This is a genomic window from Pseudomonas sp. K8, from assembly GCF_014889455.1.
Lineage (GTDB): Bacteria > Pseudomonadota > Gammaproteobacteria > Pseudomonadales > Pseudomonadaceae > Aquipseudomonas > Aquipseudomonas veronii.
The window spans coordinates 115,117-172,787 of sequence record NZ_VJWO01000002.1 but is presented as its reverse complement, the minus strand read 5'-3'; the positions used below and the strand labels follow the sequence as shown (position 1 = coordinate 172,787).

Genomic DNA, 57,671 nt, shown 5'->3' with positions numbered 1-57,671 from the left:
TCGGACAAGGGCCCGAACGATGTGATAACCCTCCAGTTCTTCCAGCGTAGTCAGGATCTTGTCTCCTGACTCGTCTCTATCCTGCGTATCTGCGTTTGCGCTGTTTGTGACGGGCATCGATGTCATTATCGGTTGGATCGTGCCGCTCATCGCTGACTTCAGGCGATCGTTGATCTGGTCATTTAGAAACTGGGCTAAGGCTTTTCGAGTCAGCTCATAAAATTGCTCACGCACTTTCTGCGTGATTACTCCCTCGTAAACGCGGGATGCGAAGAATTTTACGAAGTCATCTTCTGGCTTGCTGACTTGAGCGCCGATGAGTTTCTTGAGTTGGCTAACGTATTTCAGCTCTCCCGCAGCGTTGATGATTGAGTCGACGTCGAAGGCCGACTTAGTCAGCTTTATCAGCTCCGGCACGGAGTACTCATCAATGTCTAGCAGATCCAATTCTAAAAATGGTTTCTCGTCCATTTTGTTCGGGGCATCTAGGTCAGTAAAAAATCTATAGACCTGACCATTGGTGAGAATTGATATTCTTGCGCTTGTGACGTGAAAGTAACGGAAAAGCTGAGAGGCGTGATTGATGCTCAATGACTCACCGATTTTTTTGCATTCGATAAGTATCTGAACCTCACCGTCTTTCATGATGGCGTAGTCGATTTTTTCACCTTTCTTTGTCCCGATATCGCAGACAAATTCTGGCATCACTTCCTGTGGATCAAACACGTCGTAGCCCAGCACGGTGTTGATAAAAGGCATTACAAAAGCATTTTTTGTAGCTTCTTCTGTTTGGATGGCGGGGCCTTGCAGTCGAACTTTGGCTGCCAGGCTGGTGAGCTTTTCAAAAAATTCCATATAAACCTCTTACCTATTCGGTTCCGTGTATAGATGTGGTGGCAAATTGACAGCCATCTGATACTAGACACAAAAAACCATAAAGAAAATGCGGTAAGAGGTTGTTTGTCTTTAATTGAAAAAAAGCTAAAAAAGTTCGTAAATTTCTTATCTATTTATCAATAGGTTGCAGGTGTGCGACAAATTTGTGTGTGCAGGACAAAAAGTCTGAAAATTCTGGATAGGTAGACGGATAGTCTAGGCGGATGATCTGTCAACTCCTGCCAGCGCAGCATGCTCAGCCAATTCCTGCTGGATAAACGCCGCAATCATCGCGCGGTACACCTGTTCGGTGACGTCGGGATTGGCGCCGACCGTTTGGGACAGATTGCGTACTTTGCTGATCACCTGTTCGACGCGCTGTGGTGCCTTGACGCCGTCGGTGTCTTTTTTGAAGCGTGCCGCCTGGGAAACGTAGTGGCCGCGTTCGGCCAACAGGCTGACGATTTGCTGGTCGAGGCGGTCGATGTTGCTTCGGACTTCTTCAAGGGTGGTGCAGGTAACGGCCATGTTGAGTGAACTCCTGATTCTGGTTGGGCGTTGGTCAGTAGTGATACCACTTCATCTCAAGCATTACCTCATTCACCGGCGTCGACAAGTGGCTGTACTCGCGCTGGGCGCTCAGGCGCAGGCCGAGGTTGCGCGACAATTCCCACTGCTGGTTCAGGCTGATGCTGCGCCGTACTTCGCCATTGGTGAAGAAATCTCCCTTGGCTTCCAGGCTCAGGTTGCCCAGCGGGTTTTTCCACAGTACGCCGGTGTTGAAACCGGCGGCGGGGGAGATGGCTTCGCTGAAGTCGTTGTTGTGTTCCACGCGCACGGTGCCGAGGGCGAAGCCGAGCATGTCGTCGCGCAGTTGCCAGGTGCCGCCGGCGCCGCCGTTGACGTGGGCGACCAGGGTTTCATCGTCGTGTTTGCCCGGCACGCGTTCCAGGCCGCCGGTGACTTGCCATGACCAGGGTTGCAGCAACGCGTTGCGCGGAGTCAGGGAGCGGATGGTGGCCAGGTCCAGTTGCTGCAGTTGCCAGTGGTTGCCTTCGTACTGGCGCAGTTTCATTTGCAGGATCTCGATCTGCGCGCCGAGGGGGAAGCCTTCGGCATTGTCGTTGAGGTCGTGGTAGGCCATGCGCAGGCCGTATTCGCCGAAGGCTTTGGCGCCACGCGTGCCGATGCCGGCTTGCCAGGTGCGTGATTCATGGCCGGTTTCCGGCAGGCCTGGGGGCGTGATCTTCAGGTCGGGCGCGGGGTTCTGGTTGATCGCACGCAGCAGTTCGAAGCTGCGTTGGGAGCGTTCGGTGTCGCGCTCCAGGCCATTGGCGCGGTAGCGGCCGAGGCGGTAGGCGGCGTCGATGATCAGCGCCTGGCGCTCGCGCGGCAACGCTTTAAACGCGGGCGCCTGCAGTTGTTTCTGGTCGTCGCTGACTTTCAGCACCCATTGCTGCTCGTCGCTGTCCAGCGGTTTGGCGCGTTCCAGCAACTCGCGCTCACGGGACGGGCGATAGTCGATCTTCTCGACCAGGCCGGCGTCTTTCACGGCCTTGACCGTGTCGGTGGGGATCGCAGTGAGCGGGAATTGCTCGGTCAGGCGCAGGCCGGGGCGGGCCACTTGCAGCAACTCCAACAGGCGGTAGGAGCAGTTTTCGTCGAAGAAGAAGTAGTCGAACTGGATCTGCTTGAGTTCCCATACGTGCTCGACCATGCGCTCGGTCTCGACCTGGGTCAGGTTCAGGCGGTATTCCCACAGGTCGCGGTTCTCCAGGCTGCGGTATTCGGAGAGTTTTTCCTGGTAGGGCACCAGGGCGAACAGGCCGGGGTAGCCGCCCATCAGGCCTTTCCAGGCGTAGAGGATGCTGTTGTCCGAGCCTTCGATGTACGCGCCGAAGTTGATCGCATAGCTGAGCAGCGCGGTGTTGTTGCTCTGCACGTCGGCCTGGTCGATGCGCAGCAGGGTGTGGCCGAACATCGATGAAGGGCTGTTGAGGTAGGCCGCCGGGAAGATCATCACCGCGCTATGGGGCGCGACGTCCTTGAACCATTGCTTGAATTCGTTGCAGCCCACGGCGGGCAGGTCGGTCAGTTGCAACCGGTCTTTGAGCCAGCGGGTACGTGCGGGGTAAACGCATTGTGCGTGTTTTTCACCCAGGCTGGCCGGCGCGTAGAGCGCGTCGACGGTGGCCTTGAGTTCGGCATCCGGGTGATGGGCACCATCGGCGGCGAGGAAGAATTTTTTGTCGCTGACATAGCTGCGCCAGCCACTGACTTTGCCGGCTTCGTAATGGCCCAAGGACAACCAGAACGGATCGTTGGCCAATTGCTGCAAACGTTGATCATCAAGATGCGGCGCCGCATACAACGGGGCGCAGGCGAAGAGTGCCATCCAGGCAAGGCGTTTGAGCATAGGGGCAACTTAAGTCGGAAAAAGTGAGACCCAAGCGGGGAGGCGGGTCCAAAAATAAGACCCGCGCCTTGGAGGGCGCGGGCGGCTCGAGCTTAAGCCTGGGTTGCGTATTTCGCCAGGCGGGCATCACTTTTCAGTACAGCCAGGGTGTTGTTGTGGACATCCTCAGCGGTCACGTCGGCCTTGCTGAAGATTTGCTGGAAGTGTTCGTGGGTCACGGCAGAAAAGTGCTCGCGATCTTCCGGTGCAACGCCCAGTACCACGGCATAGGTGGTCAGCGCTTCGCCATTGCCTTTGGCCATGTCTTCGGACAGCTCGTTCATCATGCCATTCATGGCAATCCACGATTTGCCGCCGTAGGTCAGGGCGCTGTTGGTGCTGCAACCGTTGGTGCCCGAGGTCATGCCGAAGGTAGCGTTGCCCGAGGTGCCGTTGGTGGTGGACGCCAGGAAGTGCGCCGGCGTGCCGCGCTGGCCTTCGAACAGCATGTTGCCCCAACCGCAGTTCGGGCCACCGGGTGATTCAGCCATTGCGTTGAGGGAAACGACGGTGAAGAGAGTACCGAGAAGGATCCGTTTCATAGCTTTGTTCTCTTTGTGTGCAAACCAATGGACAAGGGTTCAGGCGCAGTAACGCGCCTTAGGGGCCGGTTATTAGTCCAGCCCGCGCAGTTTGGAGTTTAGGCAGGTTCCAGGGGTTCCGTGATTTTTAATAAAACAATCAGAGATATCTCGATTTTTTTGTAGGACGCAGCCCGTGTCTATGCTTTACCTCAGGCGCGCCTTGCCAGAGCGCGTAACAGAGAGCCAGAATGCCGCCATCTGCCCCGCCTGATGTAAGGAAGCCCGATGCCTGATCCTGTTGCTGCCAGCTTGCGTCTAGCGCCCGAAGCGCTGACTCGCCCTTTCTCCGCTGAACAGTTCAGCTTCTCGACCACCAATGATTTGGAGCCCTTTCGCGGTGTGCTTGGCCAGGAACGTGCGGTTGAAGCCTTGCAGTTCGGTGTGGCCATGCCACGCCCCGGTTACAACGTGTTTGTCATGGGCGAGCCGGGCACCGGCCGCTTTTCGTTCGTCAAACGCTACCTGAAGGCCGAAGGCAAACGCCTGCAGACCCCGTCGGACTGGGTCTATGTGAATAATTTCGATGAGCCCCGCGAACCCCGCGCCTTGGAACTGCCGGCAGGCGGCGCCGCGGCGTTCATCAGCGACATCAACGGCTTGATCGACAACCTGGTGGCGACCTTCCCGGCAGTGTTCGAACACCCGACGTATCAACAACGCAAAAGCGCTATCGACCGCGCGTTCAACCAGCGTTACGACAAGGCATTGGACGTGATCGAACGCCTGGCCCTGGAAAAGGACGTGGCGCTGTACCGCGACAGTTCCAACATCGCGTTCACTCCGATGCTCGACGGCAAGGCGCTGGACGAGGCCGAGTTCTCGCAGTTGCCGGAAGTCGATCGCGAGCGCTTCCACACCGATATTTCCGAACTGGAAGAACGCCTCAACGAAGAGCTGGCCAGCCTGCCGCAGTGGAAGCGTGAGTCGAACAACCAACTGCGTCAGTTCAACGAAGAAACCATCACCCTGGCCCTACAGCCATTGCTGTCACCGTTGTCGGAAAAGTACGCAGAAAACGCCGCCGTATGCGGTTACCTGCAAGCCATGCAGGTGTACTTGCTGAAAACCGTGGTCGAGCAATTGGTGGACGACGCCAAGACCGACGCCCAGGCCCGCAAGCTGCTCGAAGAACAGTACTGCCCGAGCCTGGTGGTCGGCCATCCGGTCAACGGCGGCGCCCCGGTGGTGTTTGAACCGCACCCGACCTACGACAACCTGTTCGGCCGGATCGAATACAGCACCGATCAGGGCGCGCTCTACACCACCTATCGTCAGTTGCGTCCGGGCGCCTTGCACCGGGCCAACGGCGGGTTCCTGATCCTCGAAGCCGAGAAGATGCTCAGCGAGCCGTTTGTGTGGGACGCCCTCAAGCGTTCCCTGCAGTCGCGCAAGCTGAAGATGGAGTCGCCGCTGGGCGAACTGGGCCGCCTGGCCACGGTGACGCTCAACCCGCAGATGATTGCGTTGCAGGTCAAGGTGATCATCATCGGCTCCCGCCAGCTGTACTACGCGTTGCAGGACGCCGATCCGGATTTCCAGGAAATGTTCCGCGTGCTGGTGGATTTCGACGAAGACATCCCGATGGTCGACGAAAGCCTCGAGCAGTTCGCGCAGTTGCTGAAAACCCGCACCTCGGAAGAGGGCATGGCGCCGCTGACCTCGGACGCGGTGGCGCGCTTGGCCACCTACAGCGCACGCCTGGCCGAACACCAGGGGCGGTTGTCGGCGCGCATTGGCGACTTGTTCCAACTGGTCAGCGAGGCGGATTTCATTCGCCACCTGGCGGGCGACGAAATGACCGACGCCGGCCACATCGAACGTGCGCTGAAGGCCAAGGCCACGCGCACCGGGCGGGTGTCGGCGCGGATTCTCGACGACATGCTCGCCGGGGTGATCCTGATCGACACCGCCGGCGCGGCGGTCGGCAAGTGCAACGGGCTGACGGTGCTGGAAGTCGGCGATTCGGCGTTCGGCGTGCCGGCGCGGATTTCCGCCACGGTGTACCCGGGCGGCAGCGGCATCGTCGACATCGAGCGTGAGGTCAACCTCGGCCAGCCGATTCACTCCAAGGGCGTGATGATCCTCACCGGTTACCTGGGCAGCCGTTATGCCCAGGAATTCCCGCTGGCGATCTCGGCGAGTATCGCGCTGGAACAGTCCTACGGTTATGTGGACGGCGACAGCGCGTCCCTGGGCGAGGCCTGTACCTTGATTTCGGCCTTGTCGAAAACCCCGCTCAAACAGTGTTTTGCCATCACCGGTTCGATCAACCAGTTTGGTGAAGTGCAGGCGGTGGGCGGGGTCAACGAGAAGATCGAAGGTTTCTTCCGCCTCTGCGAAGCGCGTGGGCTGACCGGCGAACAAGGCGCGATCATTCCGCAGGCCAACGTCGCCACGCTGATGCTCGATGAGAAGGTGTTGCAGGCCGTGCGCGCCGGGCAATTCCATATCTATGCGGTGCGCCAGGCGGATGAGGCGTTGAGCCTGCTGGTCGGCGAGCCGGCCGGTGAGCCGGACGCAGAAGGGCAATTCCCCGAAGGCACGGTGAATGCGCGTGTGGTCGAGCGTTTGCGCGCGATTGCCGAGATGATCAGCGAGGAAGACTTGAAGGAAGCTGAGAAGGAACTGGCGCTGCACGCGCAGGCGGAAGCCAAACCGAGCTGATCGGTTAGCCCGCCACTAAATTGACTCCAGGTTGGGGGCCAACGCCCGTTGGTCTCTACAACCTTGGTTTATCGCGTTTTTCTTCTATTCTGAGCACTAGGGATATCCACCGGAGTCGCAGGATAGAAACAGTCTCGCCGTGCTTGAGGCTGAACGCCGATCTACCGAGGGTCGCCGCCATGCCGCGCAACCTTTGCCTGACCCGCCAGTGTCTGGGCCTGGGCACTCGCATCGAATGCTCCATTCGCCCTCTCGCGGGGGATAACGGGATGTGGACGTTGTTGTTTGCCGCTGGAATGACCGGTGAGCAGCCTTCGACCATCAAATCCCAGGGACCGTTTCCCGGGCCGTTCGTGGCCGAAACCTTCCTGCAATCGATCGTCGAAAACCTGACCCAGCAAGGCTACGAGCTGGCGCAGGAGCCGCAGATCTGGTGCCTGCATCTGCAGGCCCACCTGCGCCAGCTCAATAACGGGCAGGAATGCCTGGCCCTGTAGGCCCGGTTATTTGCTTTCGGGCTTGTCCAGCTTGACCTCGAAGCCGTATTGCACGGTGCTCAGGTTGGTACGCTGGTAGCTTTCCAACTGGGTCGGCTGGCCGTAGAAGTAGTGCACATCAAACAACGCCGTGCCGTATTCCTCGGCGTGGTGGCTGACCCCGAGGATTTCCTTGAGGTAGTTGCCGCTGGCGTCCTTGGCATAGAAGCGCCAGCTGTCGGACGGGAACTGCGCCTGGTCGACGATCAGCGCGTTGTCCTTGAGCGACAGGCCCTTGGGCAGCTTGGCCACGTCGATCGTGGCTTGGTCGATGCTGGTCAGGAACAGCGGAATCGAGCCCACCACAAACGCCGGGTTCTCCGGGAACAGGTTGAGGTCGTAGGTGAGCGTGCCGCGTGCAGGGTTCAGCTCGAAGGCTTCGCTCGGCAACTCGATGGGCTCGCCGCGCTCGCCTTTTTCATTGGCTGTGAAAAACGTCACCGGGGCTTCGTCGCTGTTGCGTTCGGTGCCCGCCAATTCGTCGTTGAAGGTGTAGGGGTGGTCAAACACGATATGCGCGGCGCTGGCATCTTCGACGGACTGGCTGATGGTCACGCTGTTTTTCAGCTGGTCCTCGGTCATCGTCGCGGTTTTCAGCCAACTGGCGGTGCTGTCGTCATACACCGTTACCGCCATCGGCAAGGCTTGCACGGTTTTCTGCAGGCTGTTTTTGTCGAAGCGCAATACGGGCAGGTCGAGGTCCTTGCGGGTCAGCGTGGCCTTGGAAAAGTCCAGCACGTCGACCTGCAGCGTGTCGATCAGGCCATTGAAGTAGACCTTGGCGTAATGGCTGCTTTGCTGGTGTTCGAAGGCTTTCTGCTCGTCCGTCAGTTGTTTCTCAAACGCGTCCGACCAGGCTTTCTGCTTTTGCATCTGCGCCAGTTGTTTCTCGTAGAACGCCACCTGCGCGGCATTTTCGTTGATCGAGCCCGAGCGCGTGAGGAACTGCCCGGTACTGTCGCGGGCCTGCACCAGCAACGGGTCCGGTGATTCGTCGCCGACCTCCGCCGCCAGCGGTTCGTGGTTGGTCAGTTCGATCTCGGCGTAGTTTTTTTCCAGGCTCAGCAGGTTGAGGGTGATATTGCCCTCGGTGCGTGGGTGGCCGAGGTCTTTTTTCGACAGGTCGAACGTCAGCACCTTGCCCGGCGCGACCACCTCGACCGTACCTTTGAGGCTGACGGGCTGCGGCTGGCTCTTGTTGTCGGTCTCGATGCCGTCGATGAACGGGTAGGTCACTGTCAGGTCATCGGGGTTGGTCAGGTTGGAACTGCTGGGGCTCAACTGGATGCCGGGATCGGTTTCCGACCATTCCGGCTGGAAGGGGATGACTTTGCTGTTGCTCAAGGTCACCGACTGCCATTCCAGGCCATGGGGGAACGGGAACTGGTCGGGCGTATTGAAGTTGAACGGGAACACCGGCTGCAGATCGGTCAGGTAGTCGGAGTGGGAGGTCTTGCGCAGCACGAACAGGCCGTTGATGTAGGTGTCGACCAGGGCCTGGGGCGTGGGGTAGTGCTTGAGCAGGGCCAGGCTGTCTTCGCCGTATTCGGCTTCGATGGGCTTGCTGGCGAGCTTGACCCGCGCCCGTTCCAGCAACAACAGCGAACCGCCGAGGTCGGTGATGGCGTCGCGCAGTTTGGGGTCCTGGATACTGTCGAGCGACTGTTCGAACTGCTTGGTTTTCTCTTCAAGGGTGGTCTGCTTTTGCTCGTCGCTGGGAGAACAGCCACCGGCCAGCAGCAATGCCGCACACAGGCCGATGCTGGCCCAAGGGGAACGCACATCCATCATCTTGAGTTTTCCTGTCCGACGTCTTTGAGCCGAGTTGATGGCCTCGACACTAGCAGAAAAACGCTCTTACAGATGCCACTCAGGTCAGTTTTCTCGCGGTCACAAGTGTTGGGTAGCGGCTGGTATACTCACCGTCATTTCTAACCACGCTGTGTGAGATTCAATGGAACGCTTTATCGAAAATACGATGTACGCCTCGCGCTGGTTGCTGGCGCCGATCTACCTGGGGTTGTCCCTGGGCTTGTTGATCCTGGCATTGAAATTCTTCCAGGAAATCATTCACGTCGTTCCCAATATCTTCAGCATGCTCGAATCGGAAGTGATTCTGCTGCTGTTGTCGTTGATCGACATGGCACTGGTCGGCGGCCTGCTGGTGATGGTGATGATCTCCGGCTACGAGAACTTCGTCTCACAGCTGGACATCGATGAAAACAAGGAAAAGCTCAACTGGCTGGGCACCATGGACTCTTCCTCGCTGAAGATGAAAGTGGCCGCCTCCATCGTGGCGATTTCCTCCATCCACCTGCTGCGCATCTTCATGGATGCCAAGAACGTCGATCCGCAGCATTTGATGTGGTACGTGATCATCCACATGACCTTTGTGGTCTCGGCGTTCGCCATGGGTTACCTGGACAAGCTCACCAAGCACTGATCCCCGCGCCGGCCTTACTGCCCGATGAAGTAGTAAGGCTGGCGATTGATTGCCATCTCCTTGATCACCGTGACCTTGCCGGTCAGTTGCTCCGTGTTATCCAGCAGCGCGACGTTGCCGGGGGCGGCGTCCAGGTAACTGTGCAGTTCGGGTTCGGTTTGCAGAATCGGCAAGTAGGCCTGCAGATAGAACACGCTGGCGCCGTCGATGCGCTCGTTGGGCCGGAACAACGCGACCTTTTTACCTTCGGCCTGTAGCGCCTGGATCTGGCTCATCACGGGCACGAAGGACTGTTTTTTGTCGGCTTTTGGCGCGAACCAGAAAGCAGCGCTCAGGTAGCAGGCGATGAGCACGGTGAACACGCCGCCAATCACGATTTTACGCCGCTTATACAGCGCCGGTTTGTGATCTTTCAGCCAGTGCAGCAGCACCTGCGCATATTCCGCAGCCAGTACGGCGGCGGCTGGCGTCAGCGCCATCAGGTATACGGTGCGCTTGCTGGAGGCCAGGGTCAGCAGGGTGAATTGCGCCACCAGCCAGACGCAGAAAAACAGACGGTAGCGGTTGCGCACCAGGCTTTTACGGAAGTGCCACAACCCCAGGTACACCAGGATATTCCACGGCAAAAAGGCTTCGGGCAGTTTGGCGATGTAGTAGTAGAAGGGTTCGTAGTGCCCGGCTTCGACAAACGAGCCGCTGAACCGCCCGACGCTGTTGGTCCACAGCACTTCGCCCACCGCCTGCAGCCCGCCGCGTTGGAACAGAAACCCCAGCCAGATCAGCAGTGGCACCAAGGCCAGCAGGGTAAACAGTGCCGGCCGCAGCCAGTCGCCGATGCGCAGGCGTTTGTCCATCCAACTGGTGCAGGCCAGGTACACAAAGATCACGATGCCCGGCATCGCCAGGCCCAGCACGCCTTTGCTCAGGGTGGCGATCACCATCCCTGCCGTGAACAGGGCCCACGCCCAGGCGGTTGAGCCCTGGCGCTCGGCCGCCGGCCGCATGGCCTGGTAGAACGCCAGCAGCGCGGTGGTCACACCCAGGCTGAGCAATGCATCTTCACCGACGCCGCGCACATTGCTCCAGTAACTGGCCATGGTCGCCAGGATCAGCGCCGCGCAGAACGCCAGTGTCTTTGGCCGCCCGAACGTGCGCAGCATCCCGTAAAGCAGCATCACGCTGAACAACCCGGCGAACGCCGAGGCCAGGCGCACGGCCCCGGGCGAGCCGCCAAACAGGCGGATCGCGCCGGCGTCGAGCCACAGGCTCAGGGGCGGTTTTTCCAGGAACGGCTCACGGAACAGCCGTGGCACCACCCAGTCGTTGTCCAGGTGCATGGCCATGGCGATCCCGCCGACGCGGGCTTCGGTGGAGCCTTGCAGTTCATGGTTACCAAGGGCGAAGAAGAACAACAGGCCAGCAAGCAGGAGCAGCAGAGGAACGGGACGCGTCATGGGGGCTGGTTACCGGGGCAGGGGGCCGTTCGAGGGAACGGCTCGCAATCGGTGAGTATAGGGGGGCGATTCTTAATATTTCATGAATGGGTACGAGGTTTGTGCAGCGGGACCGGGGCGGTGATTTATTTCCGCCCCGGCTTCATTGCGGATGGGGGTTATGTCGCTTTGACTTTAAACCGGCTCAACCCTTGTTGCATGGAGCTGGCCCGTTCCGACAGGTCGCGGGCAGCCACCGCGCATTGTTGGGAGTTGGCCTGATTCTGCTGGGTGACTTCGTCGATCTGCTCCAGGCCGATACTGGCTTGCTGCAAGCCGGACGCCTGTTCACTCGAGGCTTGGTAGATCAACGACACCAGGCTGGAAACGGTGCTGGTGCCGGTGACGATGTTTCGCAACGAGTCGGCCGTGCGACCGGCGATGACCATGCCGCGCTGTGTCTTGGTCGACGAGTCGGCGATCAGCGCCGCGGTTTGCTGGGCCGCTTCGGCACTGCGGGCGGCGAGGCTCCTGACTTCATCGGCGACGACGGCAAAACCACGGCCCAATTCGCCGGCACGTGCCGCCTCGATCGCCGCGTTCAAGGCCAGCAGGTTGGTCTGGGCGGCGATGTTGTCGATGGTGGTGATGATCGCGGTGATGTCTTTGCCCGAGTTATCGATTTCGGTCATGGCGGCGATCAGTTCGCTCATCAGCTTGTCACTTTCCCCGGCGTCGGCGCGTGAGGCCTGGGATTGTTCGTCGGCCTTTTTCGCGTTGGCGGCGTTGTCGGTGGTCTGCGCGGCCATTTGCGTCATGACGGCACTGATCTCAGTGATGGACGACGCCGAGTTGGACGCACCATCGGACAACGACTGGCTCAACTCGGTGACCTGTGCGGAGCTGCCGGTGATTTGCGTGGCGCTGGCCTGCACCTGGGAAATCAAGGTGTTCAAGTTGCCGACCATTTTTTCCAGGGACTTGCCCAACGTGTCGTTGGGGGAAGACAAACGCACTTCCAGGTCCAGATCGCCTTCGGAGATACGTTCAGCCACACGGACCTGACGCTGCAGGCTTTCGGACATCTCGTTCAAGGCCAAGGACAACTGGCCGACTTCATCGTCGGATTTTTGCACCAGGCGACGCGAGAAATCCCCCAGGCTGATAGTGGCAGCCAAGGCGGCGGCTTCACGAATCGGCCCGACGATTTTTGCGGTGGCGAACCACAGCGCCAGCAATGCCAGTACCGAGATACCCAGGCCGACCGAGACCTGCCAGATACTGCTGCTGACGCCACGGGATTGCAGTTCCTTCTCCAGGGCAATCGCCTGGCTCATGACCACCGCCTTGGGCAGGTGGATCAAGATGGCCCAGGGTTTTTCGGTGCGGCCCAGGATGATCGGCATCTGTACTTCGATTTCCTGGGAGTCCTGGTTGAGGCGACTGTCGCCCTGGCCTTTTTGCACATTGGCCAGCACCTTATCCCAGGTGTCGGGTAGCAATGCCTTCAATGACTGGCCGATCAGTTCCGGCCGTTTACTGTCTGCGACCACCAAGCCCTGGTTGCTCAGGATCGACACCGAACCTTTGCCGCCGTAGAGGTCGGCGGACATTTGCTCGCTGAGTTTCTGGATAAACGAGATGTCGAAGTCTGCGCCGACCACGCCGTAAAACTTGCCATTGGCGGTGATCGGTACCGAGAGCGTGGTCAGCCACACATTTTTGCCTTGCACCACGTAGGGAAGGGGGTCGAGCACGCTTTCTTTCAGGGTGTCCCGGGGGCCGCTGTACCAGCCGCCCTTGAGCACGCCATTGGGGTGGCGTGCATCGGAGTCGTATTCGACCAGCGGTTGCACGGCGATATGGCCGTCCGAGCCGCGTGTCCAATAAGGCGTGAAGCGGCCGGTCAAGGGGTTGTTGCTGCCTTCGTTGTTACGAAACGCTTGGTCCTGGCCGTCCACCGCATCCGGCTCCCAGCACGAATACGTGCCGTTGAAGTCGGGGTTGTCCTTGAGCACGCTGAGCAACATTGTATTGATTTGATCGCGGCCCAGTGCCAGCGGGCTTTGCGCACTTTTACTCGCGCCCAGCGTATTGGCCAGCGTGCGTGCCGAGTCCAAGGCATTTTGCAGTTTCGCCCTGATCGCATTGGCACGGGACTCCGCCAGGTTTTGTACTTCGCGGATGGTGCCGCTTTCGATCAATGTTGAAACTTCGGTGCCCACGTAGGCTTGATTGGCGGTTGAGGAGTACAACCCATATAACACCAGGCTCGCGCAAGAGATTAACAGGCAGAGTCCGGCGGTGAAGCAAATCCGAGTCTGTAATGAGTTGAATTTCATGGTATTTCCTGCCCACGCTAGTAGTTGCCGACATAATTGGATGGCGGCATTTCAGTTTTTTTTGTTCGCAAGGCTTACTGCTTGATCATGGGCTGCTTGAGCATATAAATGCAGTACAGCTGGGGCGTCGCTTAGTTCTGCTCGGACGCCTCATCGTCGAGCCAGAGACGTTCGGTGTTTTTAAAGCCATAACGCTGTGACGGCACGCGCGCAATGATGCGATCGGTTTGTTCGGGATCACTCAGGTCGATTATTTTGGGGGTGATATAAATATTCAACACCGGCACGAAGAACAACTTAATCTTTGGCGTCAATAAAGAGTCGGGGTGTTGTTCGATCACCACGCCGATACTGCCACTTTTCAACTGAACGATAGACCCCACCGGATAAATACCCACGGACTTCAAAAACGCGCGGAACACCTCATCGTCGAAATGCCCGTCCCATGTCGACATTTGCTGGATGGCGACCGCGGGGTCCCAGCCTTGGTTGTAGGAACGATCCGAGGTGATTGCATCGTAGACATCGCAAACGGCGGCCATTCGCGCAAAAAGACTGATCTGGTCGCCGACCAACTGATGGGGGTAGCCGCTGCCGTCCACCCGCTCATGATGATGCAGGCAGACATCCACGACCATGTCGCACATCTGCGAAGTCGCCAGCAGGGTTTTCTCACCTTCCAGCGGGTGCGTGCGTATCAGTTGTAATTCGTCACCGCTCAAGCGCCCGGGCTTGTTGAGGATCGCGCCCGGTATGGCCATTTTGCCGATGTCATGCAGCAGGCCGGCCATCCCGACCCGGCGAATCAACACGGCAGGCAGGTTCAACTGGTTGCCCAGGGCAATCATCAATGCACACACGGCGACCGAATGCATGTAGGTGTAATCGTCGAGGCTTTTCAGGCGTGCCAGGCTGATGAAGGCATTGGGATGGCGGGCGATCGACGCGGAAATGTCGTCGACCAGTGCGCTGATATTCTCCAACTCCAGGGCGCGGCCCATGCGGACATGGCTGAACATCTCGACCACGGCGGTCTTGGCGCGGGCACAGATTTCCTGGGCGGCAACGAGCTCGTCGTTCATGCAGGTGGGAGTGATCGTCGCCGCTGCGGGCGCAGGGGACGGCTCTGCTGACTGGGGTGTCTCGGGTAGTTGCGCGCCGCAGCCCATGGCGCATTGGATATCCGCCTGCGCGTCGCGTGCGCGGCCTTGCCAGAAGGGCCTGGCCTCGCCGCTGTCTGGCGCCAGATGATAGAGCTCATTACATTTCAACATGATTTGCCCTCTGTTGATTTTGTTCTTATTCGTTTCCTTACAGCCTCCTTGGCTTGAGTGTTGTTGTCGTAGAGCGTCAGTTCGTGTTGACGGCTTTGATACGTGAGACGACGCGGCCGGCCAGGTCATCGGGGCGGAACTTGGCCAGGAAGTCGTCGGCCCCGACTTTCTTGACCATGGCCTGGTTGAAGCCCCCCGAGAGCGAGGTGTGCAGCACAATGTGCAGGTTGGCCATGCGCGGGTCGTTGCGGATCTCGGCGGTCAAGGTGTAGCCGTCCATCTCCGGCATCTCGATGTCGGAGATCATCATCAGAAACTCCTCATCCGGCTTGCGCCCTTCGTCGAGCATGGCGCGCAGGTAGTCCAGCGCTTGTCGGCCATCGTTCAAGGCCACTACCTCGACGCCCACGGTTTCCAGGCAGCGGGTCACCTGTTTGCGCGCGACCATCGAGTCGTCCACGGTCAACACCCGCAGGTGTCGCGCCTGCTGGGTGACTTCGTGATCGATTACGCCGCTGGATATTTCCTCGGACGATGGCGATATTTCTGTCAGCACCTTTTCAACATCGATGATCTCGACCAGGCGGTCGTCCGTGCGGGTGACGGCCGTCAGGTAATTGTTCTCACCACTGCCCTTGGGCGGCGGATGGATGTCTTCCCAGTTCAGATTGACGATGTGTTCGACGGCGTAGACGAGGAAACCCTGAACGCGATTGTTGTACTCCGTAAGTATTATAAAAGCGCTTTCCTGATCCTCGACTCCGGGCAGTCCCGTTGCCATGGCGAGGTCAAGAATAGGGATGCAGACACCCCGGATATTGGCCACGCCACAAATATTGTTATTGGACTTTGGTATCGATGATAACTTCGGGCAGCGGATAACTTCACGAACTTTGAATACGTTGATCCCGTACAGTTGGTGATTGTTGAAGCGGAACAGCAACAGTTCGAGCCTGTTCTGCCCGACCAGTTGTGTGCGGCTGTTAACGGAGGCCAGTACACCGGTCATACACACTCCTTAAACCTGGTTGAACAGCGCTGATGTCGTAATGACATTAGCATATGTAGGGGGATGTAAAATATATGTGAAAATAAAAGAATGCCAGGGTTTGTCGTTAAAACGATATGAAGTCAGGTGAATGTCTTTTCGCACAGTTGTTTTAAATGCTTAGTTGGCTAACTTATTGTTTGTTATTGTTGAGAATGATTTAGATCGAAGGTTTTAGATGATCTGCAACATTCGATAATTCATATAGCCCAAGTCGGAGTCGAGGCATGACCGCCGCTGATGATCCTTGCGGGTGCCGGGCACATCGATCTCGCGCATGCGTTGCAAAGGCACGTCGCTGCATAAGTCGATGGGCCGCGTGTAAACAGAAGCGGGGTGTCTGAACCGTTCATATGTCTGTTTCGGCCGAACCCTGGCGATGGTCGAGAAGCGTCTAGCCCGGGCCTGAGAACCTGCTCCATTTGTTTACCTGTACGGACAAACATCGTGGACGGGGTCGCTGATTTTGCTTAGGGTGTGGCCATTCGATATTACTGGCAAGGTGGTCTGCATGCAGCGCGAACAGTTCCTGGCGCAACCTGAAATTGAGTCCTTCATCGCATGGCTTGCAGCGAACTTGCCGACGCTGACCTTCAAGCTGCGCTTCAAGTCGAGCAAATTTGTGCCTGGCGGTTTGACGACTGATGTCCAGGGCATCGAGCAGGTGCTGGGGCACTATCGCTGGAAGGCAAGCTGGCAGGATGCTCACCAATGCTCGGTGGATTCACGCACCTGGGCTGAAACCCAACGCTCTCTCGGGCAACTTCGCGAATGGCTGACGAGTGCGGTCAATCAGGGGAATGACCAGCAAGCGCTTCAGGCCTGCCTGCAGATTCTTCGTTGGGGCGGTGTGCGGGGCGCCATTCCGTTTTTGCACCGGCTGGCCGCAAACGGCAAGCTGTCGAGCTATCTGCAAAAGATGGCCGGGCTGATGTCGCTCGATGGCAAAAATGACCTGGATGATCTCGATGCGATCAGCGTCGAGCGTTTCGATGCGGGCCTGACCAAGATTCATGCGTTGTTTGATTCGTCGGGCTCCCCCATCTATGACAGCCGCGTCGGCGCAGCGATAGGCATGCTGTATTCACTGTTTCGCCAGCAATGGACCGGGAGCGGCAAACCCTTGCTGGCTTTCCCGTCCGGAGCCGCTCGTGGCAGCCAGATCCGCAACCCCGGAGCATTTTTGAACGGCCTGGCCGCGCCTCAGTTCTCTTCGATCAGCTATGAGACATGGGCCCGCTGGCAAGTGCGGTTGGGCTGGATTATCCGCGCCGTGCTCGAGCGCACCGGCTGGTTCGCCGAGCAAGGCGCGCTGCCTGCGCGGTGCCATGCGTTCGAGGCCAGCCTGTTTGTGCTTGGCTATGACCTGCGGTGCTTTGGGTGGACGCCTAAGTCAGCCGTGCCTGTGGTTGACCTGCCGGAACCCGAAGAACGTGACAGCACGGGCTGGGTGCCGACGGGGAACCCTTTCAGTCAGGTCATCAACGACTATCTGCTGTTCCGTCGCCAGGGTGGAAAAAGCGATAAAGCCTCGTTCGTTGACTGGTTGTCGACTCATCCGCACCACGCGCGTCCGATCTCGCGGGCTACCGCTCAGGACTACTGTTTTGCGTTTTCGATGCAGGAGTTCGACCTCTTCGACCGCTCACTCGAAGCGCTGGAGCGGATTGTCGCCGGTGGCGAGGACGGCTTGCGTGCCGTCTTGGCGAGCGAGGCGCTGGAGCCTTTCACCTTGGGCGATGAGCGCGTCAGCGTGTGTCTGGTAGACGTCATGATCACGGGGCGGGCGTATCAGCGAGAGTCGACCGGTGACGCGCGCGTCGAGTCGATCTTGAGCGCCGGGTACGCCGGCACGAAAAACAGCGCAAACACACTGATGGCCCTGGGGCGCAACGTGGGCAAGCACTTCGGTCTGCTGGACGACAAGCATTTGCCTACGCCGCTCTTCGAGCGTTTCTTCGGCGCATGTTCGCTCGAGGCGTGACGCTCACGACGTTGTGTGCGGGGCGGCCGATCACTCTGTTTGAGCGCATCGATGATCGCGCCGAGCTTGGCCTCAGCGACTGGCACCTCTGTGTGCTGTTCGATGAGGCGCCGCCTCTCGATCCGTCCGGCTTGAATCAGCGTGACCTGGCGGGCGACACGCCACTGGACATGGCTTACCGGCTGAACCGCAGCGGCCTGATCGACACGCTGGAGTCACTCGGCGCCCAGGGCAACCCGCAGATTCGCGGCTGGGCCGGCCTGGGCAGCTTCATGCCCCACGACAAGTACATCCACCTGCCTGCGCGATACGGCAATGTCAAAACCCTGCAAGCCCGCTACCGCCTGGGTGCCAGCCTCAATGACCGCGATGGGCTGGGGAACACGCCACTGCATTGGCTGCTGCTCAATGGCCACTTGAAGGCCGCGCAGTACTTCATCGACCGCGCCATGACGTTCGGTCTTGATCTGGGCGCGAAGAATCACCAGGGCAATACGCTGCGCAATATTGCTCAGCTCAACGGCCAGCATGAACTGGCACAGCGCTTACTCGCGGCCGAGATCGACAATTGCCTGCGTGCGCTGCGCCTCTGGCAGGACATGCGCCTCAATCATGCATCAACCACGGTCTCAACTCTTTGAGATTGGTGACCACGATCTGCTGGGCCTCGGGGTTGGTCGCCTGGTTGCGCGGGTCGACCTGATAGCGGCGCAAGACGTACTTCACCAGTGCCTTGCGACTGGACACCACCAGTTGCCCGTCGGTCATGCCGAAGTCGGTTTCGATGATGGCCTGCTGCGCCGCGTTCAAGCGGCCATCGGGGGCGAAGATGATCGGCACTTCGGTATTCCAGTCTTCGTCCAGTTCCCGTGTGTTCTGCGACGCGTCGAGCAGGTCCGGCTCACCGCGCAGGCGGCTCAGCACAAAGTCGCGGTACTGCCGATTCTTCTCGCAGTAAGCGCGCACATGCCAGCGCATCCCGGTGTACACCAGGGTGTGGGGGGCAATCAGGCGGATTTCCACGTTCGGGGTATTGAGCGATACGTACTCGGTCTCCAGGCGCAGACCGTCGCGGCATGCCGCGAGCAAGGGGCGCAGGATCTCTGGCCGGATCGGCCGGTCCGGCACTTCGAGCACCTTGGTATGGGCATAAGCCAGGGCCAGGCCTTCGATGTGCGGCGCCCGTTCATTGTTCTGGTAAAGCAGGTGCAGGTAGGCACTGGCGCTGTCATCGATGAACAGCGGCTTGAAGTGTTTGCTCGGTACATAGCCCTTGCGTTGCTTGTCATATGTCAAGTTTCGGGGCGCATGTTCATTGATGTAGGTATTGATGTCCTTGGAGGCTTGCTGGCGGCTGATGCCGAAGCTCTGGATCAAGTGCCCCGTGGTCAGGCGGCCTTCCCACCAGGCGACGGTCTCGATCAAACGATAGCGAAGTGCCAGGTCCCAGCGCACGTGTTCGATGGATTGCTTGCGTTTCATACCTGCTCCATGTGCGTGAATACTTTACCTGTATAAGTCTACATTCTAGACCTGTCGTAAATCACTACATATCGTGTCGCTGTCTTCGGAATATCTCGAAGGGATGGAAGGATGTGAACATGAGTATGTCGGAAGTGGTTTCGACGGGGGCATTGGCAGTGATGGGGATCATCCTGCTGGTGCTGGTCCAGCATTGTTTGAAGTTGAGCGAGCTTTGGAAAATGCTTGCCCATTATCAAAAAGATCTGCGTTTGGCGCAGATCTGGAAAGTGGAAAACCGCGAGCTGCGGTCGGCGTTGCGCGCCGAGCGAGAACACGTCGCGCAGTTGCAGCGCAAGCTGGAATTGCTGCAAGCGCTGCTCCCGGTCACAGAATAATCCGCAGTATCGCCATCCAGGAGAACCCATTTATGCCGATAAAACCCAGACCCTTCACCTTTGTGTGTGAAGACTGCAAGTGGAAGAAAACCATTGCGCCGCGCAGTGACGCGCTGATGCCTGGCGACTGGTTCGCGAGCTGTCCGAAGTGCGGTAGCACAGCCTTGAAAATGCGCGCGGCCGGGTGGCTGGAGGCGGCGGTGGCGGAGTTTGTGGCGCGGCGGTAGGCGTCGACAACGTGGGCTGTGGTCGATCATGTCAATATGGCATTATTTGTGGCTGTCTTGATAAATGGACCGCAGCCACATCAATCGCTGTCGTTGGATCATGGAGGGTGAAGGATGGGCCTGATAGTGGGCGTTGTGGGTTTTTTGGTGGTGCTTGCGGTGCTCGCCGGCCTGATTGAACGGGGCGCCGCTTCGCGGATGTTGCGTCCCTATATCGGCTTGTTGCTGATCTCCGGCGTGATTGCCGGTATGGGGTTGTTACTGGGTTTTTTGTCCAGCGATGTGCAGGGAATTTTTTTCATGGCCGCCAAAGTGCTGGCGGTATTGGTCGGTGTGGCGCTGTGCGCGCACTTGATCATCGTCATCGCTAAGCGATGGCTGTAGCAGCAGGGATATCGAGAACTCGATGAGCAGGCGATTTACGTTCAGCAGCCTACGAAATGACAGCGATGGATCGAATGAAGCGAATATCTTCATTCACGGTTATAGCGCCGGCCATAATGTCGAAGACCGGCAAACCTTGTTGGCGAGCATTCCTGAATCCATTCGGAACCACACGAACATTTTCGCTTTCTGGCCGTCCAGCCATTTTTCCCGTTTCAATCGCACGTCAAAAACACTGCTTCACGCTTCAAGCCGGGTGTCTTTGCCGGTCGGCGCGGCCGTGGCGGCTGTCGATCGGGGCTCGCATTCTTGGAAAATACGCTCGCGAGCCGAGGAGATGGGCGAGTCGCTACTCGATCAACTGAACGAATACCTGCGTGATCACCACCTTGGCATCGACACGGTCAACCTGATCGGTCATTCACTCGGCGGGCGTCTGGTTATCAGTAGCTTGAAAGATTTTGCCCCATGACGCTCGACCTCAAAACGCCCAGCGATATTTACCAGCGCGTCAATGACGAGCTGGCGCGTATCACTCAGTCGCTGAACACCCCGTCGACCGATCCGGCATTGAATCTGGCGCAACAAGATGCGCGAGAACTGCTGCGCGAACAGCAAACCGCCTTGGCGGCACAGCTCGAGGCGCTTCAAGCAAACGCCGAGTGGAACACTTTCACGATCGCAGTTGCTACTCGCCGAGCAGCGGTTGCCAGGGGTGGCTACAGCCCGTGACAGCGCTATCGAAGCGTTGCGTATCCAACACGGCGAAGCGAAGCAAGGCAAACACGCGCTGATACAACAGCGCGCACAACTCGCGCAGGACTGCGAAAGCACACTGGCCCACCTGCAGACCTTGGGTGACGGTGAAATCATCGGCGACGGTCGTGCCGATTTCACCCGCCAAACCCAGCGCTACGATCTGGAGCTGAACGACCAACCCTTCGCCTTGCTGGATGTGCCTGGCATCGAGGGTAACGAAGGGCTGGTGGTCAGCCAGATCGAGAAAGCCGTGCAAACCGCCCACGCCGTGCTGTATGTCACCAACCAGGCGGCGCCGCCACAAACCGGTGACGCGCAGCGCAAACGAACGCCAGCAGCGCTTCCAGGCGTGGCGTGTTGAGGCACAAACCATCGAGGCGCAGTTCAAGGCGCTGAATTGAAGGCCATGAGGCATTGAAAGGGGGGCTCAAGGCTCGGTAGTTTCGTCGCTGCCGAGCCGGCGTCCATCCCATTGTTTCGGATGATCAAGCGTCGCCCCCCCTCGGCGATGGCAACGACGCTGCCGGTAGAGACGTCATTCCCCCCCTCCCCACAAACATCCAATCAAAATTTCAGCGCTGGCGGGATAGCGGCGTAACTCCCGGGAGCGCTGACCCGCTGGCGTGTTTCTAACATCACCCGACAACTGAGCGCGAGGTGAATATGAGCGTGACCCAACAAACCCTTGAGCAACTGGCGGGTGCCTTGCGCGCGGCCGAACGCACGGGTGAGGCGATTGCCCCGTTGCGTGAGCGGATCGGTGAAGACGCGGGAGAGGCGGCTTACGCCATTCAACGTCTGAACGTCGCCCATGCAGTGGCCGCAGGTCGGCGAGTCGTGGGGCGCAAGATCGGCCTGACCAACCCCAAGGTGCAGGTTCAGCTTGGGGTCAATCAGCCGGACTTCGGCACCTTGTTTGCCGACATGTGCTATGGCGACAACGAAACCGTATCGCTTGGCGCGGTGCTGCAGCCGAAGATCGAGGCGGAAATTGCGTTGATCCTGGACAAGGCGCTGCCACGCAGCGATACCACGTTTGCCGATGTACTCGATGCCACCGCCTGGGTATTGCCCGCGTTGGAGATCGTGGGTTCCAGGGTGCAGGACTGGAACATTCGCTTCGTCGACACCGTTGCTGACAACGCCTCCAGCGGATGCTTCGTATTAGGCGGCCCAGCCGTGCGCCTGGCAGGCGTCGATCTGCGCACGTCGGTCATGCACATGAGCTGTAACGGCGAACCGGTATCCAGTGGCAGCGGGGCCGAATGCCTGGGGCATCCGCTCAATGCCGCCGTGTGGCTGGCCCGCACCCTGGCGAGTCTGGGCGAGCCATTGCAAGCCGGCGACATCATCCTCACTGGCGCTCTCGGGCCGATGGTCGGGGTCCGCGCGGGTGATCGTTTCGAGGCCGTGATCGAAGGTATTGGTCAGGTCGCCGTCAATTTTTCGGCCGAGTGATCGGCAGGCTCAACGTTAAGAGCACATCACCATGAAGAAACTCAAGGTTGCCATTATCGGCTCGGGAAACATTGGCACCGATTTGATGATCAAGATCATGCGCCACGGCAAGCGCCTGGAAATGGCGGCGATGGTCGGCATCGACCCCAACTCCGATGGCCTGGCGCGTGCTGCGCGCCTGGGGATCGCGACGACCCACCAAGGGGTGGTCGGGTTGACCCAAATGGACGTGTTCAAAGACATCGACTTTGTCTTCGATGCCACCTCCGCCTCGGCCCACGTGAAGAACGACGCGTTCCTGCGTTCGATCAAGCCGGGCATTCGTTTGATCGATCTGACGCCGGCGGCCATCGGCCCGTATTGCGTGCCCGTGGTCAACGGCGCGGAGCATGTCGACAAGCTCAACGTGAACATGGTCACCTGCGGCGGCCAGGCGACCATTCCGATGGTGGCGGCCGTCTCGCGCGTGGCCAAGGTGCATTACGCCGAGATTATCGCGTCCATTGCCTCGAAATCCGCCGGTCCTGGAACCCGGGCCAATATCGACGAGTTCACCGAAACCACCAGCAAGGCGATCGAAGTGATCGGCGGTGCCGCCAAGGGTAAGGCGATCATCATCATGAATCCGGCCGAACCGCCGCTGATCATGCGCGACACGGTGTTCGTGCTGTCCGAGGCCGCCGATCAGGTCGCCGTGCAAGCCTCGATCCTGGCGATGGAACAGGCGGTCAACGCTTACGTGCCGGGTTATCGCCTCAAGCAGCAGGTGCAGTTCGACGTGATCCCCAAAGACGCGCCGCTGAACATTCCGGGCCTGGGCCGGTTCTGCGGGCTCAAGACATCCATCTTTTTGGAAGTCGAGGGCGCTGCCCACTATCTGCCGGCGTATGCGGGCAACCTCGACATCATGACCTCCGCCGGCATGGCGACAGCCGAGCGCATGGCTGAAGGCATGCTGAGCGGCGAGGCCTGAGGAGATGAGCATGACTGACAAGAAACTCTATATTTCCGATGTGACCCTGCGCGATGGCAGCCACGCCATTCGTCATCAGTACTCCATCCAGAACGTGCAGGACATCGCCCGCACCCTGGATCAGGCCCATGTCGATGCCATTGAGGTCACTCACGGCGACGGGCTGCAGGGTTCGAGCTTCAACTACGGCTTCGGCGCCCACAGCGACCTCGAATGGATCGAAGCGGCAGCGGACGTGATCGAAAACGCCAGAATCACCGTGCTGTTGATTCCCGGCATCGGCACCGTGCATGACCTCAAGGCCGCCTATAACGCCGGCGCGCGCTCGGTGCGTGTGGCCACGCATTGCACCGAGGCGGATGTCTCCAGGCAACACATCGAGTTCGCCCGGGAACTGGGCATGGATACCGTGGGCTTTCTGATGATGAGCCACATGATCGAGCCCGAGCAGTTGGCCGCCCAGGGCAAACTGATGGAGTCCTACGGCGCGCAATGTATCTACATGGCCGACTCCGGTGGCGCGATGAACATGCAGGATATTCGTGCCCGCATGCGTGCCTTCAAGGCCGTGCTGAACTCCGAGACTCAAACCGGCATGCATGCCCACCACAACCTCAGCCTGGGGGTGGCCAACTCCCTTACGGCGGTGGAGGAGGGCTGCGATCGCATTGATGCGAGCCTGGCGGGCATGGGCGCGGGGGCCGGTAATGCCCCGCTGGAAGTGTTCATCGCTGCCGCCGAGCGTCTGGGCTGGAATCACGGCACCGACCTCTATCGCCTGATGGATGCCGCGGATGATTTGGTGCGTCCATTGCAGGACCGTCCGGTGCGGGTCGATCGTGAAACCCTGGCGTTGGGTTATGCCGGTGTGTACTCCAGTTTCCTGCGCCATGCCGAAGTGGTCGCCGCGAAATATGGCCTGAAGACCCTCGACATCCTTGTCGAGTTGGGACGCCGGCGCATGGTCGGCGGCCAGGAAGACATGATCGTGGATGTCGCTCTGGATCTTCTCAAGCGAAGCGCTTGATCCTCCGCTCCTTTTTGCCGTGCTCGTCACGGCTTTTTTTTTCGAGAATTTTTCACAGACACTCGCAGTGGTTCCGTCCCGGTCGAGAGGAGGTGTCCTGATGCTGTCCAACTTGACGATGACGAAAAAGCTTTTGCTGACGGTCCTGCCCATCACCTTGTTGATTTATGTGGCCACCGTGTTGCTGGTCTATCAGTCGAGCAAAGCGTCCACCGAAGCGCTTGCCGAAGTCGCCGTAGACGCGATTGCAAAGCGCCAGGCGACGGAGATCAGCGACTATTTCAATGTTTCTCTGTACTCGGCGCGTAACACGGCCCGACTGCTGGGGGCCGAGTTGATCGACGGCCAGTTGCAGGATCGGCGCATCGCTGACCAGATGATCGAGTCCTTGCTCCGCAGCACACCCCAGGCCACCGGTATCTGGTGGGTGCCGAGCGGCTCGCCGGACGACCAGGCGGTGCTCTGGCTGCGCGACGGCCAATCCCTCAACCCGGCGTTGGGGGATCAGCGCCAGGCCCTGATCGCGGCTCTCGGGCAGAGCGCCGGCGAGCGGGAAAATGTGGTCCCGCTGCTGCACCTGAGGAGCGCCGGTGAGGACAAGGTGATGATCGCGGTACTGGTTCCGGTGCGTGACAACGGACGGGTAGTCGGCAGCCTGGGTATTGGCCTGGATGCGGCACAGTTGCAGAAGCGGGTTGCCGAACTGCATCCACTGGAGGTCGGAGTTGCGGTGTTGCTTGCCAATGACACGACCCTGGTTGCCCACCCGGACCCGAGCCGGGTGGGGCGCACGCAAGCTGAGAGCGAGGGCGACTTCCTGGGCGATCATATTAAGGTTGCCACCGACGCGGTACGCAGTGGCGTCGCCGTGACCCTGCGTTTTATCTCGCCGGCGATGGCGCAAGAGGTTTTTATGCTAGTGACGCCGGTGACGATCGGCGATACCGGCACGCCGTGGTCGCTGGGGCTCGCGTTTCCCAGCTCGGCGCTGCTCGGCGGGGTCAAGACCCTGGCGTTGCAGCTTATGCTGCTCGGCGGATTTGCCGCATTGGTGTTGGGCGTTACCGTGTTTTGGCTCGGGCGGGCCTTGTCGCGGCCGCTGGAAGCCGTGGTGCAGGCCATCCAGCAACTGGCATCCGGCGAGGCTGACCTGTGCTTGCGCCTGCCGGCCAAGGGCGATGATGAGCTGGCAACGCTGGCGCGCGAGTTCAATCATTTTCTCAGTGCCATGGCTGATCTGGTGTTTGAGATCAAGGGCACCAGTCTCGCGTTGCAGAAAACCTCCTCCGAGTTGAAGGACGAAAGCAGCACCTCTGGCCTGACGGTGGATGCGCAGCGCGATGAAGTGGAGCAGTTGGCGACTGCCATGCAGCAGATGGCAGCGACGATCGAGGAGGTCGCCGGCAACGCCGGGCAGGCGGCCCAGGCCAGTGGCGAGGGCGACCAGGCCGTCGCGCGCGGGCAGGCCACGGTGTCCCGGCTGGTGGAGGCGATCAACCAGGAAGCGCAAACGCTCGAACACGTGTCCGGCTTGGCCACGCAACTGGACGAAGCCAGCCAGTCGATCGGCACCATCGTTGCGGTGATCAACACGATTGCCGATCAGACCAACTTGCTGGCGCTCAACGCGGCCATCGAGTCGGCGCGAGCCGGCGAGCAAGGCCGCGGTTTTGCCGTGGTGGCTGGCGAAGTACGGGCGCTGGCGCAGCGCACCCACATCTCGACCGAGCAGGTGAACGGCAGCGTCAATTTGATTCAGGAGCGCACGCGTATGGTGGTCGATATCATCGTTAAGAGTCGCGGAGCTTCTCACGCCAACGTTGTCAGTGCGCGAGAGGCCAGTGAGGCCTTGCAGACGCTGTCGCAGGTGATCGGCCAAATGCGGCATATGAGCGAGCAGATCGCTACGGCCACTGAAGAGCAGGCGACCACCAGCGAGCTGCTGTCGCGCAGCCTGGTGACGATCGCCGATTCCGCGCAAAGCGCTTCGCAGAGCGCTCGCCTGGTCAATCAGCGCAGTGGCGACCTGGATCAAAGCGCCACGCGACTCAACGCGTTGGTCAGTCGTTTCAAGCTCTGAATCCGCCCGGTGGCGCGGTATACTGCGTCGCCGCAACCTCTCCCGAGGTTTCGTTCAAGTCATTGATTAAAAACAAAAAATAAATAGGCACGAGCGTCCATGGGTGACGCTCGCACGCCTGTGCGCCGCCTTGAAAATTGACTCGGATCATTAACATGCACTGGACGGATAAGCCCAGCAGTAGACGGATAGTTCGTAGGGGTGTGGGCACCTAATGTGATCGCTAGCTTCGCTATCAGCTTCCGGATAGCGATTTACGTATGGATCCGTCTCATGTCGAACCTTTCTACCCATGAACACATCCTCACGCAGGTTCCCGCACCAAGCGTGGGCGCGCGTCCGTTGAAGCTCATCGTGATGCTGCTTCCCTGGACCATCATCGCCGCGCTGCTGTGGGCCGGGCTCTTCATTCATCCACAGCCGGTGGGCGGTACCGTCGCAGCGTCCGCCCTCGAGCGCCGCGATCAGTTCTATGGCCTGGCAGAGTTGCCAGGCGGAGCGCTATTGGCCAGCGGTTCATACGGCAAGATCCTGTCGATCAGTCGCGATGGCCAGATCCGCCGCGTGAACACGCCAACCCGTAACACCCTGCAGGACATCGCTGTCTGGGATGCCGAGCATGCGGTGGCGGTCGGTAATGACGGGGTGATCCTGTTCAGTGTTGATGGCGGGCTGCACTGGGATCAGGCGGTCGATGTGCCGCGCTCGGAAACGGCTAACAAGCTCAACCGTGTCCGCCTCGGCGCTGACGGGCTGGCCATCGCCACTGGCGAGATGGGCGCGGTGTTGATCAGCCGCGATTTTGGCCGCCACTGGCAGCGTCTGCGTGACGAGGAGGATGTGGCGTGGAACGACGTGGCGATTCTCGACAACGGCCAACTGGTGTTGGTGGGCGAGTTCGGACGCGTGTTGCTCGGCAACCTCGAGACCGGGCAATGGCGAGAGGTTGAGTCGCCACTGTCCCGCTCGCTGATGGCATTGACGTTCCGCGATGCGCAGCACGGCATGGCGGTCGGCCTGGAGGGGGCTGTCATGGAAACCCGCGACGGTGGGCAGCACTGGGACGTTATCGACGTCGGCCTGCGCGATCACCTGTTTGATGTGGCCTGGCTGCAAGAGCAAGGCGTTTGGTTTGTCACCGGCGCGTTGGGGCGCTGGGCCAGTGGCGATGCCAAGGGTTGGCAATCCGGGACCCTCGATGCACAGAACCTGTCCTGGCATGTGCGGGCGCTGCCCGTGGCCGGCGGCCTTTGGTTGGCGGGTGCCGATATCGGTCGCTGGGACGGCAAGGTCTGGTCCCTGCTGAAGCCCTGAACCCCTAGTTGCGTAGTCTAAACGAGAGCTTTCCATGATCGAGCGTATAGCCGAATTCTGCATCCGGCGCGGTGCCTGGGTTGCCAGTGGCCTGTTAGGTATGACATTGGTGCTGGGCTGGTTCGCCCTGCACATCGAGGTTCGCACGGTATTCGAAGACATGCTGCCGTCACGGCATGAATACGTGCAGACCCACGAAAAATTCAAAGACACCTTTGGCGGCTCGAACATCGTCACCATTATGTTCGAGGTCGATAAGGGCGATATTTTCCAGGCCTCGGTATTGGAAAAAGTCCGTGAAGTGACATTGGGGCTGCGTGAAGTCTCGGCGGTCAATCCGTACCAGATCACCTCACTGGCCTCGAAGAAACTCAAGGAAGTCCGGGCGTCCACGGCGGGGATCGAAAGCCTGCCGCTGATGTGGCCGGACCTGCCGGCCAACGCCGAGGCCATGGCCGCGCTCAAGCAGGCCGTGCTGCGCAACCCCTTGGTCTATGGGCCTTATGTGTCCAAGGATCTGCAGGCGACGTTGATCACGGTCGACTTCATCGACAATCAGGTCAACTACAGCAAGGTCTTCCAGGAAATCCACAGCCTGATTGCCCGCGTCGATGATGGCACGGTGCATATCCGCGTGGTGGGCGATCCCATACTGTATGGCTGGGTAGGCCACTACCTTTCGGAAACGTTCCTGCTGGTCGGCATCGCGCTGCTGGTCACTCTGGTCATGCTGTTCGTCCTTCTGCGCACGTGGCGCGGGGTGCTGTTGCCGCTGCTCGCCGGTGCCGTCAGTGCATCCTGGGCCTTGGGCATCTGCCATCTGCTGAACATCAGTTTCGAGCCCCTGGTGATCGTGGTGGCGATGTTGATCACCTCGCGTGCCGTGTCGCACTCGGTGCAGATCGTCAACCGTTTCGATGATGAGTTGCAGCTTTTGCCGGCGCACGCGGACACGGCAAAAATCGCAGCTCGCGTCGCCCTGGCCGACCTGTTCAGGCCCGGCATGCTGGGGGTCATCGCTGACGCGGCGTGCATGGCGGTCGTCGCCCTGAGCCCGATCCCGATGCTGCAGAAACTCACGGTGCTTGCGGTGGTGTGGGTGCTGACCCTGACCGTCAGCGCCGTGATCCTGACACCGGTGATGCTCTCGTTCATCCGCAGGCCGCACGGGGTGGTGCATCCGCTCAACTGTATTCCGCTGCTGAATAAGGTGCTTGACCTGGCGACCTGCGTGACCTTGTCGCGCGCTCGTTACGGGGTGCTGGCGAGCACCTTCGTGGTGGTGGTGTGTGCGGGCCTTTATTCGCTGAACCTGAAAATCGGTGACGCCAATCCGGGTTCGCCGATCCTCTGGCCGAAGTCGGAATACAACGTCGATTCGGCGGCGATCAACGCGCGCTTCGAAGGCGTGGACCGCATGTTTGTGGTGCTGGGGGAAGACGGTCATCCAGGGCTGATCAAGAGCAACGAAGCCCTGCACGCGATGAATGGCTTTCAGCGTTTTATCGAGGCGCAGCCTGAGATCGGCGGCTCGCTTTCACTGGCCGATGTGCTGCCACAAGTCAACGTCAGCCTGCGCGAAGGCAACCCGCGTTACCTGGAATTGGGCGATACCAGCGCGATCAACGGCAGCCTGGTGGCCATGCTCGACTCGGTGTCCGAGCCGGGCGATATCTCGCGTTTTGCTGACGACCACTATGCCAACGGTGCCGTCACCGTGATGTTCCGGGATCGCCAGGGCGAGACCATCCGGACCGCCATGGCCCGGATCAAAGCGTTCATCGCGCAAAACCCGCTTGCCGAGGGGCAGTGGCACCTGGCGGGCGGACTGATCGGGGTCATGGCGGCGGTCAACGAGATCATCCTCTCCAGCCAGATCGAAGCCATTGCGCTGGCCCTGATGGTGCTGGCCCTGATCTGCACGGTTGTGTACCGCTCCTCGATGGCGGGCATGGTGTTCATGGTGCCGGTGATCATTTCCAACATGCTGACGTTTGCCTTCATGACCTGGAAGGGCATCGGCATGAGCATCAATACCGTGCCGGTCGCGGCCTTGGGGATTGGGCTTGGCGTGGATTACGCCTTCTACATCGCCGATCGCATCAAGGAAGAAATCGCCAACGGAAAAAGCGCCGAGGAGGCCGTGCGTATTTCCCTGCATTCGTCCGGTATGGGCGTGATCGTGACGGCCAGCGTGCTGATTTTGGCCACCCTGTTGTGGTGGGCGTCGTCGCTGCGCTTCCAGGCGGAAATGGGCCTGCTAATGGCGATCTGGCTAAGCGCTTCAGCGTTCTGCGCGCTGTTCGTGATGCCATCGCTGATCTACGTGTTCCGTCCTCACTTCATTTTTGGTGAGCGCGGACAGTCGCTAGCCGCCAGTCAGCCGAACACAAGGATTGAGCTGGGTTGAGGCGAAAAACAAAAACAAGAGCATTCATTCAACCGCTGCCATTACTTACTGGGGAGTACATCCATGGGCAATCCGATTCGGGGCATGCAACCACTGACCTCGTTCAACAGCATCGCGACGGCTATCGCACTGGGCGTGGTTGCCACGTCCGCGCTCGCTGACGATACCTTCACTTACGACGGTTACCTGCGCCAGGAAATGTCGTGGAACATGAAAAACTGGGAGGACACCCCCAGTTATAACGACCGCGGCAAGCTGTCGATGATGCGCAGCACCGCGCGCCTGAACTTGCAGTGGCAACCCGGCGACGACGTCTCTTTCGTCGCCAAGTTGCGCGGGGTGCGGGAGGTAGAGACCGACTTCCTCAGGCACTTGGAGAAAATGGGCGCCAATAACTATCACGAGGCCGACGGCACCGGCGATATCACCGACCTCTACGACAAAACCGACATCCGTGAGCTGTACGTGGATTTGCCGCTGGGCGAACGCACCAGGCTGCGCTTCGGTAAACAGCAGATCGCCTGGGGCGAGACGGATTTTTTTGCCGCCAACGACCTGGTGCATGGCTTCGACGATACCTGGCGCTCGTTTTTGGAGCCGGCCAACGAAGAGCTGCGCAAGACCAACATCATGGCCAAGTTCAACATCGATGTGCCGGAGTACAACGGCGGCATTGAACTGTTCGTGCGTCCGGGCTGGGACCGCAAGAATGACATCGGTACCGAAATCGACATCTACGGGGGGCGCTGGTCGAGTCAGCCCTATGCGGGCGTGGATTTTCGCAATATCGACCCGTACAACTACAAAAGCGACGAAGGCAGCGTCAATGACGTGACCGGTGGTATTCGTTGGAGCGGACTTTACGGCGACGCAAACTACTCGTTGTCGTACCTGAAAACCTACTACAACGCGCCGATTCTAAACCCGTCGAACAACCTCGCCCTGTTTGGCATGCCAGATGTCTCTTCAGGCGCAACCTCCAAAGGCACTGACCAGACACGTGGCCTGGCGGGTGAAATCATCTACCCGCTCGTCGACATCTTCGGCTTCACCGCCAGCCGTTACTCCGATCTGGCCGACGCGGTGTTCAGTACCGAGGTGGCTTATATCAAGGACGCGCCGTACCAGTTTCAAGCCAAGACGCCGACCATGCTCAGCCAGTACATCGCACCGGGTTTTGATGGCTATACCAAGAAAGATGTCGTTGCGATGATGCTGCGCATGGACAAGAACATCGCCGCCACGCAAACCTGGCTGGGCACCGAAAAACCGATGTTTTTCTCCGTGCAACTGTTCGACAAGTGGGTGCAGAACTTCGATAAGGACGACCAACTGCTGTACAGCGTGGGCTGGGGTGGCAAGGTCAAGGAGCACTCGGCCATGGGCACCACGATCTTTGATCTTAGCTACGCAAACGGGCGTGTTCGACCACAGCTCGTGCTCGGTGCCGATCTGAGCAACGGCGGTGGTTTTGCGGTGCCATCGGTGACCTTCGAGCTGTCCAGCAAAGTCCGCTGGAAAGTCGAATACGATGCTTTCTGGGATAGCGGGTCTCACGATTCCAAGAACTGTCAGCCGGGCAATCTGGCGACGTGTGACACCACCACGCTGTTTGGCTACTTCCATAACCGCGATCAGCTGTACACCAGCCTGACCTACCTCTTTTAAGTCCAATCGGAGACTCCATGATGGCTATGTTTTGTCATGCCCTACGCACCCCGTTCCTGGCCGGCCTGATCACTGCCTTCGGCAGCCTCGCCAGCCTGGCCATGGCTGCTGAAGTACCGGTGGGCACGGTTATTTCGGCGGCCAACCTCGATCATATCAAAGGCAATACCTTCGAAGGTCACACCATCGCCAGTCTGTTGACCGAGAAGATGGAATGGCGCATCCGCAACGATGGCTGGAAACTGCCGCTGGCCGCTTCCAAGGAAGTGCCGCTGGACCCCCGTTGGGTCAAAGCATCCAATGCCAACGCAGGCAAGACCTCGATCAACCGTCAGGAATGCCGTATCGACGGTTGGGGGGCGGGCGCACCGTTCCCGAACATCGACATGAAGGACCCGGAGGCCGCCGAGAAGATCGTCTGGAACTGGCACTTGGGGCAACTGGTGGGCGATGTCTCGCAAGTGCCGGGTTACACCCAAGTACTGATTGATGGCAAGAAAGGCGTACACGCAGAGCCGGTGGCTGAGTTCACCCGCTACGCCATGAGGGGGCGTCTGACAGGGGGCAGCACGGTTGAAGGGGATGGCAGCGAGCGCGGTCGGCAGTTGCTGTACTTCAAGTCGCCGTCCGACATGAAGGGGCTGGGCACTTACACGGTTATGTATGACTCGGCGAAAGTGAACAGCGTGTGGGCTTATATCCCGGCGGTCCGCCGCGTGCGCCAGCTGTCGGGAGGTGCCTGGATGGATCCGGTAGGCTCATCCGACCAGTTGCAGGACGATCTGGAAATCTTCAACGCACGTCCATGCTGGTACCCGGAGTACAAACTGCTGGGTAAACGCAGCATTCTGGCGGTGACTGCGAGCAAGACCGGGACCGATATCTGGAACAAGGAAGGTAAAACATTCGCCGAGCGTTATCCGGTGCTGCAGAACGAACCCCCTTACTGGAACATGAGCGGCAACAACTATGAAGTGCGTGAAGTCTACGTCATCGAAGCCATTACGCCGTCCATCCACCCTTACAGCAAAAAGGTGCTGTACATCGATGTGAAATACCCGCGTATTCACTACGGTGAGGCTTACAACCGCAAGGGCGAGTTCTGGAAGTTCATGGAGTTTCAGTCCTATGCCAACGTCACTGATGGCGATATCCGCACCACCGCCGGGGAAGTCATTGATTACCAGCGCAACCACGCGACGGTCTCGCTGATTGACACCTCCAGTTGGCGGACCAACTTCGTCGCCAAGCCCACCGACTTTTCGTTGCAGGCATTGCAGGGCGCGGGTCACTGACGTCTGACCCTCCATCTTTATCTGCGTCCGTTGCCCGCGCCCCTGGCGGTTCGGGTAATGGATGAGTCCCTGGTTCATTACTAATAGAACGATAATGACGGGGTCGCCTCGGCCTTGCGCCGTTCCTGCGACCCGAGGAGTACTGTGTGCCTTTGATGCAAGCAGCCCGTCTTCACGAAATAGGCGGCCGATTCATACTTGACCGTATCCCTGTGCCCTCTCCCGGTCCTCACGATGTGCTGATCAAGGTCGCGGCCAGTGGGGTCATTCCTAACCTGAAAAACGTCACCACCCATTTCCCTGAGTGGTATCCCTTTTTACCACTGCCCGAACTGCCCGCCATTTTTGGCCTGGACTCGGCCGGAACGGTGGCGGCGGTCGGTTCGGCAGTCACGGTGTTCAAGCCCGGGGATCGGGTCTACGTCAATCCGGGCATCGGCTGTGGCGAGTGTCGCTGGTGTCGTGAAGGGGATGCGCCGCGTTGCCAGGCCTATACCTTCATGGGTTACTTCGGATTCGGGCCGGGCTCGCAGCAGGTCTTCAAGCGTTATCCCTACGGCGGTTATGGCCAATACATGACGGCCCATGGGAACAACCTGGTGCGTCTGCCCGAGTGTCTGAGCTTTGCCCACGCTACCCGCTTTGGCTATCTGGGGACTGCGTATTCGGCCATTCGCAAGGCGGCCCTGCGCCCTTCGCAGAGCGTTCTCATTCTTGGGGCAAGTGGAACCCTCGGCGTCGGTGCGACCCTTCTTGCCCTGGCATTCGGTGCTGCGAAGGTCGTGGTCGTCGCCCGCGATGCCGACGCCCTGGAACGGCTCAAGACCCTTGATCCACGGCGTGTCATACCGGTGCTGATAGGGGGCGGCGCGATCCATGAGCAAGTGCTGGCGCAGGTACCGGGCGGCGTTGATGTGATGCTCGATACCCTTGGGGCCAAGGCTCCTGCGCACTTGTCGGTGGATGCCATGCAGGCCGTCGGCCGTGGCGGTCGGATCGTGCAGATTGGCGGCGTCGCCGGTCCTATCCCGATTGATCCTCACCCCTTTATGTGTGCGCAACTGCACTACATCGGCTCACTCTGGTTCACCACCGCAGAGGCCGAGGAAATGGCCTGCATGGTCGAGTCCGGCATCCTCGATCTGTCGCTGCTCGAGTCGCGCGCCTATCCGCTGGAGCGCCTCAACGATGCGTTGGACGATATCCAGACCCAGGGCAATGGCTTCAGCAATTTTCACATCGCTTACCAATAATCCAAGTGGGGGCGGCACAGTGGTGTACGTCACCCCGTCACAGTGGAGAACGCCATGATGCGAGCACAGCGTGTAGTGACTGGGCATGACGCCCAGGGTCGTTCCTGCGTCGTCAGTCACGGCCCGATTGCCGGGGACGAGTCCTTCACCCATATCCCGGGCTTTAGCGCCGCTCTGGTCTGGAAGGCCGATGCGCAGCCGCAAGTCGGTGGCGAGGCGCCGGATCCTCTCAGCCATGTGACTTCGGTGTTGCCTGCCGTGGCGGGCACCAGCTTCATTCTCGTGAGCTTTCCGCCGGAATCGACCAAGAGGTCGGTGGAGGCCGATCCACTGGCTGCCGATGAGATGAATCGGCGCGTTCCGGGTCTGGCGCAGACCTTCGAGGCGGATGCGCCGGGTTTTCACCGCACCGATACCATTGATTACGGCGTCATTGTCGACGGCGAGCTGACCTTGCTACTTGATGACGGGGAAAGTGCCTTGCTCAAAGCCGGTGATGTGGTGGTGCAGATGGGGACGCGACACGCCTGGCGTAACACCGGTAACAGTCCGGCACGGGTGATGTTCGTCATGGTCGCTGCCGTTCGTTGTTGATGTGATCGCAGGTCATTCCCAAGGGCAGATCGTCAGGGGCGATCAGTTCTCTGGGGTGTCTATAACTGTTTGATTATGTGGGGCTATTTTTAGGCTCGGCGCCAATCGCGTGAAGTTCTGAAGTGGGTGTTTCATCGGTCGTCTCAATACTGATATTTGCGCGTTCAGGCACGTTAAATGCTTGGTTCGAGGGGTGGTTATCCAAACCTGAGCCAAGTGATACTCAAACGGTGAGGCGCACAGGGTTCCTGCGAGGTGATTGCCTCGTGCCTTGCGACGATTGCACCTCGCTACGCACTGAAACCGTGCGTATTGGCGCAGGATGGGTGGCAAAGGGTTCAGCCAACGACTGCGATAACAAGAATGATCGGCGGCATGTACTGTCGATCTTATAAACCGTGTGTTAGTGCGATCTGGATGCCTGGCCAGGTCGCAGAGGGTTATTCATGGAACAGCTTAGTTTCCGCCCGGTCACTGCTCCTGAGGCCGTACTGGCGCGATACGAAATTTGTCGGACCCGTGACATTGAAGAGGCCCGCCAATGTGGCGAAAAAATATTCTGCGAAAACCACCTCTGTAACCTGGACGCCAAAACCTCGCTAGACGCCAGCATTTTTTACCGTCGGGCGGGGGGGATCGGCATTGGCCGAATGAGTTATGGCGGTGCCTTGACCATCAAGCCGGGCGTACTCGATACCTTTGCCTTGATCCAGATGCCGATCCGCGGTGAGGAGCAGATTCAGTTAGGCGATCAGAAAGTGGTGTGCAACCCCAGCATGGGCACGGTGATCAACGCCCACACGAAATCACTGATCAACCACCGTCCCAACACCGAAAAACTGATCATCCGTATCGAGCGCAGCCTGATCGAGCAGCATTGCCAGCAGTTGCTGGGCCGCACCCTGGCGAAAAACATTGAATTCGAGTCTGCCATCCCGATCGCGAGCGAATCGGGCGCACGCTGGTTGCGTATGGTGAGCTGGGTGTATGACTGCCTTTCGCTGGATGACGAGCTGTCGCCCTTGATGTCTGCCCAGTTGGAAAGCGGTCTGGTGCATATGCTGCTGACCAATCAACCGCACAACTATTCGGCGGAGATTTTGGCCGACGCGCCCTCGCTTGCGCCGTCGTTCGTCAAGCGTGTCGAACGCTACATCGAGGACCACGCGCACGAACCGATCACCATCATCGACATGGCCGAGCACGCGGGCGTCAGCAGTCGTTCGTTGTTCGCGGGCTTTCGGCGTTACCGCGATACATCGCCCATGCTGTACCTCAAGGAAATACGTCTGCGTCGCGTCAATGAAGAGCTGCTGCGGCTGAGTTCGGGCAACGAAACGGTCACCGCGGTTGCCTTTCGCTGGGGGTTCAATCACCTGGGGCACTTCACGACGGATTACAAACGCCGTTTCGGCGAAAGTCCTTCTGCAACCCTGGCGCGTTGAGCGCGCCGTCATCCGGCAGGCCCTGCATCTTTCTTGCGCTGCAAGGATAGGCGAAACGGTATCGGGATCGTCAGTCTTCCTGGAGGTTCTTAGGATGATTGCAACAGCGCCGCACAGGGCGGCGCCGATCCTGTTAGCAAGGGAATCCGTATGTCCGAGCAACCTATCATTCGTCGGCGCATCGTCAAAACCGGTATCAGTGATGCCCGTGTCAACAACTCCAAGACCCAAAGCCAATACCAACCTTACAAAGACGCGGCCTGGGGCTTTATCAATCACTGGTATCCGGCCCTGTTCACCCATGAGCTGGCCGAGGATCAGGTTGAGGGTATCCAGATTTGCGGCGTGCCCATTGTCTTGCGTCGCGTCAACGGCAAGGTCTATGCGCTCAAGGATCAGTGTCTGCACCGTGGTGTGCGTCTTTCCGAAAAACCGATGTGCTTCACCAAGAGCACTATTTCCTGCTGGTACCACGGTTTCACCTTCGATCTGGAGAGTGGCACCCTGGTGACCATCGTCGCCAACCCGGACGACAAACTGATTGGCACCACCGGCCTCACGACTTACCCGGTGCATGAAATCAACGGCATGATTTTCGTATTCGTGCGCGAAGACAGTTTCCCTGATCAAGATGTGCCGCCGCTGGCCGATGACTTGCCGTTCCGCTTCCCGGAAAACAGCGAAGTCTTCCCGCACCCGCTGTGGCCGGCTTCGCCGAGCGTGCTGGATGAAAATGCCGTGGCCCTGGGCATGCACCGCACCGGCTACGGTAACTGGCGCATCGCATGTGAAAACGGTTTCGACAACGCTCACATCCTGGTGCACAAGGACAACACCATCGTTCACGCCATGGATTGGGTGCTGCCCCTGGGCCTGTTGCCGGCCTCCGACGACTGCATCGCCGTAGTCGAGAACGAAACTGGACCCAAAGGGCTGATGCAATGGATGTTCACCGACAAGTGGACGCCGGTGCTGGAAAACGACCTTCTGGGGCTGAAAGTGGATGGCCTCAAGGGCCGTTTCTACCGGACCTCTGTGGTGCTGCCGGGCGTGCTGATGGTGGAAAACTGGCCAAGCGAGCACATGACGCAGTACGAGTGGTATGTGCCGATTACCGACGACACCCACGAGTATTGGGAAATCCTCGTGCGAGTGTGTAACACCGATGAAGAGCGTGAGAAAAACCAGTATCGCTACGACCGGGTGTACAAGCCTCTTTGCCTGCACGGTTTCAACGACTGCGATTTGTATGCCCGCGAAGCCATGCAGAATTTCTACACCGATGGGACCGGTTGGGACGATGAGCAACTGGTGGCGACCGATATCTCTCCGATCAGTTGGCGTAAGGTGGCTTCGCGCTGGAATCGCGGGATCGCTAAACCGGGACGTGGTGTTGCCGGTTCGGTGAAGGATTCCAGCCTGATCTTCAAGGACACCGCCGACGGTCATCGCCCAGGCTACAAAGTCCGTCAGATCGAGGACTGAGGTGACTGAGCCGGCGTTTTTCATCCCGCGCCGGCTCACTTTCGGGGGAGCCCTCTATGCCCAAGTCAAACCCGCCAGTCAGCCAGTTTTTATCGGTCGATGGCGTTCGTCTGCATTACCAAGTCGTTGGCCAAGACACTCCTCGATTGCCCGTCATATTTACCCATGGTGGTGGTCCGGGCAGCACGGCCTGGAGCAATTTTCGTCTGAGTGCCGAGACGTTCTCGGCTCGGCATCGGTGCTATTTCCTCGATTTTGCCCAGTTCGGCCGCTCGGATATGGTGCCGGTTCACGGGCCTGTGTTGAGTTGGCATGCACGTAAATTGCTGGGCTTCATGGACGCTCTTGGTCTGGAGCGTGTGCATCTGATCAACCAGTCTCTTGGCGGCGCGGTGGCTTTGCGTCTGGCCGTGGACGCTCCGCAGCGCGTTGGTCGGCTGATCAGTATCGGTGCGCAGCCCGTCGATCGCGGTGTCCTGCAACCGTTGCCGCTGTTCAGCAAGCAAGCGGCGACGTTGATGAGTGACTACTACCTCGCGGGTGACGGTCCGAGCCTCAGCAAGATGCGTGTGCTGCTGGGACGTTATGAGCTACACCGCGATGAACGGCTGGACGATGAAAACCTGCGCCTGCGTTTCGAGGCCAGTGATAACGCCGGCTTTATCCAACTGCTGCAAACCCCTGGTGCATTCGGCGAGTGGGAGAACCTGCTGCCAGTGCTGGATCGGGTTCAGGCTCCCACCTTACTGTGCTGGGGGCTTCATGACTGGTTTGGCGGTGTCGACGTGCCGATGATGATGCTCAATCGCTTGCCCAACGCCTGCCTGCACGTATTCGGCAACGCTGCCCACCACCTGCAGAGCGAGTGCCCGGATGAGTTCAATCGCCTGGCCTCGAGCTTTATCGGAGCACATGAATGAACCTGCCAAACGATCTGCATTACCTGGAAATGCATGAGCTGTCGCTGTTGATCCGTAGCCGCAAGTTGTCGCCGGTGGAGGTGACCGAAGCGCAACTGGCACGCATTGCCGAACTGGACCCAGGTCTGCACAGCTACGCCCGGGTGACGCCGGAGCTGGCCTTGCAACAAGCGCGAGCGGCGGAGCAAGAGTTGGCTGACGGTACCTGCCGCAGTCCGCTGCATGGCATTCCCCTGGCGTACAAGGACCTGTTCGACACTGCCCAGGTGGTGACCGCCGCAGGCATGCCGTTGCACGCGTCGCGCATCCCTGATCAGGATGCCACCGTCGTCTCGCGGTTACGTGACGCCGGCGCGGTGATGCTGGGCAAGTTGCAAATGACCGAGGGCGCGTTTGCTCTGCACCATCCCGACATTCCTGCACCGAACAACCCTTGGCACCCTGGGCATTGGGCCGGTGCGTCGTCCAGCGGTTGCGGCGTGGCCACCGCGGCGGGACTGTGTTACGCCTCGATCGGTAGCGATACCGGCGGCTCGATTCGTTTCCCCTGTGCCGCCAACGGCCTGACCGGATTGAAGCCGACCTGGGGGCGAGTCAGCCGCCAGGGGGCCTTTGAACTGGCCGCCAGCCTCGACCACGTCGGGCCGATGACTCGCAGTGCGCGCGATGCGCTGTTCCTGCTGTCTACGATCGCCGGCCATGACCTGCTCGATCCCACCTCCCAGCCCAGCGTGTGCCTGGAGGTTCCCGGCATCGACGACAGCTTTCGCGGGTTGCGCGTCGGGATTGACGAGCGTTGGCTCAGCGATGGCGTGGACCCGGTGATCCAGCAGGCGTTGCAGCAGGTCATGGCGATGATCCGTGACGGTGGCGGCAAGTTGCTGAGCATTCGGATGCCCGACACGCGCGCCGTCAGCCAGAATTGGGAGGCCCACTGCGGCGTACAGACTGCTGTGGCGCATGCCGATACCTACCCGCTGCACGCCAGCCAGTACGGCCCGGCCTTGCGGCGGCTGATCGACGGCGGGCGCGAGTTGAGCGGCATGGACTATCAGCGAATCCTGTTGGACGCTCAGCGATTCACCGGGCAGCTCGAGGTGCTGTTGTATGAACTGGACTTGCTGCTGGCGCCGGTTCAACCCTATGCCGCGCCAACCCACGAGCAACTGTCCAGCCTGGCATCGGACCCTGAGGCCAACCGTCGCCTGATCCAGTTCACCGCCCCTTTTAACGTCAGTGGTCATCCCTGTATCAGCCTGCCGATTGGCCTGACCGCAGGCGGTCTGCCGATGGGCGGGCAGTTCATCGGGCGCAAGGGCGGCGAAGCCACGCTGTGCCGCGCGGGTATGGCGGTGCAGCGGGTCAGCGATTGGCATCGCCGACGACCGCAGCGACTGACATGAGGTGCAACGATCCCTTGTCCACTCACTGAGTTTTTCGGATCAGCGCTACGCCATCGGCGTTCGCGAGGAGCGGGTATGAGCGAAGGTGTATTGATGTGATGCCCTCGACCGAGTTGCTCGAGTACCAGCACTTGCAGGCGCTGCGTTCGCACGATCTCGACGAGGTGCGCGAGATGGTGTCGTCGATGTTTTGCGAACATCAACTGCTGGCCAAGGGAGGGGAGCAGCTCAACTACCGCCACGCGCACCTGCGCACGGGACGCCTGAGTTTCAGCCAGATGAGCTACGGTGCCCAAGTGAACGTCGAGCCCGGTAACTTGGGGGATTTCTACCTCGTCCAGTTACCGTTGGCGGGCAACGACTTGCAATTCATTGGCGGTCGTGAGCTGTACAGCAACCATCGCTACGGCTCTGTGCATGCGCCGGACGAAGCCTTGGAAATGAACTGGAGCCGCGACTGCCGCAAGCTGGTGGTGCGTTTCGACCGTGAGGCGCTGGAGCAACACGCAGCCAGCATGTTCGGACGCTGCCTGCACAAGCCCGTGGAATTTCACCCCACCATGAGCCTGGATCACCCGGCCTGTGCGGCCTGGAGCAGCAGCGCGCAACATATCTTTGCCGAGATGCAACGCTCGCCGCAGTTGTTTGACCTGCCGCTGATCCGTACCCAGTTCGAACAGACGTTGATGACCACGCTCCTGAGCTGGCAGCCCCACAGTTTGCGTTGTGAGCAGGCGCAGGCCCTGCATCGTCTGCTGCCGCGTCATGTCAAAGCGGCAGTCGATTACATGCAGGCTTACCCGGAACAGCCCATCACCATCGAGACCCTCGCGGCGGTCAGTGCGGTCAGCGGACGCACGCTATTTGCCGGGTTCGAAAAGTTTCTCGGTCTGAGCCCCATGCGCTATCTGCGTGACATCCGCCTGGAGCGCGTGCGCCAGGATCTGCTCGACCCCGGGCAGTCGCACAGCGTCACCGAAATCGCCACGCGCTGGGGGTTCTTCCAGCTGGGGCGACTGGCCGCCGATTACCGTCGGCGTTACGCCGAGACGCCCAGGGAAACACTGGTTCGCGCGCGAGGGTCGGGGGTCATGCAGGGCCGGGACCCTCGGCGTTAATTTCCGCACTTTACGCATACCCGCTGCGCAATGCGCATATTGCCTGTGCCTGCGCTGCTCCACATTGGCTGTACGGACTGCATAGCGTCGTCCGCATAACCACAACGGAGCGAAACCTCATGAGAACGATCACAATCGTCGGTGCCGGGCAGGCAGGTCTACAACTTGGCATTGGTTTGCTGCAGCAGGGCTACACCGTCAACCTGGTGTCCAACCGTACCGGCGAGCAAATCGCGGCGGGCAGGGTGCTGTCCAGTCAATCCATGTATGACATGGCGCTGGGTTTTGAGCGTGAGCTGGGCCTGGCGCTGTGGGATGACATTTGCCCGCCCACCATGGGCGTGCATATGCGCGCGGGGAATGGCGAAGGCCTGGGCGTGGATTGGCGGGCCCGTATGCAGGCGCCTGGTCAGTCGGTCGACCAGCGCATCAAGATGCCACGCTGGATGACGGAGTTTCAGCGCCATGGCGGCAACCTGATCATCGAAGAAGCCGGTCTGGCTGAACTGGAACGTTATGCCGAGAGCAGCGACCTGGTCATCGTCGCCAGCGGCAAAGGCGAGATCGGCGCCTTGTTTGAGCGTGACGCCGAACGTAGCGTATTTGATCGTCCGCAGCGCACCATTTCATTGACCTACGTGCATGGCATGCTTCCACGCAGCGACTACAGCGCGCTCAATATCAACATCAATCCGGGCGTTGGCGAGTACGTCAATTTCCCCTGCATTACCCATACCGGCCCCGGCGACATTATCAACCTGGAATGCATCGAAGGCGGCCCGATGGACCGCTGGGGGGAGGTCAGCACCCCGGCCGAACACCTCGAATTGGCGGTGGAGTTGATCCGCGAATTCTTCCCCTGGGAGGCACCGCGCTGCGAAAACCTGCGCCTGACCGACGAGCTCGGCACGCTGGTCGGCCGCTTGACGCCCACGGTACGCAAGCCGATCGGTGTGCTGCCTTCCGGGCGCACGGTGCTGGGCATGGCTGACGTGCTGGTGCTCAACGATCCGATCACAGGGCAGGGGTCGAACAACGCCAGCAAGTGCGCCAACGTGTACATGCAGGCCATTCTCGAACGCGGCGAACTGAACTTTGACGATAGCTGGAAGCAGGCAACATTCGAACGGTACTGGGACTATGCCCAGTGGGTCGCGCGCTTCACCAATACCCATCTGTTGCCTCCATCGGAATCCATCCTGCGGGTGTTCGCCGCCTGTGCGCAAAATCCGCAAATCGCCTCGACCGTGGCTAACGCATTCGACGATCCAAAGAGCCTTCGGCCCTGGTACTACGACCTGCAGGAAGCCGAGCGCTTCATCGACAGTTTCGCCGTGGCGGAGGGCGTCTGAGATGGCGGCTTTCATCGCTGGTAAACGGCGTGTCTCCGGCATCGCTACGACGCTGTTTTTAGCGGGGGTCCCCTGTCACTTCGCCCAGGCCACCCAGGGCACGTTCCCGCATGGCTATGGGGTCAAATCCGAGGGCATGGGCGGCGTGGTGCTGGCCTTGCCTCAGGATGCACTGGTCGGCGCATCGAACCCGGCCGGCATGGTGTGGGTCGGTGATCGTTTGGATGTGGGCGCGGCCTTTCTAAAGGTCGACAACGGCGTGGACTTCGCGGGCAAAAAAAACAGCGGCAGCGCAGACAATGATCTGTACATCATTCCCCAGCTGGGTGCGAACCACATGCTCGATGAGGTCAGCAGTGTCGGCGTTTCTGTGGTGGGGAACGGTGTCGGCACGGACTATAGCCGCCAGAGCAACGTGGGTGGCCTGCAGAGTCCCGGCTCCACGCTTCAGCAGATGGTGGCGACCCTCAGCTATGCGCGCAAGATTACCGAGCGACACAGCCTGGGCATCGGCCTGCTGTTGATAAGGCAGCAGCTTGATATCGACGGCACCGGCAGCATCGGCTTGCCGGAAGGGCGCGACGAGTCCTACGGCAGCGGTGTGCGCGTGGGCTATCTGGGGCACATCACTGATGAGCTGAGCGTCGGTGCCAGCTACGCGACGCGTGGCTACATGTCGAAAATGAAGCATTTCGACAAGCTGCTGGCGGAGGGGGGAGACCTCGATATGCCCTCCACCTATGGCGTCGGGCTGAGCTACCAGCGCGGTGACTGGACGCTGGCTGCCGACGTGCAAAAAATTCTCTGGAGCGATGTGAAGGCCTATGGCAACCCCGGCGTAGGCCGCGCCACGGGGGCGCCGGGCGATAGCGATGGTCCGGGTTTCGGCTGGCGTGACCAGACGGTGTACCGCGTGGGTGTGGCGTACGACGCCACGCGTGATCTGACCCTGCGCGTGGGCTACAACGACGCCAACCAGCTGCTCGATAGCCGCGACGGCTACCTCGGCACGCTGGCACCCTCCGCCAACCATCGTCACGTCACGTTGGGTGCCACCTACCGCTTGGGCGGTGGCAACGAAGTGTCGTTCGCCTATGCGCGATCGTTCATGGACAAGGTGGCAGGAAATGGCCAGGGACCGGATGCCGTGAGCTCGCCGTACATGAGCCAGCATTGGTTGTCGCTCAGCTACGGCCTGACGTTCTAAGGGGGATGTGCGAATGATTGACGCCACAACTTTACGTCAGGCCCTCGGCCACTTCGCCACCGGCGTCACTGTCGTGACGACGCGGGATGTCGCGGGGGAGCCCATCGGCGTGACGGCCAGCAGTTTCAACACGGTCTCGCTAGACCCACCGCTGGTGCTCTGGAGTATCGGCCGCAATGCCTTGAGTTACCCGGCGTTCTCAATGGCCGAACACTTCGCCATCCATGTGCTGGGTGACGAACAGCAGGCGTGGTCGAACCGTTTCGGCCGGGCATCGGAAGCCAAGTTCAGTGGTCTGGACTTCGGCGAAGGCGTTGGCGGTGTGCCGCTGCTGCATGGCTGTCCCGCGCGTTTCGAGTGCCGTATCGAGCACCGTTATGACGGCGGCGACCACCAGATCCTGGTCGGGCGGGTGCTGCGCATGGCGCTGGGGGCGGAGGACGCCCGCCCGCTGTTGTTCCATCGCGGGCGCTACGCCGGGTTGGATGCGCTGCCCAGGGGATGACGGCATTCAGCGCGTTCACGGCAGCCAGCGATGGCTGCCGTTTTTGCAAGAAGCTGCGCTTTTGGGATAACCGCGTAGCTCAACGGAGCGCAGTCAGCGGTGGCTACTTCCTAATATCGAGCACATGACCAGCCCCTCCGGAGCGCTGGTGGTTTGCTGCCACCACGCTTCAGCAAGGCTTCGCCAGAACCACGCAATTCCCGTACTCCGGTGGAATCCTGTTTATGAATGAACCAGTGCATCAAGTCACCCTGAACTTTGCCGATGGCGTCACCCGCAGCTTTAGCGTCGCACCGAACAGCAATATTCTCGACGCCGCCATCGAGGCGCACATGCCGGTGCTCTTCCAGTGCCGCTCCGGCAGTTGCTCAAGCTGCATCAGCACCCTGACAAAAGGCGAGGCGCTCACCCGTCCGGGCGCCAGCTCGACCTTGCTGGCCAGTGAGTTCGCCGCCGGCCAGCGCCTGCTGTGCGTCTGCCAGGCCGAGTCCGATTGCACCTTCGATCTCGGCTACGGCAGTGAAGTCGGCGCCAGTGCGGCGCATGAAGTGCATGCGTTTATCGACTCGGTCGAACGTATCGCCAGCAACGTGATGCGCGTGACGCTGGAGTTGGCCGAGGGCGAATGGATGGAGTTCCGCCCGGGCCAGTTCATGCAGATTGTCGTGCCTGGCCTGGGTGTCCTGCGCAGCTACTCGCCGTCGAGTACCCAGCAGAACTTGCCGAAGATGGAGTTCCTGATCCGCCTGATACCGGGTGGGGCGATGTCCGAGTATCTGGAAACCCTGGCCGAGTCTGACCAGATCCTGAGCCTGAGCGGCCCGTATGGCGCGTTCTTCCTGCGTGATGAGCACAAACGTGCGCCGCATATTTTTGTCGCGGGCGGCACCGGCCTGGCGCCGATCCTGTCGATGATCGATGCCCTGCGGCAGGGCGGCGGGCGTAAGCCTCCGATGCTCCTGACCTTCGGCTGCGCGGTGCCCGAAGCGCTGTTCTCGCTTGAGGACATCGAGTTGCGTCAGCAATGGTTGCCGTTCCTCGAGACGCGCATCTGTGTCGACCGTGAAGCCACCGACGGCCTGCATCAGGGCAGCCCGGTCAGTGCGCTGCGCGAGGGTGATGTCAGCCATCCCGACACTGTGGCCTACCTGTGCGGTCCACAACCCATGATCGACGCTGCCACCCAGCGCCTGATCGAACTGGGCATGAAGTCGCAGAACATTTTTGCCGAACAGTTCGTCGCCAGTCATTGAGGAAGCATGCATGAAACCTACGATTTCACTGCCATTTTCGGCCCAGCAGGCGCAGTGGTACGAGCAGGCACGTGCCAGACTCAATCCCCAGCGTCTCCAGCAGCTGTTGTTTGATATCAGCAATATCCACAGTCCGACCGGGGCGACCCGCCAGGCCAGCGAGTTCATGAATCGCCACTTGCAAGGCATCGGCATGAAGTCGCGTTACTACCCGATGAGCGACATCACCGGCAACGTGGTCGGTGAATTCCGTGGCAGTGGCGGGGGCGCGACGGTGTTGTTGTATGCGCCGATCGACACCCACCTGGACCGTACGCCCGGCGAGGAGGTGCTCACCGGCGAAGGTCAGGAAGCCGACCTGCAACCCTTCGCGCAGAGGGTCGATGACTGGGTGTTCGGCCTCGGCTCGTCGAACCCCAAGGCGATGATTGCGACCTTGACCGAAGTCGCCACCGCGTTGATCGATGCGCAGGTGCCGCTACGTGGTGACTTGCTGCTGGGGATGGCTGACGGCGGCATGCCGGTGGACATCAGTGCGCGTCACGCGGGGATGTCCAATGGGGTGATCCACCTGCTCAATCGCGGCCTGTACCCGGACTTCGCCATCATCATGAAGCCATGGAACTGGGTGTACCACGAGGAGCCGGGCATGGCCTGGTTCAAGCTCAAGGTCTACGGCACCCTCGGCTATGCAGGCGTGCCCCATGACACGCCGGGTTTCCGCAGCTCCGTGGTGCCTTCAGCCACGGTTATCCAGGCGTTGCAGGAATGGATCCTGGCGTACACCCAGCGCAACACCAGTGGTGTCATCGAGCCCCACGGCTGGATCAGCGGGGTGCGCTCTGGTGACGTCGAACGCCCGGCGTTCCCGAGCGCGGTCACTGAAATATTTTTCGACGTGCGAATCAATCCGCGCGTCAGCCCCGGTGATGTGAGGGCGCAGTTCGCTGAATTCATCGACGACCTGAGGGTGCGCTTTCCTGCGCTGGATCTGGGCTGGGAGATGTACGGCTCGGTACCGGGCGGGACCACCGATCCGCAGAACTGGATCATCCAGTCATGCAAGCGGGGTTGGGAGTTCATTGAGCAACGCCCTCACGGCATGCCCGACATGCTCGCCGGTCAAACCGATGGTGCCGCGCTACGCCGGTATGGCGTGCCGACCGCGCGTATCGGTTGGCCTTGGCCCGCGACCGGCGCACCGCTGCCGGTGGCCGAGGGGTTGGGCGGCATGGGCGCGACCTATGTCCCCGACCTGATGCCCTGCGCCGAGAAAATTCTCTATGCGTTGATCGACACCCTCACGCGTCCCCGTGAAGAACTGGGTCTGTGAGCATGAGGAGCGAATGATGAAAAAGCGCATCAAGATGATTTTCCCGGTTCCGATGAGTGAAGCCACGCGCCCGTTGGTGGAATCCCAACTGCCCGTATCGCTGATGCGGCCCGACATCGACGTGAGCTTTGTGGGCGCGGGCCAGGTGATGACCCTGGCCGACAGTTATTACGACATGGCGCTGATGGAACTGGCGGTGATCGAAGCCGGGATCAAGGCTGAGGACGAAGGTTACGACGCGGTGTGCGTGAATACCGTCAGTGACTCCGGCCTCTCGGCGCTGCGTTCGCGCTTGTCGATTCCGGTGCTGGCACCCGGTATCGCCGCGTTCCATACCGCCTGCATGCTCGGACAGAAGTTCAGCATCCTGACCATGTGGCCGCGCTGGTACCCGCTGTACCGCAAGACCCTCAAGGAATACGGCTTGGAAGCGCGTCTGGCGTCGATCCGCTCGATTGATGTGCGCCCCGACACGCAGGCGTTGCTGGAAGGCAAGGAAGAGGTGGTCTTCGCCAAACTGCTGGACGCGGGAAGGCTTGCCATTGAGCAAGACGGTGCCGATGTGATTGTGCTCGGCTCGACCACCATGCACCAGGCGCACGCCTATCTCGCCGAGCATCTGCCGGTGCCCGTGCTCAACCCAGGGCTGATCGCTTACAAGATGTGCGAAGTACTGCTCGATCTGGGCCTGTGCCACAGCAAGATCGCCTACCCAAGCCCGGAACAGATAAAGGACACAGCCTTCAGTCGCTGAAGTCTGTGCCAGGAGTACTGACATGACAGTGTTTGAATCTGCAAGCGTTGAGGTTTTGACCGATCTGACCATCGCCGAGGCGTCTGAGGCTTTTCGCAACGGCGTACTGAGTAGCGTCGAGCTGGTCCAGGCGTGCCTGAAGCGTGCTGAGGCGGGCAAGTCGCTCAATGTATATGTGACCCTCGACCGCGTGGGCGCTTTGCAGGCCGCCCAGGCCGCCGATGCGGCACGCCAGGCGGGCGAGCCGCTCAAGCCGCTCAGCGGTATCCCGATTGTCATCAAGGACAACATTCACGTTGCCGGGCTGCCGTGTACCGCAGGCTCGCCGGCATTCGCCGGTTTTGTACCGAGCGAAGATTCACCCAGCGTGCAGAAACTGCGTGACGCCGGGGCGATCATTCTCGGCAAGACCAACATGCATGAGCTGGCGTTCGGTGCCACTGGCTATAACGGTGCGTACAACACGGGCAGCGAGGTGGGCGTGCGCAACCCATACGACGGCACGCGTATCGCAGGGGGGTCATCCTCTGGCAGCGCCGCAGCATTGGGCGCACGTATGGCCCTGGCGGCGTTGGGCACCGACACCGGCGGCTCGATGCGCATTCCGCCGGCGCTCAATGGCTGCGCTTCGCTGCGCCCAAGCGCGGGGCGCTACTCGGACCGTGGCGTCATTCCGATTGCCCGCAGCCGCGACACGGTCGGACCGATGGCGCTGTGCATGGCCGACGTCGCACTGCTCGATGGCGTGATCACCGGTGAGTACGCAATGCCCTCAGTGTTGCTGGGAGCCTTGCGCCTGGGCGTGCCGAGCGAGTTTTGGGACAACCTCGATGAAGACACCTACGAGCAGGCCATGGCCGCGGCAGAAACGCTGCGCGGCCATGGTGTGACCCTGGTGCCCATCGAAGATGCCGGCCTGCACGCGCTGAACGCGCCGGTTGGTTTCCCCGTGGTGATCCATGAGGCCTACGACTGCATGGTCGACTACCTGCGCGACTACGGGCATGCCCAGACCATCGAGCAGCTCGCCGAGAAAATCTACAGCCCCGATGTGCGTTGGATTTATGAGCATTGGGTCATGCCACGCAAAATGCCGGTCGACGATCAGTTGGTGGATGTTGCACCGGCGTATCACGTTGCGCAGAACGGCGGCCGCCAGGCGCTGCTTGAGCGTTACCAGACGCTCTTCGAACGACATCAACTCGACGCGCTGCTGTTTCCCACGACGGCAATCGTGGCGCCGTTGGCCAACGACGACGTCAACCAGCCAAGTGTCTTCGGGCGCCTGATCCAGAACACCGAGCCGGCCGCTAGCGCGGGACTGCCGTGCATTCAGTTGCCCGTCGGGCTGGGCAACCGAAGCGGTTTGCCTGTGGGCATGGAGTTGGATGGTCCGCCCGGTTGCGACCGCCGCCTGCTGGCGATCGGTCAGTTGCTGGAAGGCCTGTTTGGCCGAGTGCCACGGGCTTGAAGCGCGTGATCGGAGGCGGCATGAGTCGGGACAGTCTGTGGCGTGACAAGGTGGTCATCGTGACCGGGGGCGGCAGTGGGATAGGCCACGATGTTTGCCTGGCGCTGGCACGTGAAGGCGCACGCGTGGTGATTGGCAATCGCACGGCGCAGTCTGGCCAGGCGGTGGTCGCGCAAATCCTCGCCGACGGTGGTCAGGCGTTGTTTCGTGCCACCGATGTGTCCTGTGCGGCGGATTGCCAAGCCTTGGTCGCGCTGGCCATGAACACCTACGGTCGCCTTGATGGCGCCTTCAATAATGCGGGGCTGCAGCGCGACTTCAATGATGTGCATGAAACCCCGATCGCAGACATGTCCGAAGTCATCGACATCAACCTCAAAGGGGTGCTGTACATGATGAAGTATGAGACCGCCGCGATGCTCGAGTGCGGTGGCGGCGCCATCGTCAACAATGCCTCGATCTTCGGCCTTAAGGGCATGCCCAAGATCGCCAGTTACGTTGCCGCCAAGCACGGCATTGTCGGGGCCACCCGCGCCGTAGCACTGGATTACGCGACGCGTGGGATCCGCGTCAATGCCATCTGCCCCGGCCCGATCAAAACGCCCAGTTTCGACCGGGTCACCGCGGGCGACGAACACATGTACGACGAAGGCGTTCCCATGCACCGCATCGGCCGTCCTGATGAAGTGACCTCGGCGGTGCTATGGCTGCTGTCGGAGCAATCTTCTTATGTCACGGGCACGGCCCTGTCGGTGGATGGCGGCATGTCGGCCGAATGAACCGTTCTGATCAGCAATGGCCAAAGGAGAATAATAAATGATCAATGCTTTGAGCTACGTGGTGGTGCAAACCCCGCACCTCGATGCCTGGATAGCGCAGGCCCGGCACCACGTCGGGTTGCATGTCGATGTGGTCGAACCCGGTGTCTGCGTGCGTTTGCGTGCGGATGAGAAGGTTCAGCGCTTGCTGGTCAGCGCCTGCGAGGGCGAGTCGAGCATGGGCATGGGGTTCGGAGTGCTCGATGCCGCCGCGCTGGAGAATACCCGGCAGGCCCTTGAGGACGCCGGTTATCCGACCACCGCCGGGACCGCTGAAGAGCTGCGCTTGCGGGGGGTGGAGGGCATGGTGCATTTCACCGATGCGGACGGTGTGCGCCTGGAAGTGGCCTATAGCCTCGCCGATGCCGAGACTGCGTTTGTACCGGGGCGTCCTCTGGGGGGCTTCCGCACGGGCGATATGGGCCTGGGGCATGTTGCGCTGATCACCGAGCACTTCGATGAGCTCAGCCACCTGTACCGCAACGTATTGGGCTTCAAAGTCAGCGACCACACCCAGGCACCCTTTCGCGTCGAGTTCCTGCACTGCAATCCGCGCCATCACACCCTCGGCCTGGCATACACCGGCGGTCCGGCGAAGATCTACCACCTGATGCTCGAATACAACGATTTTGACGACGTCGGGCGCGCCTACGACATGGCTCTGGTCAACCCCGAATGCATCGGGGTCACGCTGGGTCGGCATATCAATGACCACGTCACCTCCTTCTATTTGAAGAACCCGGACGGCTGGATGTTCGAGCTGGGTTGGGCCAGCCGCACGGTCGGCCCGGACTGGGGCGTCGAGGAGCTGCAAGGCATGAGTCTGTGGGGCCATGACCGCACATGGCTGCCGGACGACAAGCGCGAAGAAGCGCGACAAATCCTCAAGCGTCTGGCCGATCAGGGCGTGCGTGCCCCGGTCGTGACCACTGCGCAAACCGCTAAGGCCAAACAATGACTGCACACTCTCAAGCTGCCTCGCCGGAAATGGCCAACCGCATTCAAATTGGCGAATGCACCCTCAACTATCACGATCAGGGCGAAGGCGATGTGATTCTGTTGATCCACGGCTCAGGCCCGGGCGTGACCGGCTGGGCTAACTGGCGCGGAGTGATTCCAAGCCTGTCCCAGCGGGCGCGGGTCATCGCTCCCGATATGCTCGGCTTCGGCTACACCCATTGTCCGTCGCAGTGGAAACTGGAGCCTGCCATTTGGGTGCAGTCACTGATCGGCTTGCTCGATGCGCTGGAGATCAAACAGGTATCCATTGTCGGCAACTCCTTCGGCGGCGCCATCGCCCTGGCACTGGCCAAGGCGTTTCCCCTGCGCGTCAAGCGCCTGGTGCTGATGGGCGCTGCCGGCCTGTCGTTCCCGATCACCGACGGGCTGGACAAGGTATGGGGTTATCAACCGTCGTTGCAGGCGATGCGCGGGCTGATGGAGGTGTTTGCCTATGACCACAGCCTGATCAACGACGACCTGGTCAGCATGCGCTATCAGGCGAGCATTCGCGACGATGTGCAAAGCCGCTTCGCCCAGCTGTTCCCCGCACCGCGCCAGCAAGGCGTGGAAATGCTTGCGCTGGCCGAAGAGGATTTACGCGCGTTGCCACACCAGACGTTGCTGATCCACGGCCGCGAAGACAAGGTCATCCCGCTGGAGCTGTCCGAGCGCATGTTGCGCCTTATTCCCCATTCCCAGATGCACGTGTTCGGCGAATGCGGGCACTGGGTTCAAATCGAAAAGGCCCAGGCCTTCAACCGCCTATTGGTCGACTTCCTGGTCGATCCACCGGCCAATGCAGGAGCATGACCATGAACCGAGAAACGATTAAGGGCCGCTGGTCCATCCAATCCTGGGAGCAGTTATATGACGATGGCCGGGTGGTGTGCCCAATGGGGACTGAACTGGAAGGCTTTATTGAATACAGCGACTTCGGCATGTTTTGTGTGGTGGCCAAGAAAGGCCGCGAGCCATTCCTGACGGGCGGGCAGTGGTCGGCTGTGGATGCCGAGAAGGCGGCCGCCTACAGCGGCTACCTGACTTACGCGGGTGACTTCGACGTCGCAGGCAACACGATCACCCACAAGGTGCGCTACAGCATCTTTCCCAATTGGGTCGGCGGTAGCCAGCAGCGTATCGCCGAACTCGATGGCGACACCCTGTCGCTTACGGCGCGCCTTGAAGAAGGGACCCGCGAAGCCCGCACCGCGCGCTTGATCTGGACGCGTACCGCGGCTGCCGCAAGTTGATTGATGTTCGGCACGCGGCGCTGTGGCGTGCCGATTTTTTCTGATTTCCGAGACGCTGATTGTGCGAAGTGCCGGATAAACATTCGGTGCTATCTGAAGGCCCGGGTTGGCGGTTCAGCTTGCAGGTGCGCTGTCGAAAATCATGTCCCGCATCAGTTCACTCGCGCCGGTGGCTATCCCAGCGGCAGAAGCTGATTCTGCAGGGGCTGGCGCACCTGTAGGGCGAATTTCCGATAGCTGTCGCTCAGGTAGGGGGTGGGCATGTTCGGTTCGCTTTTATTTCACCAATATCACTTGGAGTGCCGAGATGCCTGTCGGTCAGGCAGCCGGGAATTCTGAATACTGCGTTCGGGGTGCCAGCTGCGGCCCAAATCTCGTCGAACGTCAGCAGGTCTTCATCGACGAACAGCTTCACCTCTTGCTTATAGTTGCAGGGCTACATCGCCCGGGAAATTGGCATCAGCCTGATCGCCTACCGCATGGTGCAATTGGTGCTGGCGCCTTTCATGCGGCGCCTGATGAAGTGGCTCAAGCCGAAACTGATGGTCGCCAGCGGCTTTTTCATCGTGGTCCTGGGGGCTACCTCGGCACGCACCTGGATGTCGATAGCGCCGCCAATGTGATCATTCCTTCCACGGTGGTACGAGGCATTGGACAGCCGCTGATCATGGTGGCGCTTTCGGTGCTGGCGGTGTCCGGCTTGGCCAAAGATGAAGCCGGTTCCGCTTGCGCCTTGTTCTCGATGCTGTGCAACCTTGGCGGGGCAGTGGGCACCGCAGGGCTGACGCGGATCGTCGCAATGTGCGAGCGCTTTCACTCCGAGCGGGTTGGGGAATCGATCACGCTATTTTCCCCGTCCTTGCTGGACCGCAAGGACCGTATGAGCAGTGTGGTGGAATATGAACAGTCGACTCGCCGAGTATGATGTGTCTGTGGATATCTAACGTAGACGGTGTCGACCCACCCGCGCAGCGCAGGCTGCACGGGTGGGGTCACGATGACTCAGCAGTGAACAGGGAGGTACATTACCGATGGTCAGCTCAGCCTTGCGGATATGGTGTGCAGTCAGTGTGCTGTGTATGGCTTCGTTCACGATGGTGACGTCCGAGTTCGCCCCCATTGGTTTGTTGTCGCAGATCTCATCCGCCCTCGGTCAACCTCCATCCACCGTCGGGCTGACGGTGACGTTGTACGCATGGATCGGGGCTGCCAGCGGCTTGCTCTCCAACTGGCTGAACCGCTGGATTCCCCGCAAGATGCTGTTGGTCGCATTGATGCTGATACTGGCCCTATCCAACGGCCTGGCAGCATTATCCCCCGGATTTTCGACGCTGCTCGGCGCCCGCGTCGTCGGCGCATTGGCCCATGGCGTGTTCTGGGCAATCGTGGCTGCCACTGCCGCGCATATCGTGCCGCTGCATCGCATGGGGCTAGCCACCTCAATCGTGTTGGGCGGCATCACGATCGCCACTGTCATGGGCGTTCCGTTGATCAATCTGGTGGGTCAATACGACGGTTGGCGCACGGCCTTTGTGTGCCTGGCGTTGATGTGTGTCGCCAGCGCGGCTGCGATAGCACTGGTGCTTCCCACCACGCAGATTCATTCGCTTGCCAAGGGGGGCGGGTTTGCCGCAGTGCTGCGGCGTAAAGATCTGTTGATCACTTACGTCATCACCGGGCTGACAGCGGCTGCGCATTTTGGTGCCTACACCTTCGTCGAGCCGTTCATTGGCCAAGTACCCGGGATTACGGCGTACTTGATTGCTGTCTTGCTGTTCGCCTTCGGGGCCGCAGGTTTTCTGGGCAACCTGCTGAGTGCGTTGTTTATTGATCGCTACTTGAACGTTTTCATTCTGATAGCGTTGATTGCGATGGCATTGGCTTTGATGATCTTGGGCATTTACGGTCCGCTTCTGGGTATCGCGCCGGTGGTTATCTTGCTGGTGATCTGGGGTGTGGCCATTTCCGCTTTGTTTACCGGCCTGCAGACCTGGGTCTTGAGGATTGCCGGTGATCACACGGTGCCGGCCACGGCAATCCACACAGCTGTACTCAATAGCGCGATCGGGCTGGGTGCGATTATCGGCGCAGGAGCGCTGAATGTAGCCGGGTTCAAGGGGGCGATGCTATCGGCCAGTGTGGTGATTATCCCTGCCATCGTCCTGATGGTTGCCGCAGGCGTTCGCGCTCGGACAGAGCCCGTCTTGTTGTGAAGCAGGAGGGCGTGGGTTTCTTTGGCTACTTTCAACAGCTCAATTGGTCGTATCTATCTGGCGGAAGGCGAGGAGGGGCCGACACTGAAGTGATGGTGGTGATGTCGGATTATTGAGACTCTGTGAACCAGTAAAGGACATCTTCTAAAACGCGTTAGAGTTTATTTTTGAGAGAGTCAATACCTATGCTGGGCTGTTTGCACCTTTTTAGAGTGTGTTCAGCTGATGTTCAGAACTCGCATGCTAGTTGATTAGTTGAGTCAATAGGTCGCATGTTGTTTAACAACTTTTCACTGTTTTTGTCTGGATGGCGCAAAAAGCAAAATGCTAGCCTGCGAGTTTTTTGGGATAGCAGGTCCACATGAAAGTGCTAAAGGAAATGGCTGTAAAAAAGCCATGCTCATTTATTTTTATATTGACATTTCTCATATTCGCAGTGCTGCAATACAAGCCTGCTGTGCTCAATTACACAACGCGCTTTGTCGATTTTGCTCAATATATGCTCGCGCATGGGGTGACGCTGTTTCCAATTGCGGATGATCTGCGGCCATATCCCGATTACACGGTGATCAATACGCTCCTTGTTTATCTGGTTTCTTTGCCGTTTGGTCGTGTATCGATTCTTTCAATGGGCCTTCCTTTCTGTGTTGCCGCGGCCTTGATGCTGGTGTTTGTTTACAAGCTCGGTGCATTGCATGAGAAAAAATGGGGCGCATATGGTGTTGTGTTTGCCCTGTTCACCTGGTCATTTCTGGACGGCGTGAACTCCTTGGCACTGGATATATACCCCGCGCTTTTTACAGTGGTGTGTTTTTATCTGGCCTACACGGGAGAGGTATACAAACAACGTTTCCGCTTGCTGCTTGTGCTCGCAGGCCTTGCGCTGGGCTTTGCATTTCGTGGCCCTATTGGTCTGATCGGCCCCGCCAGTGTGGTCGCCGCTTATTATTTTTTGAGCAAGCAATGGCGCATGCTGGTTGTGTTTTGTTTGCTGGCGGGCTTGGTCCTGGCCACAGGCATTGCGGTGCTGACATGGGCTGCCTACGTACAAGGTGGAGACGCGTTTCTACAAGAGGTATTGATCATGCAAGGGCTGGGGCGGTTTGGCAGTGATCACTCGTCCCGTTATTACTTCTATTTCTCTGCCGGCTTGCTGACCTATGGCGTAACAGCTCTTATCGCTTTGAACGTTATCGTCAAGAAGGGGAAGTGCTTTTTTGAACGCTCACCTGATCCGGCCACGAACATGCTCTTGTATCTCTCGGGCTGGCTCCTTGTGGTGATCGTACTGTTCACGATTCCAAGCTCCAAGAAGGCGCGTTACATACTTTCAATTACACCCGCTATTTCCTTGTTGGCTGCCTACATCTTCGTGGATCGCAGCGCTCTCTTTGCAAGTACCCGAGACAACCTGCTGAGGTTTTGCTTAAACCTGCCAGTGCTTGGCCTGGGAGTGTTACTGCTCGCGTTTATTCATGGTCTGTATGCGGCGACTCCACTTCAGCCGAACTATTTCGGTGCGTCCATGGGGTTGATTGCCCTTGTTGCCGTTAGGCCCTGGATGGTGACACGTTTCAGCATGCATCCACATCGTGAATTTGTGATTTTCTCTTTTGGTGCTGTCGCCTTCCTCATACTGGACATGTTTTTCTTTAACTCTGTTACTTACCACCTGGAGTTGGCCAATGAGCCGACACCCAAGTTTTTGCCGTATTGGTTTTGGTGAGGTCTACGGTCAAAGGGGTACTGAGTTGCAGCAACTTCAGCTTTGATGCTACGGCCAGGATTAGACAACAGCTGGGAGCCAGTTGAGAGCGCTGTAAGCGCAGTCAGTTCAGTAATACGATTAAGGCGTCGGCCGGCCGAAGTCTCACCTCGATATTGTCTGCCACGCCTTCAAGGAAACTCATGGGAGTGAAGTGCGTCGAAGCAATGTGACTATGGCCATCGATAATTGTTAGTCCGCTGGTGCGCTCGGACTCGTCATTCATCGTCCACCTGCTGCTTGCGCAGGAAGCGTGCGTAACGTTCCATCATTTGCCTGACAACACCATCACTGTTGCGGTCGACGCCAAAAACGTAGCGGGGGAAATCCAGTTCTTTCTGTACGTTCCAGATCTGCTCGTGCTGGTCGGGGGAAAAGTATTGCGCCGGATCGCCCACGGCGACCCAGCCAATCGGCAGTGTCGCGCCGTCTTCTACCCTGGTTCTGATATGAACCACAGCATTGATGCGAACCTCCGCGCCTTTGCCGATGCAAGCACCGTTAAAGACCGAGGCGCCGGTCGCGACAAACACTTCGTCGTCGATCCTGCAGCCGCTCAAATGACTGTGCGGCCCTACCATCACATGGTTACCGATGTGGCAATCATCATGGGCCGTACTGCGAATTACCGCATTTTCCATGATGATGCAGTTCTCTCCGATCATCAGCGTACCCCCTTCTGCAACGAGGACCGCGCCATGACCTACAACGGTACCCGCTCCGATAGAGATATTGCCTTCCAGGATAGCGCTCGATGCAATCCGCGCCGTGGCGGCGATTTGCTGGCGTACAGCGGAGTTCGGTTTGGCTTTGTCAGGCATACAATGCTCCCGTGATTCCATTCAGTTACTGTTTTTCTCCAGAAACGAACAATACCCCGATCCCCGCCCAGCCGCCTGGGCTCTCGATACTTTCCTTGATCGCAGCCATTTCACGCTGAGCCTGTTCGAGTTCGGCTTGCGGGATCACTTCCATCTTGTAACCAAAGACCAGGTCAAAAAATGCCGTTGCACCAATCGGCGACGTGGACACCAGTAACATGCTGCAGCGGATGTCACTGTAGCCGGTTTCCTCCAGGTAATTTGCCAGCTTGCTGCCCACATGGCGATCACCGCCGCGAGCGGCCTGAGCCCGTGCAACACGGGCCAGGAAAGATTGCAGCTCGGGAGGTTGAGGCGCTGCGCCGAACCAGCGGTCGTCGATGTCGCAAATACAGAGTCGTCCACCGATAGCGAGACTCCGGTGGATGTTGCGCAACGCACTCAATGGGTCGGATAAATGCTGGAATACCATCCGCGCATAGCTGAAGTCGTATTGCCCTGGTTCGGTCAGGGCGTCGTTATAGCGATTACATTGACGAACCTGTGCGTCGTTGACTCCCGCACTTGAGAGCTGCGCGCGCGTTTCCTTGATACTGGTTTCATTGCAGTCAAGTGC

At 59.6% G+C, this 57,671-nt stretch carries 51 protein-coding genes and 1 pseudogene (2 of these 52 only partly in view); 40 read left to right on the top strand and 12 right to left on the bottom strand.

Going from position 1 to position 57,671, the window contains the following annotated elements; genetic code table 11:
- The 4 genes from INT12_RS02175 to INT12_RS02160 form a co-directional block, all read right to left on the bottom strand.
- A protein-coding gene (locus tag INT12_RS02175) for a type I restriction endonuclease (protein WP_193058746.1) crosses the window boundary here: on the bottom strand, positions 1-855 show its 5' portion. It extends 231 nt beyond the left edge of the window; 855 of the gene's 1,086 nt are visible here — the first part of the coding sequence; its start codon is at positions 853-855; the stop codon falls past the left edge of the window.
- A 237-nt stretch (positions 856-1,092) separates the two neighbouring features.
- A complete protein-coding gene (locus tag INT12_RS02170; protein ID WP_128191697.1) occupies positions 1,093-1,404 on the bottom strand; it encodes a chorismate mutase in 312 nt (103 codons plus the stop codon).
- 34 nt (positions 1,405-1,438) lie between these two features.
- On the bottom strand, positions 1,439-3,292 hold the full coding sequence (locus tag INT12_RS02165; RefSeq protein WP_193040816.1) for a DUF4105 domain-containing protein: 1,854 nt from the start codon (positions 3,290-3,292) through the stop codon (positions 1,439-1,441).
- Between the two features lie 92 nt (positions 3,293-3,384).
- Positions 3,385-3,873, bottom strand: coding sequence for a DUF3015 domain-containing protein (locus INT12_RS02160; RefSeq protein ID WP_017847319.1), 489 nt, complete (start codon positions 3,871-3,873; stop codon positions 3,385-3,387).
- Between the two features lie 267 nt (positions 3,874-4,140).
- Here INT12_RS02160 and INT12_RS02155 point away from each other — a divergent pair, with 267 nt between their 5' ends.
- Both INT12_RS02155 and INT12_RS02150 read left to right on the top strand, forming a co-directional pair.
- The gene (locus INT12_RS02155; protein WP_017847320.1) at positions 4,141-6,579 is read left to right on the top strand and encodes a Lon protease family protein; all 2,439 of its coding nucleotides are present in this window, start codon (positions 4,141-4,143) and stop codon (positions 6,577-6,579) included.
- Positions 6,580-6,758: 179 nt separating this feature from the next.
- On the top strand, positions 6,759-7,076 hold the full coding sequence (locus INT12_RS02150) for a hypothetical protein (RefSeq protein ID WP_017847321.1): 318 nt from the start codon (positions 6,759-6,761) through the stop codon (positions 7,074-7,076).
- A 6-nt stretch (positions 7,077-7,082) separates the two neighbouring features.
- Here INT12_RS02150 and INT12_RS02145 read toward each other — a convergent pair whose 3' ends face one another.
- Positions 7,083-8,906 (bottom strand): hypothetical protein, encoded by a 1,824-nt coding sequence (locus INT12_RS02145; protein ID WP_102616967.1) that lies wholly within the window; start codon positions 8,904-8,906, stop codon positions 7,083-7,085.
- 163 nt (positions 8,907-9,069) lie between these two features.
- Here INT12_RS02145 and INT12_RS02140 point away from each other — a divergent pair, with 163 nt between their 5' ends.
- Positions 9,070-9,558, top strand: coding sequence for a TIGR00645 family protein (locus INT12_RS02140; protein WP_017847323.1), 489 nt, complete (start codon positions 9,070-9,072; stop codon positions 9,556-9,558).
- A 14-nt stretch (positions 9,559-9,572) separates the two neighbouring features.
- Here the strand turns inward: INT12_RS02140 and INT12_RS02135 are convergent, their stop codons facing one another.
- The 4 genes from INT12_RS02135 to INT12_RS02120 form a co-directional block, all read right to left on the bottom strand.
- Positions 9,573-11,012, bottom strand: coding sequence for an ArnT family glycosyltransferase (locus tag INT12_RS02135; RefSeq protein WP_193040818.1), 1,440 nt, complete (start codon positions 11,010-11,012; stop codon positions 9,573-9,575).
- A gap of 158 nt (positions 11,013-11,170) precedes the next feature.
- A complete protein-coding gene (locus INT12_RS02130; protein WP_193040819.1) occupies positions 11,171-13,333 on the bottom strand; it encodes a methyl-accepting chemotaxis protein in 2,163 nt (720 codons plus the stop codon).
- A gap of 131 nt (positions 13,334-13,464) precedes the next feature.
- A complete protein-coding gene (locus INT12_RS02125; RefSeq protein ID WP_226925948.1) occupies positions 13,465-14,607 on the bottom strand; it encodes an HD-GYP domain-containing protein in 1,143 nt (380 codons plus the stop codon).
- Between the two features lie 76 nt (positions 14,608-14,683).
- Positions 14,684-15,616 (bottom strand): chemotaxis protein CheV, encoded by a 933-nt coding sequence (locus INT12_RS02120; protein ID WP_057005104.1) that lies wholly within the window; start codon positions 15,614-15,616, stop codon positions 14,684-14,686.
- A 550-nt stretch (positions 15,617-16,166) separates the two neighbouring features.
- Between INT12_RS02120 and INT12_RS02115 the strand changes: the two genes are divergently transcribed.
- Together INT12_RS02115 and INT12_RS02110 are read left to right on the top strand one after the other, a co-directional pair.
- Positions 16,167-17,639 (top strand): hypothetical protein, encoded by a 1,473-nt coding sequence (locus INT12_RS02115; RefSeq protein WP_193040076.1) that lies wholly within the window; start codon positions 16,167-16,169, stop codon positions 17,637-17,639.
- Entirely contained in the window at positions 17,621-18,280 is a 660-nt protein-coding gene (locus INT12_RS02110) for an ankyrin repeat domain-containing protein (protein WP_226925947.1), read from the top strand. Before INT12_RS02115 ends, INT12_RS02110 begins: the two co-directional genes overlap by 19 nt.
- On the opposite strand, the gene INT12_RS02105 is transcribed toward INT12_RS02110, so the two are convergent.
- Entirely contained in the window at positions 18,246-19,121 is an 876-nt protein-coding gene (locus tag INT12_RS02105) for a WYL domain-containing protein (protein WP_193040075.1), read from the bottom strand. The genes INT12_RS02110 and INT12_RS02105 overlap by 35 nt on opposite strands.
- A 119-nt stretch (positions 19,122-19,240) precedes the next feature.
- On the opposite strand from INT12_RS02105, the gene INT12_RS02100 reads away from it, so the two are divergent.
- The 35 genes and pseudogenes from INT12_RS02100 to INT12_RS01930 all read left to right on the top strand — a co-directional run bounded on the left by INT12_RS02100 (position 19,241) and on the right by INT12_RS01930 (position 56,195).
- Positions 19,241-19,498: a hypothetical protein gene (locus INT12_RS02100; protein WP_017847331.1), complete on the top strand. Its 258-nt coding sequence runs from the start codon at positions 19,241-19,243 to the stop codon at positions 19,496-19,498.
- Between the two features lie 32 nt (positions 19,499-19,530).
- The gene (locus INT12_RS02095) at positions 19,531-19,725 is read left to right on the top strand and encodes a hypothetical protein (RefSeq protein ID WP_017847332.1); all 195 of its coding nucleotides are present in this window, start codon (positions 19,531-19,533) and stop codon (positions 19,723-19,725) included.
- A 114-nt stretch (positions 19,726-19,839) separates the two neighbouring features.
- Positions 19,840-20,109: a hypothetical protein gene (locus INT12_RS02090; RefSeq protein ID WP_193040074.1), complete on the top strand. Its 270-nt coding sequence runs from the start codon at positions 19,840-19,842 to the stop codon at positions 20,107-20,109.
- 22 nt (positions 20,110-20,131) lie between these two features.
- A complete protein-coding gene (locus INT12_RS02085; protein ID WP_146013154.1) occupies positions 20,132-20,581 on the top strand; it encodes a hypothetical protein in 450 nt (149 codons plus the stop codon).
- Positions 20,578-20,841, top strand: a complete 264-nt coding sequence (locus INT12_RS02080) for a hypothetical protein (RefSeq protein WP_193040073.1) — start codon at positions 20,578-20,580, stop codon at positions 20,839-20,841. The genes INT12_RS02085 and INT12_RS02080 overlap by 4 nt, the downstream gene beginning before the upstream one ends.
- Positions 20,825-21,229 (top strand): GTPase, encoded by a 405-nt coding sequence (locus INT12_RS02075; protein WP_193040072.1) that lies wholly within the window; start codon positions 20,825-20,827, stop codon positions 21,227-21,229. Before INT12_RS02080 ends, INT12_RS02075 begins: the two co-directional genes overlap by 17 nt.
- A gap of 302 nt (positions 21,230-21,531) precedes the next feature.
- A complete protein-coding gene (gene mhpD / locus INT12_RS02070) occupies positions 21,532-22,326 on the top strand; it encodes a 2-keto-4-pentenoate hydratase (protein ID WP_169883848.1) in 795 nt (264 codons plus the stop codon).
- A 31-nt stretch (positions 22,327-22,357) separates the two neighbouring features.
- Positions 22,358-23,299: an acetaldehyde dehydrogenase (acetylating) gene (locus INT12_RS02065; RefSeq protein ID WP_193040071.1), complete on the top strand. Its 942-nt coding sequence runs from the start codon at positions 22,358-22,360 to the stop codon at positions 23,297-23,299.
- A 10-nt stretch (positions 23,300-23,309) separates the two neighbouring features.
- A complete protein-coding gene (gene dmpG / locus INT12_RS02060; protein WP_193040070.1) occupies positions 23,310-24,326 on the top strand; it encodes a 4-hydroxy-2-oxovalerate aldolase in 1,017 nt (338 codons plus the stop codon).
- Between the two features lie 100 nt (positions 24,327-24,426).
- On the top strand, positions 24,427-26,406 hold the full coding sequence (locus tag INT12_RS02055; protein ID WP_169883849.1) for a methyl-accepting chemotaxis protein: 1,980 nt from the start codon (positions 24,427-24,429) through the stop codon (positions 26,404-26,406).
- Between the two features lie 273 nt (positions 26,407-26,679).
- Positions 26,680-27,720 (top strand): YCF48-related protein, encoded by a 1,041-nt coding sequence (locus INT12_RS02050; RefSeq protein ID WP_102616958.1) that lies wholly within the window; start codon positions 26,680-26,682, stop codon positions 27,718-27,720.
- Positions 27,721-27,754: 34 nt separating this feature from the next.
- Positions 27,755-30,130: an efflux RND transporter permease subunit gene (locus INT12_RS02045; RefSeq protein ID WP_102616957.1), complete on the top strand. Its 2,376-nt coding sequence runs from the start codon at positions 27,755-27,757 to the stop codon at positions 30,128-30,130.
- Between the two features lie 63 nt (positions 30,131-30,193).
- Positions 30,194-31,798, top strand: coding sequence for a DUF1302 family protein (locus INT12_RS02040; protein ID WP_102616956.1), 1,605 nt, complete (start codon positions 30,194-30,196; stop codon positions 31,796-31,798).
- A gap of 17 nt (positions 31,799-31,815) precedes the next feature.
- On the top strand, positions 31,816-33,093 hold the full coding sequence (locus INT12_RS02035; RefSeq protein WP_226925946.1) for a DUF1329 domain-containing protein: 1,278 nt from the start codon (positions 31,816-31,818) through the stop codon (positions 33,091-33,093).
- A gap of 212 nt (positions 33,094-33,305) precedes the next feature.
- On the top strand, positions 33,306-34,346 hold the full coding sequence (locus INT12_RS02030; protein ID WP_309474169.1) for an alcohol dehydrogenase catalytic domain-containing protein: 1,041 nt from the start codon (positions 33,306-33,308) through the stop codon (positions 34,344-34,346).
- Positions 34,347-34,400: 54 nt separating this feature from the next.
- Complete coding sequence (locus tag INT12_RS02025; RefSeq protein WP_226925945.1) at positions 34,401-34,940, top strand: cupin domain-containing protein; 540 nt, start codon at positions 34,401-34,403, stop codon at positions 34,938-34,940.
- A gap of 446 nt (positions 34,941-35,386) precedes the next feature.
- Positions 35,387-36,385, top strand: a complete 999-nt coding sequence (locus INT12_RS02020; RefSeq protein ID WP_102616954.1) for an AraC family transcriptional regulator — start codon at positions 35,387-35,389, stop codon at positions 36,383-36,385.
- 150 nt (positions 36,386-36,535) lie between these two features.
- Positions 36,536-37,870: a Rieske 2Fe-2S domain-containing protein gene (locus tag INT12_RS02015; RefSeq protein ID WP_102616953.1), complete on the top strand. Its 1,335-nt coding sequence runs from the start codon at positions 36,536-36,538 to the stop codon at positions 37,868-37,870.
- Positions 37,871-37,926: 56 nt separating this feature from the next.
- Positions 37,927-38,790, top strand: coding sequence for an alpha/beta fold hydrolase (locus tag INT12_RS02010; RefSeq protein ID WP_102616952.1), 864 nt, complete (start codon positions 37,927-37,929; stop codon positions 38,788-38,790).
- Positions 38,787-40,193: an amidase gene (locus INT12_RS02005; RefSeq protein WP_169883851.1), complete on the top strand. Its 1,407-nt coding sequence runs from the start codon at positions 38,787-38,789 to the stop codon at positions 40,191-40,193. Before INT12_RS02010 ends, INT12_RS02005 begins: the two co-directional genes overlap by 4 nt.
- A 98-nt stretch (positions 40,194-40,291) precedes the next feature.
- Positions 40,292-41,311 (top strand): AraC family transcriptional regulator, encoded by a 1,020-nt coding sequence (locus tag INT12_RS02000; protein ID WP_169883864.1) that lies wholly within the window; start codon positions 40,292-40,294, stop codon positions 41,309-41,311.
- 119 nt (positions 41,312-41,430) lie between these two features.
- On the top strand, positions 41,431-42,663 hold the full coding sequence (locus INT12_RS01995) for a styrene monooxygenase/indole monooxygenase family protein (RefSeq protein ID WP_102616949.1): 1,233 nt from the start codon (positions 41,431-41,433) through the stop codon (positions 42,661-42,663).
- Between the two features lies 1 nt (position 42,664).
- On the top strand, positions 42,665-43,870 hold the full coding sequence (locus INT12_RS01990; protein WP_102616948.1) for an OmpP1/FadL family transporter: 1,206 nt from the start codon (positions 42,665-42,667) through the stop codon (positions 43,868-43,870).
- A gap of 13 nt (positions 43,871-43,883) precedes the next feature.
- Positions 43,884-44,375: a flavin reductase family protein gene (locus INT12_RS01985; protein ID WP_102616947.1), complete on the top strand. Its 492-nt coding sequence runs from the start codon at positions 43,884-43,886 to the stop codon at positions 44,373-44,375.
- Positions 44,376-44,599: 224 nt separating this feature from the next.
- The gene (locus INT12_RS01980; RefSeq protein WP_102616946.1) at positions 44,600-45,628 is read left to right on the top strand and encodes an FAD-binding oxidoreductase; all 1,029 of its coding nucleotides are present in this window, start codon (positions 44,600-44,602) and stop codon (positions 45,626-45,628) included.
- A gap of 10 nt (positions 45,629-45,638) precedes the next feature.
- Complete coding sequence (locus tag INT12_RS01975; RefSeq protein WP_102616945.1) at positions 45,639-46,961, top strand: acetylornithine deacetylase; 1,323 nt, start codon at positions 45,639-45,641, stop codon at positions 46,959-46,961.
- Between the two features lie 16 nt (positions 46,962-46,977).
- Positions 46,978-47,715 (top strand): aspartate/glutamate racemase family protein, encoded by a 738-nt coding sequence (locus INT12_RS01970; RefSeq protein ID WP_102616944.1) that lies wholly within the window; start codon positions 46,978-46,980, stop codon positions 47,713-47,715.
- A 22-nt stretch (positions 47,716-47,737) separates the two neighbouring features.
- Positions 47,738-49,186 (top strand): indoleacetamide hydrolase, encoded by a 1,449-nt coding sequence (gene iaaH / locus INT12_RS01965; RefSeq protein WP_102616943.1) that lies wholly within the window; start codon positions 47,738-47,740, stop codon positions 49,184-49,186.
- A 20-nt stretch (positions 49,187-49,206) separates the two neighbouring features.
- Positions 49,207-49,965 carry an SDR family NAD(P)-dependent oxidoreductase gene (locus INT12_RS01960; protein ID WP_102616942.1) on the top strand — a complete coding sequence of 253 codons (759 nt, stop codon included), beginning with the start codon at positions 49,207-49,209 and terminating at the stop codon, positions 49,963-49,965.
- 37 nt (positions 49,966-50,002) lie between these two features.
- Positions 50,003-50,962: a VOC family protein gene (locus INT12_RS01955; RefSeq protein WP_193040069.1), complete on the top strand. Its 960-nt coding sequence runs from the start codon at positions 50,003-50,005 to the stop codon at positions 50,960-50,962.
- The gene (locus INT12_RS01950; protein ID WP_193040068.1) at positions 50,959-51,816 is read left to right on the top strand and encodes an alpha/beta fold hydrolase; all 858 of its coding nucleotides are present in this window, start codon (positions 50,959-50,961) and stop codon (positions 51,814-51,816) included. Before INT12_RS01955 ends, INT12_RS01950 begins: the two co-directional genes overlap by 4 nt.
- Positions 51,817-51,818: 2 nt before the next feature.
- Positions 51,819-52,256: a lipocalin-like domain-containing protein gene (locus INT12_RS01945; protein ID WP_102616939.1), complete on the top strand. Its 438-nt coding sequence runs from the start codon at positions 51,819-51,821 to the stop codon at positions 52,254-52,256.
- A gap of 428 nt (positions 52,257-52,684) precedes the next feature.
- Positions 52,685-53,127, top strand: a pseudogene (locus INT12_RS01940) (EmrB/QacA family drug resistance transporter); the annotation flags it as partial.
- 208 nt (positions 53,128-53,335) lie between these two features.
- Positions 53,336-54,469: an MFS transporter gene (locus INT12_RS01935; protein WP_264294512.1), complete on the top strand. Its 1,134-nt coding sequence runs from the start codon at positions 53,336-53,338 to the stop codon at positions 54,467-54,469.
- 361 nt (positions 54,470-54,830) lie between these two features.
- Positions 54,831-56,195, top strand: a complete 1,365-nt coding sequence (locus INT12_RS01930; protein ID WP_193040066.1) for an ArnT family glycosyltransferase — start codon at positions 54,831-54,833, stop codon at positions 56,193-56,195.
- A gap of 257 nt (positions 56,196-56,452) precedes the next feature.
- On the opposite strand, the gene INT12_RS01925 is transcribed toward INT12_RS01930, so the two are convergent.
- Both INT12_RS01925 and INT12_RS01920 read right to left on the bottom strand, forming a co-directional pair.
- Positions 56,453-57,055: a gamma carbonic anhydrase family protein gene (locus INT12_RS01925; RefSeq protein ID WP_193040065.1), complete on the bottom strand. Its 603-nt coding sequence runs from the start codon at positions 57,053-57,055 to the stop codon at positions 56,453-56,455.
- 25 nt (positions 57,056-57,080) lie between these two features.
- On the bottom strand, positions 57,081-57,671 hold the 3' portion of the coding sequence (locus INT12_RS01920) for a class I SAM-dependent methyltransferase (RefSeq protein WP_193040064.1). 192 nt of this gene lie beyond the right edge of the window; 591 of the gene's 783 nt are visible here — the last part of the coding sequence; its start codon lies beyond the right edge, outside the window — the gene reads right to left on this strand; its stop codon occupies positions 57,081-57,083.

Coding starts and splice junctions, on each gene's coding strand:
- INT12_RS01925 (WP_193040065.1), bottom strand. CDS start 57,055: ATGCCTGACAAAGCCAAACCGAACTCCGCTGTACGCCAGCAAATCGCC.
- dmpG (WP_193040070.1), top strand. CDS start 23,310: ATGACTGACAAGAAACTCTATATTTCCGATGTGACCCTGCGCGATGGC.
- INT12_RS01990 (WP_102616948.1), top strand. CDS start 42,665: ATGGCGGCTTTCATCGCTGGTAAACGGCGTGTCTCCGGCATCGCTACG.
- INT12_RS02125 (WP_226925948.1), bottom strand. CDS start 14,607: ATGTTGAAATGTAATGAGCTCTATCATCTGGCGCCAGACAGCGGCGAG.
- INT12_RS02155 (WP_017847320.1), top strand. CDS start 4,141: ATGCCTGATCCTGTTGCTGCCAGCTTGCGTCTAGCGCCCGAAGCGCTG.
- INT12_RS02040 (WP_102616956.1), top strand. CDS start 30,194: ATGGGCAATCCGATTCGGGGCATGCAACCACTGACCTCGTTCAACAGC.
- INT12_RS02055 (WP_169883849.1), top strand. CDS start 24,427: ATGCTGTCCAACTTGACGATGACGAAAAAGCTTTTGCTGACGGTCCTG.
- INT12_RS02105 (WP_193040075.1), bottom strand. CDS start 19,121: ATGAAACGCAAGCAATCCATCGAACACGTGCGCTGGGACCTGGCACTT.
- INT12_RS01930 (WP_193040066.1), top strand. CDS start 54,831: ATGAAAGTGCTAAAGGAAATGGCTGTAAAAAAGCCATGCTCATTTATT.
- INT12_RS02005 (WP_169883851.1), top strand. CDS start 38,787: ATGAACCTGCCAAACGATCTGCATTACCTGGAAATGCATGAGCTGTCG.
- INT12_RS02050 (WP_102616958.1), top strand. CDS start 26,680: ATGTCGAACCTTTCTACCCATGAACACATCCTCACGCAGGTTCCCGCA.
- INT12_RS02090 (WP_193040074.1), top strand. CDS start 19,840: ATGGGCCTGATAGTGGGCGTTGTGGGTTTTTTGGTGGTGCTTGCGGTG.
- INT12_RS01970 (WP_102616944.1), top strand. CDS start 46,978: ATGAAAAAGCGCATCAAGATGATTTTCCCGGTTCCGATGAGTGAAGCC.
- INT12_RS01985 (WP_102616947.1), top strand. CDS start 43,884: ATGATTGACGCCACAACTTTACGTCAGGCCCTCGGCCACTTCGCCACC.
- INT12_RS01945 (WP_102616939.1), top strand. CDS start 51,819: ATGAACCGAGAAACGATTAAGGGCCGCTGGTCCATCCAATCCTGGGAG.
- INT12_RS02120 (WP_057005104.1), bottom strand. CDS start 15,616: ATGACCGGTGTACTGGCCTCCGTTAACAGCCGCACACAACTGGTCGGG.
- mhpD (WP_169883848.1), top strand. CDS start 21,532: ATGAGCGTGACCCAACAAACCCTTGAGCAACTGGCGGGTGCCTTGCGC.
- INT12_RS01960 (WP_102616942.1), top strand. CDS start 49,207: ATGAGTCGGGACAGTCTGTGGCGTGACAAGGTGGTCATCGTGACCGGG.
- INT12_RS02080 (WP_193040073.1), top strand. CDS start 20,578: ATGACGCTCGACCTCAAAACGCCCAGCGATATTTACCAGCGCGTCAAT.
- INT12_RS02150 (WP_017847321.1), top strand. CDS start 6,759: ATGCCGCGCAACCTTTGCCTGACCCGCCAGTGTCTGGGCCTGGGCACT.
- INT12_RS02035 (WP_226925946.1), top strand. CDS start 31,816: ATGATGGCTATGTTTTGTCATGCCCTACGCACCCCGTTCCTGGCCGGC.
- INT12_RS01935 (WP_264294512.1), top strand. CDS start 53,336: ATGGCTTCGTTCACGATGGTGACGTCCGAGTTCGCCCCCATTGGTTTG.
- INT12_RS02170 (WP_128191697.1), bottom strand. CDS start 1,404: ATGGCCGTTACCTGCACCACCCTTGAAGAAGTCCGAAGCAACATCGAC.
- INT12_RS01950 (WP_193040068.1), top strand. CDS start 50,959: ATGACTGCACACTCTCAAGCTGCCTCGCCGGAAATGGCCAACCGCATT.
- INT12_RS02115 (WP_193040076.1), top strand. CDS start 16,167: ATGCAGCGCGAACAGTTCCTGGCGCAACCTGAAATTGAGTCCTTCATC.
- INT12_RS02015 (WP_102616953.1), top strand. CDS start 36,536: ATGTCCGAGCAACCTATCATTCGTCGGCGCATCGTCAAAACCGGTATC.
- INT12_RS02010 (WP_102616952.1), top strand. CDS start 37,927: ATGCCCAAGTCAAACCCGCCAGTCAGCCAGTTTTTATCGGTCGATGGC.
- INT12_RS01980 (WP_102616946.1), top strand. CDS start 44,600: ATGAATGAACCAGTGCATCAAGTCACCCTGAACTTTGCCGATGGCGTC.
- INT12_RS02165 (WP_193040816.1), bottom strand. CDS start 3,292: ATGCTCAAACGCCTTGCCTGGATGGCACTCTTCGCCTGCGCCCCGTTG.
- INT12_RS02000 (WP_169883864.1), top strand. CDS start 40,292: ATGCCCTCGACCGAGTTGCTCGAGTACCAGCACTTGCAGGCGCTGCGT.
- INT12_RS02145 (WP_102616967.1), bottom strand. CDS start 8,906: ATGATGGATGTGCGTTCCCCTTGGGCCAGCATCGGCCTGTGTGCGGCA.
- INT12_RS02140 (WP_017847323.1), top strand. CDS start 9,070: ATGGAACGCTTTATCGAAAATACGATGTACGCCTCGCGCTGGTTGCTG.
- INT12_RS01995 (WP_102616949.1), top strand. CDS start 41,431: ATGAGAACGATCACAATCGTCGGTGCCGGGCAGGCAGGTCTACAACTT.
- INT12_RS01975 (WP_102616945.1), top strand. CDS start 45,639: ATGAAACCTACGATTTCACTGCCATTTTCGGCCCAGCAGGCGCAGTGG.
- INT12_RS02110 (WP_226925947.1), top strand. CDS start 17,621: ATGTTCGCTCGAGGCGTGACGCTCACGACGTTGTGTGCGGGGCGGCCG.
- INT12_RS01955 (WP_193040069.1), top strand. CDS start 50,003: ATGATCAATGCTTTGAGCTACGTGGTGGTGCAAACCCCGCACCTCGAT.
- INT12_RS02160 (WP_017847319.1), bottom strand. CDS start 3,873: ATGAAACGGATCCTTCTCGGTACTCTCTTCACCGTCGTTTCCCTCAAC.
- INT12_RS02130 (WP_193040819.1), bottom strand. CDS start 13,333: ATGAAATTCAACTCATTACAGACTCGGATTTGCTTCACCGCCGGACTC.
- INT12_RS02095 (WP_017847332.1), top strand. CDS start 19,531: ATGCCGATAAAACCCAGACCCTTCACCTTTGTGTGTGAAGACTGCAAG.
- INT12_RS02100 (WP_017847331.1), top strand. CDS start 19,241: ATGAGTATGTCGGAAGTGGTTTCGACGGGGGCATTGGCAGTGATGGGG.
- INT12_RS02045 (WP_102616957.1), top strand. CDS start 27,755: ATGATCGAGCGTATAGCCGAATTCTGCATCCGGCGCGGTGCCTGGGTT.
- INT12_RS02065 (WP_193040071.1), top strand. CDS start 22,358: ATGAAGAAACTCAAGGTTGCCATTATCGGCTCGGGAAACATTGGCACC.
- INT12_RS02025 (WP_226925945.1), top strand. CDS start 34,401: ATGATGCGAGCACAGCGTGTAGTGACTGGGCATGACGCCCAGGGTCGT.
- INT12_RS02085 (WP_146013154.1), top strand. CDS start 20,132: ATGAGCAGGCGATTTACGTTCAGCAGCCTACGAAATGACAGCGATGGA.
- iaaH (WP_102616943.1), top strand. CDS start 47,738: ATGACAGTGTTTGAATCTGCAAGCGTTGAGGTTTTGACCGATCTGACC.
- INT12_RS02020 (WP_102616954.1), top strand. CDS start 35,387: ATGGAACAGCTTAGTTTCCGCCCGGTCACTGCTCCTGAGGCCGTACTG.
- INT12_RS02135 (WP_193040818.1), bottom strand. CDS start 11,012: ATGACGCGTCCCGTTCCTCTGCTGCTCCTGCTTGCTGGCCTGTTGTTC.